This is a genomic window from Variovorax sp. VRV01 (assembly GCF_014852545.1).
GTDB lineage: Bacteria > Pseudomonadota > Gammaproteobacteria > Burkholderiales > Burkholderiaceae_C > Variovorax > Variovorax beijingensis_A.
In genome coordinates this window covers 1-55,456 of sequence record NZ_JACVBS010000016.1, presented here as the reverse complement: position 1 = coordinate 55,456, position 55,456 = coordinate 1, and the positions used below count along the sequence as shown (strand labels likewise).

Sequence of the window (55,456 nt, the reverse complement as noted above, 5' to 3'; positions counted from 1 at the left end):
CACCGAGCCGTAGCGGCGCACCGTGCGCGACTGGCGCCTGAGCCAGCCATGCAGCGCGGCATCGCCGGCCGCGGTGCCGATGCCGGGGCTGCCGGCCACCAGCAGGGTGTCGATCGGCCCGCGCTGCGTGGCGACCGTGGCGTCGACGGCCAGGCGCACGCCGCTGCTGCTCTTGAGCAATCCCCCCTCGGTGCCGATCACCTGCACCTGGTAGGCACGCGGCCGGCCGAGCTGGCGCGCCGCTTCGGCGAACACATCGGCCGGCCCGGCCACGTCGAGCAGCTGGACACGGGGAAGGGCAAGGATGGCGACGCGCATGGCAGTGAAAGCTCTGTAATTGGCAGAAAACGCCGTGCCGCGGCATCCGCAGCGCGGGCAGTTTGGCAGAAACTATCCATACCAGCAAATTCAGCCAACGAGCCCATCATGCAGAACGAGTCATTGAATCCGCCCTTTCCGGTTTTCTCCCCCACCAGCGAAGCTTCGCTGCGCCACCTGCCCGTCAACCTGTTCGGCTCGGTCATGGGCCTTTCGGGGCTGGCGCTGGCCTGGCGGCTCGCACATGGCAGCCTGGGTGCGCCCGCCTTCATCGGCGAGGCGATCGGCGCCTTTGCGCTCGGCGTCTTCGTGCTGCTGGCGCTGGGCTACGCCGCGAAGCTGGCCAGGCATCCACAAACCGTGCACGCGGAATTCCACCACCCGGTGACCGGCAACTTCTTCGGCACCATCGTCATCTCGATGCTGCTGCTGTCGGCCGTCATCGCGCCCTACAGCGCGCCTGCCGCGCATGCGCTGTGGACGCTGGGCGCCATTGCGACCTTCGCGCTCAGCCTGGTGGTCGTCTCGCGCCTGCTCAAGGGCCGGCTGGACGCCGCGCATGCAGTGCCGGCCTGGCTGATTCCGGGCGTCGCCACGCTGGACATCGCAGTCACCGCGGGTCATGACCCGTCCATGGCCTGGGCCGCGGAGCTCAACTTGCTGGCGATGGCCGTGGGCGCGGTGCTCGCGCTGGTGCTGCTGGTGCTCATCGTCGGCCGGCTGGTGCACCAGGCCCCGCTCGCGCCGGCAATGACGCCCTCGCTGATGATCCTTGTGGGGCCGTTCGCGGTCGGCTTCCTCGCCTACACGAACGTCACGGGCAGCATCGACCGCTTTGCCGCGCTGCTTTTCTACTTCGCGCTCTTCCTGTTCGCGGTGCTGGCGCCGAAGGTGTTCCGGCCGAGCATCAATTTTTCCGCGGGATGGTGGGCGATCGGCTTTCCGATGGCCGCGCTGGCCAACGCGGCGCTGAAGTACGCACAGCTGCGGGGGACCGCGCCACTGTGGGCCATTGCGCTCCTGCTGCTGGGGCTGCTGAGCGTGGCGCTGGCGGTGCTCACCGTGCGCACCCTGCGCATCGCATTCAACGGCAAGCTGTTCATGTGAGCCAGGGCTTTCCCGGCGCGCTGCCGCCACGAAAGCAGCGGCTTCCCGCTAGTCCAGCGGCTCGAATCCCGGCGCCTGTTCCATTTCGGAAGGCTTGTAGATCTTGTGCTGCGCCGCGGTGCCGATGGCATCGGCCACCACCAGCAGCCGCCAGAGCGGCTCGCGCGCCGAGCTTGCACGCTCTTCGCTCGTGAGCCGGAAACTGGGCACGCCCGTGGACGTGCCCTTCACCACCACCCTGAGAAGCGTGGCGCCCTTCGCGTTCGACACCTCGAGGTCGTAGCCGAGCTTCCGGCTGGTGACGTCCTCGGCGTTGTAACCGTAGCCCTTGAAGTGGCGCATCACGTAGTCCATGGCGGCGGCCTGGACCTCTTCCCGCGAGGCCGACCGCTCGGCAGCCGCTGCGCCCGCGTCGCCGGCCGCAGCGACCGGCACGCTGCCCCGCGCCTTGGCTGCCTGTATGTCGGCTTCGCCGGGCACCCAGCCGCGCGCACCGCGCACCAGGACCGCGAGTTGCTGGTCGGAATCCCAGGAGGCGACATGCCATTCGGCGTCGTCGCGCACCCGCGTGGAGACCTTCGCGCTCTTGTTGCTCTCGAGCTCGGCAATGGCAACCCGGTTGGTCTGCAGCACGGCGCGAAAGCCCTGGCCTGCATCGACGGTGCGCTTGAGCAGCGCACGGCGGTCCTTGGCGCGCTGGATCTGCTGGGGGCTGCGCACGCCGCCGCCGACGCGGTGCTGCGTGTCCAGCGACTCGAGGCAGAACCAGCGCCCATCGGCGCCGATGTTCACGAATTCGGCCCAGATGGTGGCAATGACGTTGTCGCCCGTCGCGAGCCAGGCGTGATCGAACGGCTTTTCCCGCGCATCGAAGACACCCATCTTCGCGACGATCTCGACCGGCGTGAGCCGCGGTCCTGACAACCGCATCTCATCGATGACGGCGAGCACTTGGGGGTCGACTTCCTTGTCCATTCAGCGGGGTCTCTGGCGAGTTCGGGGGGTGGGAAGTATGCCGCATCGGATGCGGGCCGGCACGCGCGGCGGTCAAGGCCACGCCGCTAGCTTCTTGCCGGCTTCTTTTTCACGCCCTTGCGTGCAGGCCGCTGCCGCAGGCCCGAACTCGTGCCCCGCAACGGCCGGGCCGGGGCCACGTCGTGCTGGCTCGCCCGCAACCTGAAATCGCAGGTCTTGACGGCCAGCTCGACGATGCGCGCCAGTGCGGGGCTGGAACTGTCGCTCCGATAGACCGCGCTGTAGACCAGCGGCGGCGGCATCGGATCGCTCTTCACGACGCGCAGCACACCATTCTTGATGTCCGGGCGGACATAGTCGAGTGCAAGCTGGCTGATGCCGAAGCCGCTGATCGTCAACTCGCGCAGGACCGTCGTGCTGTTGGTGAGCAGGACCTTGCCGAAGCGGAAACCGTGCTCCGCGCGCCAGGCCTCGTAGAACTTGTTCTTCGAAGCGCCGGCGGGCTGCTCGATCACCGGATAGTCGGCAAACTCGTGCGGCGCCAGGGCCCGTTGCGGAATGCCGAGCCTCGGGCTCGCGATCCAGGCCTGGTCGACCTGCCCGACCTTGATCGATTCGAACGCCTGGCCCCAGTAGGTGCCCGGCATGATGGACAGGTCGAGCTTGTTGGCTTCGAGGCGCTCGAAGAGCGTCAGCCCCGCGTCCACCACCGGCTCGAGCGTCACCTGGGGGTGCAGCTTCTGGAGCAGCTGGATCAGGCGCGTGAGCCACGTCATCGCAATCAGTTCCGTCACGCCCACGCGGAATGTGCCGCGCAGCGTCTTGTCCACGCTGATGTCGTGCTGGATGCGCTGCCACAGGCGATGGGCCTCCTCGGCCAGCGGCAGCAGCTCGCGGCCGGCCTGGGCCAGCTCCAGCCCGTGGGAAGTGCGGTGCAGCAGGGTCCCGCCCAGCGACTCCTCGAGTTCGGCCAGGCGCTTGGAGATGGCCGACTGCGTGGTGTGCAGCTTCACCGCCGCCGCGCTGAAGCTCTGGAGCTTGGTGCTGAAGAGAAAGGCCTCCAGCTGCTTGAAGGTGAAGTTCATTCCAATGGAATGTAAGCCCAATGCTCCTCAGGAAAAAAAGGAATACGTCGATGCTCCGATTTCTCGTTTGTCCCGCGGCGCATGGCCTTTGATACTGCGCCCATGCTCCATATCGCTCCCCGGCTCCATCGCATCAAACCTTCCCCCAGCTCCATGGCCGGCCAACGCGCGCGCGAACTGCGCGCCATGGGCCGGGACATCCTGAGCCTGACCGCCGGCGAGCCCGACTTCGAGACGCCCGGGCACATCAAGGAGGCGGCAACCCGCGCCATGGCGGCCGGCCAGACCCGCTACACCGACGTCGGCGGCACGCCGGCGCTGAAGGAAGCCATTGCCGCCAAGTTCCGGAACGAAAACGACCTGGACTACGCGCCGGGCGAAATCATCGTCGGCACCGGCGCCAAGCAGGTGATCTTCAACGCGCTCATGTGCACGGTGGCGGCGGGCGACGAGGTCATCGTGCCCGCCCCCTATTGGGTGTCGTACCCGGACATCGCCCTGCTGGCCGGCGGCGTGCCGGTGTTCGTCGACTGCCCGGCCGCCCACGGGTTCAAGCTCCAGCCCGCGGATCTCGAGCGCGCCATCACCGGCAAGACACGCTGGCTGATGCTCAACTCGCCGAACAATCCGAGCGGCGCCACCTACACGCGTGCCGAGCTCCAGGCGCTGGCCGAAGTGCTGAGGCGCCACCCCCACGTCTGGATACTGACCGACGACATCTACGAACATCTCATCTATGGCGATGTCGAATTCGCCACCATGGCCCAGGCGGCGCCCGACCTGAAGGACCGCACCCTCACGGTGAACGGCGTCTCCAAGGCCTATGCGATGACGGGCTGGCGCATCGGCTACGGCGCGGGTCCTGCGGAGCTGATCAAGGCGATGGTCAAGCTCCAGTCGCAAAGCACGTCCGGCCCCAACTCGATCGCCCAGGCCGCGGCCATCGCGGCGCTCGCAGGCCCGCAGGACATCGTGGCCGCAAACCGGCGCGAATATCAGCAGCGTCGCGACACGGTGGCCGCGGCGCTCAACGCGATCGACGGCATCCATTGCCAGGTGCCCGACGGCGCCTTCTACATCTTTGCTTCGTGCAGCGCGCTGTTCGGCCTCTGCACGCCCAAGGGGGTGAAGATCGGCAGCAGCGACGACTGGATCATGCATTTGCTCGATGCACAGGATCTGGCCGCGTTGCAAGGCAGTGCCTACGGCGTGCCAACGCACTTCCGGCTCTCTTTTGCCGCCAGCACCGAACAGCTGCTGGAGGGCTGCCGCCGCATTGCGCGGGCGCGCAACGAACTTGTCGTCTGAATGAACCAGGAACAGCCATGAACGTCCGATCGCTTTCTCCCAAACTCCTGCCGTGGCTCGTCGCCGGCACCGCCTGGCTGTGCGCCGCCCATGCGTTCGCGGCCGATCCCTTTCCGTCGAAGCCGGTGAAGATCCTGGTCGGCTTTTCACCCGGCGGCTCCAACGACGTCGTGGCGCGCCTGATCGCACCGAAGCTGGCCGAAGGACTCGGCGCGCAAGTGCTGGTCGACAACAGGCCCGGCGCCGGCGGCAACATCGCGGTCTCGGCCATGCTCACCGCGCCCGCGGATGGGCACACGCTGCTGATGTGCACCACCGGAACCCTGTCGATCCAGCCGCACGTTTTGAAAAGCATGCCCTTCGACCCCGAGAAGGACATCGTGCCGGTCACGCAGGTCACCAACGCGCCCTACATGCTGATGGTCAATGCGACGCTGCCGGTGACCAGCGTCAAGGAACTCGTTGCCTACGCTAGGCAGAAGCCGGGCGAGCTCAACTTCGCCTCTTCCGGAACCGCGACGGGTGGCCACCTGGCGGGCGAAATGCTGAAGACACGCGCAGGCATCGACATCGTCCACGTGGCCTACAAGGGAACCGGCCAGGCCATGACGGATCTGCTGGCGGGCCAGGTCTCCATGATCTTCGACCAGCCCGTGAGTTCGATGCAGTACGCGCGCTCGGGCAAGCTGCGCGCGCTGGCGGTGGCCAGTCCGCGCCGGCTGGCGGCGTTCCCCGACATTCCGACCGTGACGGAGGCCGGCATTCCCGACTTCGAACCCGTGACCTGGGCGGGCATCTGCGCGGCCAGGAATACGCCGCCGGCCGTCGTCGAGCGGATCCAGCGCGAAGTCGCCAAGGTGCTCGCGATGCCCGACATCGCCAAGCGGCTCGCCGCCGATGGCCTGGAGCCCGTGGGCAGCACGCCCGAGCAGTTCCGCGCGTTCCTGGCCGCCGACAAGCGCAAGTGGGGCCGCGTGGTGAAAGACGCCGACGTCAAGGCCGAGTGAGAACAACGACATGAAGAGCCAATCCCCCGACATCGTGCGCGACTTCCCGCGCATTTCCCCCGACCTGGTCGCACAGGCATCGGCGTTCCAGCCCGCCATCCTGGCCGACGTCGCGGGCCGCCGCGGCGCCCTGCACGGCCGCATCGCGGCCCTGCGCCACCGCATGAAGCTGGCCGGCAGCGCGCTCACGGTGGAAGTGCGGCCGGGCGACAACCTGATGATCCACGCGGCCATTGCGCTGGCCAGGCCGGGCGACGTGCTGGTGATCGACGGCAAGGGCGACCAGACCGCCGCCCTGATGGGCACCATCATGATGAACGCCTGCCGGCAGGTCGGCATCGCAGGCGTGGTGGTCGACGGCGCGGTGCGCGACAGCCTCGAGATCGACGGGATGGGCTTTCCCGTCTTCTCGGTCGGCACCAATCCCAACGGCCCGACCAAGCTGGCCTCGGGGCGGATCGGGCACCCGGTGTCCGTCGGCGGCGTGACCGTGCGGTCCGGCGACCTCGTGGTTGGCGATGCCGACGGCGTGGTCGTCATCGAGCGCGAAAGAGTTGAAGTGCTCCTCCAGGCCGCAGGCAAGAAGGTCGAGGACGAAGCCGCGCGGATCGAGGCGATCAAGAAAGGCAACACGGCCGCCAAGTGGCTGGACGCCGCGCTGCACAGCGCGGGTGTGCTCAAGGAAAACGAGACGCTCTAGCAAAGCGCAGAGGGAACAATCGGCAGCCGAACGCCACGACCCGCACCGCCTTTGACCCGACAGTGAACGGTCTTCAACCTCCCTGCCGAGTGCCGCATCGATCGGCATCGCCACCAAGCCCAGCACGGGGCCCCCTGCGCTCCACTCGCGGTCACTGCGACACGACCGCGATTCCCCTGAACTGCCCCGCCTTCGTCTTCTTCTCCGGCCGGGGATAACGCTGCGGCGCGAAGCGGTGCATCAGCTCCGCCTCGCGCTCGGCTGCAAGGGCGAGATTGGCCAGCTTCACATGGCCGAAGCCCCGGATCGTCAGCGGCAGCGCCGCAATCTGTGCGGCGAGCTGCTGGTTGCCGGATGAAAGGCCGGCCGCCAGTTCGCCGAGCCGCTGCTCGAACTGGCCGATCAGCGCGCGCTCCAGCCGGCGCTCCTGCGTGAAGCCGAACAGGTCGAAGGCCGTGCCGCGCAGCCGCTTGCCGTGTGCCAGCCACTTCATCGCCGGCAGCATCCACGCGCCGAGGCGGATCTTGGCGGGCGCCTGGCCATGCACGGGGCGCGAGAGCAGCGGCGGCGCCATGTGGAACTCGAGCTTCAGGTCGCCTTCGAACTGGTCCTTCAGTTTCTGCAGGAACGCGCCGTCGGTGTAGAGACGCGCGACCTCGTACTCGTCCTTGTAGCTCATGAGCTTGAGCAGGCTGCGCGCCGCGTTGCGCGTGAAGGGCAGGCTCGCGTCGCCACCCGGCAGCGCGGACTCGGCCGCCTGCAGTGCGCGGACACGCTTTTCGAAGCGCTGCGCCCATGCGGCGTTCTGGTAGCCGGTGAGATGGCGGCGCGCATCGGCGAGCAGCGCTTCCAGCGGGCGCTCGTCAGCTGGCGGCATCTGCGTGTCCATCGGCGCGGCGCGCAGCTGGTCGAGCGCCGCGGCGTTTCCAGCAGCCAGCCGGCCCAGCGAGAACGCCGACTGGTTGGCCGCCACGGCCACGCCGTTGAGCTCGATCGCATGCATGAGCGCCTCGAGGCTCAGGGGCACCAAGCCGCGCTGCCACGCATAGCCGGTCGCAACGATGTTGGCGGCCAGCGTGTCGCCGAGAAACTCCTCGGCCAGGCTCTGCGCGTCGAAGGTCTCGACCTGTTCGTCGCCCGCGACGAAGCGCATCTTCGCGAGCAGCAGGTCGACGTGCAGCTCGGCATCGGGGTTGCGCAGCGACTCGGCCACCGGAATCTCGTGGATGTTCGCGAGCACGCGCGTGCGCCCGTGCCGCACGGTCTGCAGCGCGTCGGCCGAGGCCCCCACCACCACATCGCATGCGAGGATGGCGTCGGCCTGCTGCGTGTCGATGCGCACCTGGTTCAGCCGCTCGGGCGTGTCGGCCAGGCGCACGAAGCTCAGCACCGCGCCGCCCTTTTGCGCGAAGCCCATGAAGTCGAGCACGCTGGCCGACTTGCCTTCGAGGTGCGCGGCCATCGCGATCACCGCGCCCACCGTCACCACGCCGGTGCCACCCACGCCGGTCACCAGCAGGTCGTACGGACCGGTCCATGCGTGCGGCGCAGGGTGCGGCAGCGCCGCCACGCGGTGCAGGAAGGCATCGCGCCCGGCCGCCAGCGCCCCGCTCTTGCGGCGCAGCTTGCCGCCGGTCACGCCCACGAAGCTGGGGCAGAAGCCCTTGGCGCAGGAGTAGTCCTTGTTGCAGCTGGTCTGGTCGATCTTGCGCTTGCGGCCCATCGGCGTCTCGTGCGGCAGCACGGCCACGCAGTTGCTCTGCACGGTGCAGTCGCCGCAGCCTTCGCACACCGCTTCGTTGATGAAGAGGCGCCTGGGCGGATCGGCCAGCTCGCCCTTCTTGCGGCGGCGGCGCTTCTCGGCGGCGCAGGTCTGTTCGTAGATGAGCACGGTCACGCCGCGCATCTCGCGCAGGCGGCGCTGCACCTCGTCGAGCGCAGCGCGGTCATGGAACTCGGTGCCGTGCGGAAAGCGATTCCTGATGGCGTCGTACTTGCCGATGGCATCGCTCACGACCACCACCTTGGCCACGCCTTCGGATTCGACCTGCCGCGCAATCGCATCCACGCTGATGACGCCGTCGACCGGCTGGCCGCCGGTCATCGCGACCGCGTCGTTGAACAGGATCTTGTAGGTGAGCGTGGCCTTGGCCGCGACGGCCTGGCGGATGGCGAGGTAGCCCGAGTGGTAGTAGGTGCCGTCGCCCAGGTTCTGGAACACGTGCGGCGTCTTTGTGAACATGGCGTGCGAGATCCAGTCGACGCCCTCGCCGCCCATCTGGATGAGGCCCGCGGTGCTGCGGTCCATCCAGTTGGCCATGAAGTGGCAGCCGATGCCCGCGCGCGCCGTCGATCCCTCGGGCACCTTGGTGCTGGTGTTGTGCGGGCAACCGGCACAGAAGTACGGCAGGCGCTTGACGGTGTCGCTCGCGTTGCCCAGCAGCTCGGGCGGCATGAAGTCGCGCACGTGCTGCAGGTGGTCGCCCAGGTCGTGGTTGTCGGGAAAGTGCGCGGCCAGCCAGTGCGCGACCAGTTCGATGAGGCGCGAGGGGCGCAGCTCGCCAAGCGCGGACACCAGCGGCAGGCCATCGCGGCCGTGCTTGCCCACGAGCACCGGGCGCGCATCGGCCGGTGCGTTGTAGAAGATGTCGCGCAGCTGCGTCTCGACCACCGCCCCCTTCTCTTCCACCACGAGGATCTCGCCGAGCCCCTGCGCGAAAGCCTTCAGGCGCGTCTGCTCGAGCGGAAAGCTCAGCCCCACCTTGTACAGCCGCACACCGGCGCGCGCGAGCTGTTCGGGCGAAAGCTCGAGCCGGCGCAGCACTTCCATCAGGTCATGGTGCGCCTTGCCGCAGGTGACGATGCCGACCTTCGCATGCGGGCTGACGATGACGTGGCGGTCGATGCTGTTGCACCGCGCGAATGCGGCCACGGCGGCAAGCTTGTCTTCCAGCCGCGACTCGATGCGCAGCGACGGCAGGTCGGGCCAGCGGTAGTGCAGGCCGTCGGGCGGTGCGGCGTGGCCGGTGGCGGCACGCACGGCATCGGCGTCTGCCCAGGCCGCGACGCGCGCGTTGACGGCGTCGAGATCGACGGTGCCCGCGCTCTCGACGATTTCGGACAGCGCCGCCATGCCGACCCACGCGCCCGAATAGCGCGACAGCTCGTAGCCGTACAGCCCGAACTCCAGGTATTCGGCCACGCTGGCGGGCTGCATCACGGGCATGCGCCAGGCCATGAAGGCGTGGTCGCTCTGGTGCGGCATCGACGACGACACGCAGCCGTGGTCGTCGCCCGCCACCACCAGCACGCCACCATGCGGCGACGAGCCGTACGCATTGCCGTGCTTGAGCGCGTCGCCCGCGCGGTCCACGCCCGGCCCCTTGCCGTACCACATGGCATACACGCCGTCGACGGTGCGCTCGGGGTCGGACTCCACGCGCTGCGTGCCCAGCACCTGCGTGGCCGCAAGCTCCTCGTTCACGGCGGGCACGAAGCGGATGCCGGTTTCCTTGAAGCGGTCGCCGGCCTTCCAGATGGCCTGGTCGACCATGCCCAGCGGCGAGCCGCGGTAGCCGCTGACGAAGCCCTGGGTGTGCAGGCCACGCGCCGCGTCGCGCCGCCGCTGCATCACCAGGATGCGGATCAGCGCCTGGGTGCCGGTGATGAAGACGGCGCCGGCATCGGCCCAGAGGTTGTCGGAAAGCCGGTAGTCGGGCCGCTGCAGCGCGGTGGTCTTGTGGGGGGCGTTCATGCCCGGAATTGTTCTGCCGCACCCCGAGTAAGTGTTTCTTCAATACACTGGCGCAGACCCTTGTTTGAAGAAGAATCTTCTCGGAAACCGCGATGAACGTTGATTCTGTTTCTCTTGACGAGCATTGCCTCAAGATCCTTTCTGCACTGCAGCACGACGGGCGGCAGACCGTGCAGCAGATTTCCGAGGCCGTCGGGCTCTCGCCCACACCGTGCTGGAAGCGCATCCGGGAGATGGAGGCCGCCGGCGTGATCCGCGGCTACACGGCCTTGATCGACCCCGAGCTGGTAGGACTGCATGTGTCGGCCGTGGCGGAAGTGAACCTCGATCGGCACAGCGAGGCGATGGTGCAGCGCTTCGAGGAAGTGGTGGCCGCGTGCCCGCAGATCATCCGCTGCGTGTCGGCCACCGGGCCGGCGGACTACATCCTCAACGTGACGGTGCCGGACATGAAGCACTACGAGCGCTTCCTGCACGAAGTGCTCTTCAGCCTGCCGGGCGTGACGCACGTGCGCTCGAGCATCGTGCTGCGCGAGATCAAGTCGGAGGTGGCGCTGCCGCTGGGCCACCTGCTCGGCGCGAAGACGGGCGCGGCGGCTTCGCGGCGCTAGACGGCGCGTGCGCCCGGCAGCCCGCCGGGACCACCGTGCACCACCGGCGGTCGACGCAAGCACCCTGGAGCGCGCCGCGCGTTCGTCACCGGGACGCGGTCCGTGCGGAACGGCGCCGTGCGGCCGGCGAGCGCACAGCCCCCTGCGCATTGGGCCCTCGCGGGCTCTGGCAGCGGACCATCGGAACCCGCGCTTGCACGGGATCGCGGGTCCTCAGGCCGAGTCGCGCCTTCCGGCGGCGCCGCTCCATCGGAGGCCCTCGCCGCTCACCTTCCCTTCCAAGCGCCCGGCGCACGGACCGGAACACCGCGCAAATGCGAGCGACCGGACATCCGGGCAGTGAGCGCGCTGCATGCACAGGCGTTGCCGGCCTGCGCAACTAGCACATTGCGCAGTGGCGACATCCGCCTGATTCCTCAACGATGCACAGCCCCGCTTTCCGCCGAGGAGCCTTCCATGCGCACCCTGTTGATCGACAACTACGACTCGTTCACCTACAACCTCTACCAGTACCTGGCGGCCTGCAACGGCGAGCCCCCGATCGTGCTGCGCAACAACGAAATGCACTGGGACGAGGTCGAGCGCATGCACTTCGACAACATCGTGATCTCGCCGGGCCCCGGACGTCCGCAGCGGCGCGCCGACCTCGGCATCTCGGCGGACGCGCTGCAGCGTTCGCGCAAGCCCGTGCTCGGCGTCTGCCTGGGCCACCAAGCCATCGCCCACCACTGCGGCGCCCGTGTCGACCTGGCGGTGCGACCGATGCACGGACGCCTGGACCGTGTCTCGCACGCGCAGCGAGATCTCTTCGCCGGCATCCCGGACCGCTTCGAGGCGGTGCGCTACCACTCGCTCGCAGTCACGCAGCTGCCCTCAACCCTGGAGCCGCTCGCCTGGACGTCCGACGGCACGTTGATGGGCCTGCGCCACGTCTCTCTGCCCTGGTGGGGGGTGCAGTTCCATCCGGAGTCGATCTGCACCGAATTCGGCGCACGGCTGCTGCGCAACTTCAGGGACCTGACGCTGGAGTGGCTCGCACAGGCGCCCCGGCGCGAGGCACAGAACCGCTTCGGATCCCCGCTGCGCTTCGAAGGCCCGCAGGCGTTGTTGCTGCATGCGGAGTGCATCGACACCACAGCCGATGCCGAGGCCGTGTTCATGGGAACGTTCGCGCAGCGCGACTGCGTTTTCTGGCTGGACAGCAGCCTCGCCGAGCCCGGGCGGGCGCGCTTCTCCTTCATGGGCGACGCGAGCGGCCCGCGCGCCCAGGTGCTGAACTACCGCACCGCACCGCGCGAACTGATAGTGCGCCGGGGCGACGTCGTCCAGGTGCGCGACGAGAGCATCTTCGACTACCTGCGCGACCACCTGCCGGGCCAGCCACCTGCAGGTCCCCCGCTTCCCTTCGACTTCGCCTGTGGCTTCGTGGGCTACTTCGGCTATGAGCTCAAGCGGGAGCTGGACGGCACGCACGCCCACGACGCGGACACCCCAGACGCGATGTGGATCCTCGCCGACCGCTTCCTCGCCTTCGACCACGCCGAGCAACAGGTCTGGATCGTCTGCCTGGATGAGGCCGTGCCGTCCAATGAGAACCGCCGCTGGATGCAGACCATGCGCGCGCGGCTGGCAGGCGCACAGGCGACCGCGCCTGACGACAGCGCGGCCGCGGCCCGCGATCTGCAGCCACTGGCCTGGCGGATCGACCTGGCGATCTACCGGGAGCTGATCCTGCGCTGCCAGCACGAGATCCTGCAGGGCGAGACCTACGAGGTCTGCCTCACGAACCAACTGGTCGGCGAAGGGCGCATCCATCCGCTGGAGATCTACCGGATCCTGCGCAGGCACAACCCTGCCCCCTATGCGGCCTACCTGCGCTTCGGCGGCTATGCCGTGCTGAGCGCCTCGCCCGAACTCTTCCTGCGCATCTCCAGCGCCGGCGATGTGGAATCGAAGCCCATCAAGGGCACCGCGGCGCGCGGCGCGACGCCGGCCGAAGACCACACGATCGCGGACGCCATGGTCGCCGACGAGAAGACCCGCGCGGAGAACCTGATGATCGTCGACCTGCTGCGCAACGACCTCAACCGGGTCTGCGAGATCGACAGCGTTCACGTGCCGAGCCTGTTCGCGGTCGAGACCTATGCCACCGTGCACCAGCTGGTCAGCACGATCCGGGGGCGGCTGCGCGCGGACCTCGGAGCGGTCGATTGCATCCGCGCCGCGTTCCCCGGCGGCTCCATGACGGGCGCGCCGAAGGTGCGCACAATGAAGATCCTGGACGAACTCGAGGCGGCGGCCCGCGGCATCTACTCGGGCAGCATCGGCTATCTGTCGCTCAACGGCGCGGCGCAGCTCAACATCGTGATCCGCACCCTGGTGTCGGCCAACGGTCGCGTCTCCATCGGCGCCGGTGGCGCCATCGTCGCCATGTCCGATCCGGACGCCGAGGTCGAGGAGATCGTTCTGAAGGCGCAGGCGCTGTGGGACGTCCTCAGGCGTTGCGGCGCACCGCTCGGTCCGCAGCCGGGGACAGCGTCCGATGCCGGTGCCGTGGGCGATCCCGGCGTTCCGCCGCTCCCGCAGGCCACCCCCACGCCGTCCCCGCCCGCGTCCGGCAATGGCTAGCGCACAGGCCAACCGCCGCGGAATCCTGCTCATGCTGGTGGCCATGGGCTGCTACGTGCTCAACGATGTTTTCGTGAAACTGGCAGCGCAGAGCCTCCCGCCCGGGCAGGTCCTGGCCATGCGCGGCGCATTCGCCACCCTCTTTGTCCTGGCCCTCGCCCGCGGGAAACGCGCCGGCTGGCGCACGGCACTGCGGCCGATCGTCGGCGTGCGATGCGGGCTCGAGATCACGACCGCCCTCAGTTCCGTCGTCTCCCTGTCGCTCGCGCCGCTCGCCACGGTCAGCACGCTCATGATGACCGCGCCGCTGATGATTGCCGCCACTGCGATGGCGCTGCGATGGGAGCCTTGGCACGGCGGCCGGCTGCTCGCCACCGCGGCGGGATTCGCCGGCGTCCTGCTGGTGATCCAGCCGTCCGCGCGGTCCGAGGTCCCTGCAGCCGGCCTCGCCTGCGCGTTGTTGTGTGCCGCCTCGCTCGCCGCGCGCGACCTGGTGACGCGGCGCATTCCCGCCACGGTCCCGTCGTCGATCATCGCCGTGGCGACCACGCTCGTCGTATGCCTGGCAGGCCTGCTGCTGGGTCTCGTGGAATGCTGGGCGCCGCTCACGCGCCACGAGCTCGGCATGCTCGCTGCGGCGGCGGGTTGCGCGGCACTGGGCAACTACGCGCTCATCGTGGCCTGCCGCGGCGTCGATCTCTCGGTCGTCACGCCCTTTCGCTACAGCCTGATCGTCTGGGCCCTGCTGTTGGGATACGCGATCTGGGGCGACATGCCGCGCCCCGAGGCCGCCGCCGGCGTGGTCCTGATTGTCGCGGCCGGTGCCTTCACCATCCGGGCGGCGCGCCGTCCGTGAGCGAACCGCCGGGTCCCCCGCCTGCGGCGGGACGGCCCCGACAATCGATCTGCCCCACGACAGCAGTCTGCGAGGGGGAGCGCCCCAAAAACGAAGACCTCGAGCCGCCAGCCCTATCAACTCTGACAGTGTCCCCGGTGTGCGTCATCAGGCTGTAATGCGGCCTCATTCAGCGAGGTGACCTCATGGAGATCATTGCGGGAACGATCGACTCTTTCTCGGCGGACGTGCTGTTCGACATGGCACGCTACCGGCACGAGGTTTTCGTCGAGAAGCTGGGCTGGAAACTCCATACGCGCGGCCGGCTGGAACTCGACGAATTCGACCGGAAGGACACCATCTATCTGATCGCACGCAATCCGGACGGCGAGATCGTCGGCACGAGCCGCCTGTTGCCCACGCACCGGCCCTATCTTCTGGCCAGCGTCTTCCCGCAGCTGCTCGGCGACACGCCGGCGCCGTGCTCGCCCGACATCTGGGAACTGTCGCGATTCGCCGCCGGCGACGGCACGCGGCTCGGGATGGGCGGGGATGCGCATGGATGGTCGCTCGCGCTGGACATGCTGAGCGCCGCGATGCGGACCGTCGCCAAGGAGGGCGGACGACGGCTCATCAGCGCCTCGCCTCTGGGCATCGAGCGCATCCTGCGTCGCACGGGCCTGTCCGCGCACCGTGCAGCACCGCCGGTGCGGGTCGACGGCCAGCTTCTGTTCGCCTGCCTCATCGACGTGGACAAGAACTGGTGTCCGCACCGGAACCACCACGCCGACGGGACCGGCTGGGTCGCCCGCCCGCCTGCGGGCGAAGGGGCCGCTGCCATCCATTCAGTTCAGGAGCCCGAGTCGTGAAGCGAACGCCGCGGCCGAGCTCTTGGTGGCAGCACCCAATCTCGCCATTGCATTCCTCAGATGGAAATCGACCGTGGGCTTCGAGATGCAGAGGATGGCCGCGATTTCGTCGCTCGTCTTGCCATCGCCCGTCCAGCGCAACACCTCCACCTGCCGCTTCGTCAGCGGTTCAATCCCCGCGAGCGGGCCGCTCAGGAGGCGGCAGAACGCGCGGTGGGCGTTATTCACCAGCCACTGGAGCGAGTGGTCCTTGGCGCGCATCTCCGCGGCCGTCAGCGGTTCGCCCGAGCGGGCAAGCGACAGCATGCCGACCCGCGCGTCGGGCTCGAAGACCGATTGCGCCCAGCCGACGCGCAGGCCGAAAGAGCGCGCCTCGTCCCACATCTGCGGCGCGTCCCGGAAGACTTCGTTGCTCCAGACCACGGGCACCCCGCTGTGCACGCCGTGGGCGACGGTGGGATCCACCTGGAGATATCCCGCACTGATGTACCGGCGGCGCCATCGCTCATCGTAGGTGCTGAAAATCAAAGTCTTAGGCCGGGTGAAGGGCACGAGGGTGCGCAGCCCGTAGGCGCAGTGCTCGAAGCCGAGGTGCCTGGCTGCCACGCTGACCTGCGCGAGCACCTGGGATGGTTCGCTGGCCTCGTTCAACCGACCGAGAACATCTTGGGTCCACTCGTTCATAGGTGCACTTCCTGCGTCGTCGGCACCCCCACCTTTTTCGCGGGCGCGGTCCACGCTCCCGCGGCGCAGCCCGGCAGGCGGCCCAGCCGCCTGAACCGACCCGCGCTGCGCCGGCCTGCGGCGTGCGCGTGGCGGACGTTCAGCGCGCGATGGAGGCAAGGGTGCGACAGTTTAGGAGCGCCTTGCGATGCCCGGAGGCAAAATTCACCACCATTTCTGCCAATTTCGCGAGCCTGCCTTCGCGCACTGGCGCGGTGCGGCCCAGGGTCGGGAGATTGCGGATCGATCCCCTACGTTGGCTTCTCACGATGCACAAGGTCTGGCTGCTGCTGCTTCCCGGCTTCCTTCTTCTCGACGTCATCCGCATGCTCGCGGTCTTCAAGGCCGCCAATGCCGCCTTTCGCCGGACGCGCAACAAGCTCGCCGGCTACGACGTGCGGCTGGCCTCTGCCGCGGGCGGCCAAACCCTGAGTTCAAGCGGCGTGGCACTGTCGACGGGTGCATTGCCGCACCGGCTCGTCGGGCGGGCGAGCACGCTCTTCATCAGCGGCGAACCCGTTCCGGGCGCGGCCGAGGCGGCAGGCGCGCAGCGCCTGCGCGAATGGCTCTCCAGGAACCGACGGCGTCTGAAGCGCTGCGCCGTGCTGGGCGCGCAGGCCTTGCTGCCGCCTGCGCCGGAGGCCCGCGTCGTGCGGCGGCAGGGGCGTGCCGCGCCGCCGGCGCTGCGCTGTGGCGGGCAGGGACCCGACCTGTTCGCGGCCGGCATGAGAATGCGCAGCTGGCGCGTCATCGAACCGGGCCAGGGCGCCGATCTGGCGCTGTCCTGGATCGAAGAGGACCGGGGCGCCGCGTTTGTCGAGACACTTGCCTCCCGCCTGCCCGGACCGCGCAGCCGTCGCCGCGGCATGCTGCGCCGTCGCCGCTTGCCGCTCGAGCCGCCCGCGCCCGACGCGCGGATCGGCGTGCTGCACCAGTGGATCGCGGCACATCTGCAAGAGAAGCTCAGCGTCGCCCGATTGGCACGGGAGGTCCACATGTCCACGCGCTCCTTCGCGCGTTACTACGAACGCGCGACGGGTCTCTCGCCCGGGCGTGGCGTGCAGCAGATCCGCCTCGACACCGCCCGTCGCCTGCTCGAGACGAGCACGCGCCCCCTCAAGGCCGTCGCCGCGCAGTGCGGCTACGGATCACAGGAGGTGATGCGAAGAGCCTTCGTTCGCGACCTGCAGATGACGCCGCGCGAATACCGGCGCCGCCACACGGCGATGAAAGCGGCCGGCGCGGCCTAGCAGGACCCTGTCCCGCCACCGGGTGTCGAGCCGCGCCGGCCAACGCCGGCATTGCTATTCCTCCGTGGCCCAGCACACCAGCTGCAAGTCCGCCAGCGGCAGCATGGCGCGCGTGCCATCGCCGAAGCGGACTTCGCCGACGTTGCCGTCCTTCGCCTTGATGCGCAAGGACCCGCGCCGTCCTCCATGCTCGACCACCAGCACCGTGCGGCCGCCGCTGATGATCCTCGGGATCCCGTTTCCGGGCGGGGGCGCCGCCGAGCCGCCGACGGGCTCGGGCGATTGCGGGCGGCTCCTGGTCTGGACACGTCCGATCGGGGCGCCCCGCGCGATCAGTTCTTGGAGTTCCTGCGGGCGATCTCGCGCGACGGCCACCAACTGGTAGAGCACCCGCACATCCGCGCCGAGCCGCCCTTCCTCCACCGCTTCCCGCAACTGCCGCGGTGCGTCGCTGAGCCGCGCGGCCTCGGTGATGAAGGAGCGCGGTTTGCCCAACCGGCGCGCGATCTCGGCGCGCGAATGGCCTTCCCGTTCCCGCTCGGCGATGAAGGCCGCCAGATCGAACGGCGACATGTCCTCGCGGTGCAGGTTCTCCGCCGCTTGCGCGAAGGGATCGACCCGCGGGTCCACGAACGCCGGAACGCAGGACAGGCCGGCCCGGCGCGCCGCGCGCACCCTGCGCTCGCCGCGGTTGACGATGTACCGATCCGCGTGCTCTGGATGGCAGCGCAGGGACACCGGCTCCAGCACGCCATGCTGGCGGATCGATTCGGCGAGTTCCTCGATGCGTTCGCCCCGCATGCGACGGCGCGGCTGGCCGGGGTCGAAGTCGATGCGTTCAAGCGCCACCTGTGTCGGTGCGCCTGGGCCCGAAGGGGCGGCTTCGACCGTGAGCAGATCGGCCGCCCTGAACTGCGACAGCGCACTCAGGTCCAGGCCGTCGGGCGCCCTCATGCCTGCGTATCCGCCGGCATCGACGCGTTCGAGCCGTCGATGCGTTGCTGCAGCAACTCGAACACCCGCATCACCTCGAGGCTGGCCTCGCGTGCCGCGCTCTTGGGCAGCCGCCACACGGGCACCCCCGCGGCCAGCGCCTCGGGAATGGCCGAACGGGTCGAGATCCGGGCCGGTATCACGAACTCCCGGAAGTTCAAGACCAGGTCCTGCATCGCGGCCTTCTGCCGCAGCGAATGCGGATTGAACCGGTTCAGCACGATGGCCGCCATCCGCAGTTGCGGGTTGTAGCGCCGCCTGACCCCGAAGACGGTCCGGAGCATGTCGGCGACGCCGTCGATGCTGTACTCCTCCAGCTCGATCGGACAGGCCACCGCATGGCCGGCAATCAGCGCCGCGCTCATGCGCAAGCCCAGCGCCGGGGGCGTGTCGATCACCACCGCGTCGAAATCCTGCGCCAAGCGCCTCACATTCCCACGGAACAAAGGAATCACGAGGTCCGCCCTCGCGAGTTCGACGTCGGACAGCTTTCTGCTGCCCGCCGCCAGCGCAATGGTGCGCTCGCGCGGCGGGGCGATCGGGCCCGGATCCGGGCCGAACAGTTCCACCGCTTCGGCGATCGCCGAGGACCGGTTCAGCGATTTCGAGCTGTTCGCCTGCGCGTCCAGATCGATCACGCACACCGACCGATGTCGCACATCGGCCAGCCAGCATGCGTACAGCACCGCCAGCGTGGACTTGCCGACGCCGCCCTTCTGGTTGCCGAAGATAACCACGTTGCCCATGACTTGCTCCTCAGGCCTCGGCGCGGGACGCGCGTCCATCGCACCCGAACGGCGCGCCTCGCGGGCTGCCGCGGCAACTTGCAAAGGGCCCCTGCAGATGGGCGGAGCCGCCTCACTGGCCAACGATCGAACCGCCCTGCCGCGTCGCTCTCGAAATATCGCCGCCTCGCGCTTTGCGACACCACTGTCAAAAATAATAGTCGACACACGCACGGGCAGAGGCGGACATTGCGCCCCATGCAAGCAAACGACACTCAACGTGGGCATGCGACCGATGAAGGCCGACGCGCAGCCTGGCTTTCCATGCTCATGTTCGCCGGCTTGATGGCGCATGCGCGTCCCCTGTGGGCCCAGGCGGAGCCCATTGCATCGCAGGGCGTCGGACCACACCAGCAGGCGGCGCGCGACAACGACCGCATCGAGATCCTTAGCGAGGAGCTCAGGAAGTCGGAAGCTCAATTGGAAGGTCTCATGCGCCGCAAGGCCGAGCGGCTCGCCGCATCCGACCTGAAGGCAGCGACCGAGGCCGAGGAACAGCGCGTCCGCACGCTCGGCGACATCGCGGCCATCCGGCGGGAGATCGCTTCGGCCTCTCATGCCGCCGCCCAGGCTACGGCGGTCAGGCCCACGGCCGTTCAGGCCGCCAAGCACCCTTCCGCCGCTGGCAAGCGCGTGGCGCCAGCACCGTGGTGGGACGTCTACGGCAGCGGTCGGCGCACTGAGCCGCCTGCTTCACTTTCTCCTGCATCCCCGCATGGGCAAGTGCCTGCGGGATCAGCCCCCGGCCCAACGGAGTAACGCCATGACCGCATGCTCGATCCACATCCGGCCCGCAACGGCAGCCGGCATCCGTGTCAAATGGATCGGATGGCTGCTCATCGCGTGGCTCATCGCCGCCGCCCCTGCCGAAGTCGCCTGGGCGGGCAGCCCGTTCGCGACCGGTGCGAACGCGACCCAGCAACAACTCGTCGCGATCCTGACGCCGCTGGCCGCAGTCGCGGTGATGGTCTCCGGCGCCATGGCCTGGTTCGGGCGCCTGAGCTGGTGGTGGATGGTCGCGGTCGTGATCGGCACCGTGCTGGTCTTCGGCGGCCCGCAGATCGTGTCCTGGATCCGGGGCCTGTTCGGGGTCTGAGGGGCGCGGTCCATGAGTCGCAACCAGGGCATTGCCGCGGACCCCCTGTTCGTCGGCATGACGCGGCCTTCGATGGTCTGGGGCGTCACCTACTCGGCCATGATGTTCAACATCGTCGTCACGACCGAGTCGTTCATCGTGACCAAGAGCCTCGCGTGGCTGCTGGCCTTCGTGCCGATCCACGGCGTGCTCTACCTCGTGTGCCTGTACGAGCCGCGCTTCTTCGACCTGCTGCAGCTCTGGGGCCGCACGCGCCTGCCGGCCATGCTCGGCGGCAACCTGCGGTTCTGGCGTGCGAACTCGTACAGCCCCCTGGCGCTGAACATGCCTGACTGGCGGGGGTGCCGCCGCATGCGCACGCCGCCCGTGACCTTGGTCTGACGCCGTACCGCGCCATGAAACTGCTGTCGCGCTCCGAGCACACGCTGCGCCGCGAAGCCGGCGCGGCGACCATGATTCCGCTTTCGGCGCACGTGGACGAGCATGTGGCCCTGACACGTGCCGGCGACTATGTGCAGACACTCCGCCTGGCCGGCACGAGCTTCGAAAGCGCGGACGACGAGGACATCAACAACTGGCATGAGCGCCTCAATGTCCTGCTGCGCAACATCGCGTCGCCCAACCTGGCGCTCTGGGCCCACGTGATCCGCCGTCGCGAGGCGGCCTATCCGACCGGGCGGACGACGCCCGGCTTCGCCGACGAGATCGAGCAGCGCTATCGCCGCAAGATGGCTGGCGAGCGGCTGATGGTCAACGAACTGTACTTGTCGGTCGTCTTCCGGCCGCAGCCCACCCGCATCGGCAATGCCGCATTGCGGCTGTTCAAGCGCGCGGACCCAGAGGGTGCGCGGGCGGAACTGCACGATGCGCTGGACGCCTGCAGCAAGCTGCGCCAGGAACTGCTCGCCGCCCTTGAACGCTACGACCCCGAAGCACTGGGCATCTATCGGCTGCAAGGGAACGACGGGCTTTTTTCCTCCCTCGTGGAATTCCACGGCCTGCTCGTCAACGGGGAGTGGCAGCGCATGCCGCTGCCGCGCTCGCCACTCAACGAGGTCCTGGCCACCACCCGCCCCCTCTTCGGCAATGAAGCCATGGAGTACCGCACGGGCACCCAGACCCGGATCGGGGCCTTCCTCGGCATCAAGGAGTACCCCACGCCCACGGCGCCGGGCATGTTCAGCGCCCTGCTGACCGCGCCCTTCCCCTTCGTGCTCACGCAGAGCTTCACCTTCCTGGCCAAGGGCACAGCCACCGACATGATGAGCCGCCAGCACCACCGGATGGCCGCCGCCGGTGACCTGGCAGTCTCGCAGGCGGAGGAGCTCCAGGACGCGCTGGACGACCTGATGAGCAATCGTTTCGTGGTGGGCGACCACCACTTCAGCCTGCATGTGCTCGCCGACACCTACGACGGCGTCAGCGAGTCCGAGGGCCGGCCCCGTCTGAAGCAGCTCAACGACAACGTTGCCCGCGCCCGCTACCTGCTGGGCGACGCAGGAATGGTCGTGGCCCGCGAGGATCTCGCGCTGGAGGCGGCCTTCTGGGCGCAGCTGCCGGGAAACTTCGGCTACCGCAGCCGCAAGGCGCCCGTCACCAGCCGCAACTTCGCCGCCATGTCGCCCTTCCACAATTTCCCGACCGGCCGGGCGACGGGCAACTACTGGGGCGATGCGCTGACCATGTTCACCACGCGCGCGGGCTCGCCCTACTACTTCTCGCTGCACGCGAACGATCCGCGCAGCCCGGACGGCGGCAGCCGCCGCGACGTCGGACACATCACGGGTGTGGGACCGGTCGGGACCGGCAAGACCACGCTGCTGGGTTTCTGCATGGTGGCGATCTGCAATCGCCTCGACGCCACCCAGGTCATCTTCGACAAGGATGAAGGGCTGCATATCCTGGTGCGGGCCCTGGGCGGCCAGTACCTCCCGCTCAAGAACGGGGCACCAACAGGCTGCAATCCGCTGCAGCTCGACGATTCGATCGCCGACAACGTCGAGTTCATGCGGCACTGGCTCAGGCGCCTCGTGATGCGCGCGCCGGGCGAGACGCTGACCGTCCGTCAGGAGGACGATCTCGACCAGGCACTGCGCGGCATCCTGAAGCTCGAGCCTTCTTTCCGGCGCCTGTCCCGGCTCGCCGCCTTCCTCGATATCACCGACCCAGAGGGGATGCATGCACGCCTTCGGAAGTGGTGTGCCTCGGAACACGGGGACTATGCCTGGGTATTCGACAATGATCACGACGAGGTGGCCCCGCTGCTTGCCGGGCACACCCTGGTCGGCTTCGACGTGACCGACTTCCTGGACAACGAGGTCGTGCGCGCCCCACTGACCCTGTACCTCTTTCACCTCGTCAACCGGATGGTGGACGGCCGCCCGCTGGTGTGCTGGATGGACGAATTCGCCAAGCTGCTGAGCGACCCGGCCTTCGCGAAGTTCGCCAAGAACGGCCTGGAGACCTGGCGCAAGAAGAACGCGAACATCGCCACATTCACCCAGAGCACCAGCCATGTGCTCGATTCCAGCATCGCGCGCGCGATCGTCGAGCAGACGCCGACCAAGATCCTGTTCCCGAATCCGGAGGCGGACTACGACGAATACACCCGGGGCTTCAACCTGACGGACCGAGAGTTCGCGCTCATCAAGCAGGAGCTCGAGCCTGGCTCTCGCCAGTTCCTCATCAAGCAGAACCACGTCAGCGTGGTCGCACAGCTCGATCTCCATGGCTTCGACGACGCCTTGCACGTCATCTCCGGGCGCACCGGCAACGTCCGCCTCATGCGCGAACTGATCGCGATCTGCGGACCGGACCCCGCCCAATGGCTGCCGGCTTTCCGCAGGGCGCTTGCGAACGACCCTTCCCATTCATCCTCACACCAGGAGATCTCCCATGCGTAGATTCCTTGTTTCTCTCTTCCTCGCGGCCACAGCTTCGCTCGCACCGCTGCACGCGAAAGCCGGCATCCCGGTGATCGACATCACGGCCGTCGCCAACCTGATACAGCAGGTCATGTACTGGCAGCAGCAAATCTCCGGGATGCAGAAGCAGTACGACCAACTGAAGGAGTCGAAAGACCAGCTGACCCGGACCCACAACGCCATGACGGGAAGCCGAGGCATGGAGCAGTTGCTGCCGACCTCGGACCTCGCACGCAACTACCTGCCTCCCAGCTATGGCGAACTGATGGGCACGCTCAACGGCTCGTCGGCCAGCTATGGAGGGCTGGCCAACCAGGTCCAGTCGATCATGAAAGCCAACAGTGTTCTCTCGGGAACGCAGTTGGAGGGGCTCAGTCCGGAGTTGCGCCAGGTCGTCGAGCAAGGGCGGCAATCGGCAGCACTGCTCAACGGAATGACCCAGAACGCGTACCAGAACACCAGCCAGCGCTTCTGGGCCCTGCAACTGCTGATCGATCGCATCGCTTCCGCACAGGACCCCAAGGCGATCCAGGACCTGCAGGCAAGAATACAGGCCGAGCAGAACATGCTTACCAACGAGCAGACGAAGCTGCTGAGTCTCTATCAGATTGCAAGAGCCGAGGAAGCTAGACAGCAGCAACGCGCTAGGGAGCAAGTCATCTCTGGCCACGGCGGATTCAACGCAAGATTTGTTCCCAATCCGTGAACCGCTATGTCTAGATCATTGATCGTTATCGCCGTGATTGCGGTACTTGTCACAGGCGGCACCTATCGGTTGCTGAAACAAGACTCGACGCCAACAGTCCCGCCCGAACTTGTGCCGACCCAAATTGGCAAGCCAGGAACACCAAGCGTTGAGCACGGGGACTTCCAGAATCGGTTTCGGCCAACAGTGCCACTTGCTAGTGACGCCAAGAAATGAAGCTTCGATGGGGCGAGCAATGTTCTTCCAGCAATTCTGGACGTGGCTGACCTCTCAATTGACGGAGTACCTGGCGGCAAAAACGGCGGCCGTGGCCGGCGTCATCGAGCCGGCGGTGGTAACGCTTGCGGCAATTTACGTGATGATTTGGGGATTCCTCAGCCTGACCGGCAGAGTTCAAGAACCGATATGGGAGGGCGTCAAGCGAATCCTTTTCATCGCCATAGTACTTGGCGTCGGCCTGAGACTCTGGCTTTACAACGAAGTCATTGTCGACACGTTTTTCGATGCACCAACCCAACTGGCTGCCAAGATCACCGCGGCATCGAACCCGGTGTCCGTAATCGACACGATCTGGGAAAAAGGCGGGACTGTTGCTTCGAACCTCTGGAACAAAGGCGGCGTATTGAACGGTGACTTTGGCTTCTATTTGGCGGGAGCCATCGTCTACTTCATCATTGGAGGCGTCGCCGTCTACTCGTTCTTCCTGCTTGTTTTGTCCAAGCTCGCGCTGGCGCTGATACTTGCCTTGGGTCCGGTTTTTATTTGCCTGCTTTTCTTCGAGGCTACACGGCGATTCTTCGAGGCTTGGATCGCCCAGATGGCCAACTATGCACTGGTTGCTGTTCTAACCTCGCTGGTGGCGAGCCTCATGCTTCAGGTTGTTTCTTCCTATGCCACCCAGACAGCAGCGAGGGGCGCGGCCATTGTGACCGTAGACGCATTGAACATGGTGCTGTGTGCTTCGCTTGTGCTGCTGGTAATGCGCCAAATCATGTCCATTGCAGCCGGTCTTGCGAGCGGGATTGCACTGAGTTCATTTGGGCTCGTCAGCGGATTGGCGCGGTGGGCCATGGGCGGGGCCAAGCGAACCAGCTATGAGTTCGGACGCGGCGTGCTGGACGGCCTGCGGCGAGAGCCAGGCAGTCGCTGGGATTCGTTCCGCCGTCTGGCGGGCAACCGCATAGGCACCGGCATGGCCTCGATTACAGGTACCGGCGTCGCGCGTCGCGGCGGCACCGTGCTTTCCAGAGACAAGGTCATGCCGAGCCTCTCGCGCAATCGATAACGGTGGAGAGTGAAATGAAGCCTTCGACCTCACTTTCTCTGCTCGCCCTTCTGCTCGCGGCATGTGGCACTCGCGCGCCCGCTCCGCCGGATTGCGAAGGGCCACTCACACCGATCAACATCTCGAACGGTGTTTCCCAACCAGGAGCGGTGGATGCAGCGGAACGCCGCCCTTGACAAGTATCTTCTTGAGGCCCAAAACTGGGAACTCGATCGCGCCCGGCGTGCGGAGCGATCGACCAGGATCGCCTGGGCCGTGGCCACATCAGCGGCATTGATCGCGGTTCTCGCCGTCGCCGCCGTCAGTGGGCTCACGCCGCTGAAGGAGCCAGTTCCCGTTCTCATCCGGGTCGACAGCAGCAGCGGCATCGTCGACATCGTTCCCACCTACGAAGGCACGACCGACATCGAGCAGGTCGTGACACGCAACCTGCTGCAGAACTACGTGATTGCGCGCGAGCGTTATTTCTACGGCACCGCGGAAGCGGACTACGAATTGGTCGCCTCGCAAAACTCGCCTCGTCTCAACCAGGAGTGGGCGACCTTGTGGGCGGCCGACAACCCGGCCTCACCTCTGAATGTCTACAAGGACGGCACGTCCATCCGCGCGCAGGTGCAATCGGTCACCTTCCTCAAGCTGGAGAGCGGGAAGGACAAGCTGGCACAGGTCCGCTTCACCCGTTCGACGCGCGCAGGCGGCACCGGGGAAGAGCAGACCAGCCACTGGGTCTCCACGATCGAGTTCGCCTATGTCGCGCCATCTGCGGACAACAAGATGCGTTCGCTCAACCCGCTGGGCTTTCGCGTCGTCGAATACCGTCGCGAGCCCGAGGTCGCCCCGGGCGGCGTTGCACTCGGCAGGCAGGATGCACGATGAAGCCCCGGCGCGTGCACCGCAGCTTTCCGCTGGCGATCGGACTGGCGGCAAGTCTGGCGCTTGCCGCGCCGTACGGCCGAGCCGCGACCGTGCCGGCTGCCGGCAAGGTCGATGCCCGGGTACGGGTGGTCGCCTACAACCCGGCAGACGTCATCAGCTTGCAGGGGTACGTGGGCTACCAGATCCATCTGCAGTTTGCCGAAGGCGAGGAGTTCGTGAATCTCGGCTCCGGCGACAACGGCGCCTTCGATATCGGCGCCGAGCGCAACCATTTCTTCATCAAGCCCAAGGAAGCGCGCGCCGCGACCAACGTCACTGTCCTCACGAACCGGCGGGCCTATCATTTCGACTACACCGTCTCCTCCATCACGCCGGTAGGCGCTGCCACCAGGCGCATGGTGTATTCGATACGTTTCACCTACCCAGAAGACGAGGCTCGAAAGGCAGCCGAGAATCAGGAACGGAGCCAGGCCGAGGCGCGCATGAGCGAAGGGGCGACCGATCGGCCACGCAACTTCGACTACTGGTTCTGCGGGAACGATTCGCTCAAGCCCGTGAGCGCCCATGACGACGGGGCGCAAACGCGTCTGCGTTTCCACGCGCGCTCCGACTTCCCGGCGATGTTCGTCCAGAACGACGACGGGTCCGAATCGCTGTTGAACTTCAACGTCGACGCGGACGAGGTAGTGATTCACCGCGTGGCGCACCGCATTGTGCTGCGGCGCGGCGCGCTGGTCGGTTGCGTGATCAACCGGTCCTTCGTCGGCGGCGGCGCGCGCGCCCCCACCAACACCAGCGCAACAGGTGTGCGGCGCATCACTGCAGGAGATGGGCCATGACCTGGATGAGCGAGCCCCGCCGAGCGTCCCGGACCGATCCCCAGGAGCATGGCGACGCGCCCGAGATCGACCCGGACACCGGAGAGATCCTGGCAGCGCAGCGAGCCGCGGCCCCGGGAGACGGGACGTTCCTGGCAGCCGAAGAGCGCCCGACGATCCAGGGCGAGCGCGCCATTCCATCGGTCAATCGCGAGCGCTCCATCCAGTCGCGCATCAGCGGGTTCCTGGCGCTGACAGCGATCATGCTGCTGGGCGCCGGATTCCTGTTCTGGTACTACAACACCCAGTATGCCAAGACCCAGGAAGCCGAAGAGGCTGCGAGAAAGGCGGCTGCTGCGCGCGCCGGCGGCGAGATGAAGGTTCCGCCGCTCGGCCGCATCGATCCGCCCAGAGCGATGCCGGAAGCAGCAGCGACCGCCGCCCCTCCCTCCCCGCCGCCACCGTCGGCGAACGGTACCAACACGGGACCGCCGCAGAAGACACCCGAGCAGATCGCACTGGAACGACAGCTGGGCGCCCCGGTGCTTCGGCGTGCCCAAGCCGCACAGGCGCACAGCGCCACGACGCCGCACGCGTTCGCGGATCCGGCGATGCTGCCTGCCGGCGGCGTGCCAAGCATGGCCCAGCTGATCGGTGCGCTGCAGCCGCCCCACGCCGGTTCGGCGGCACCCGGCGGCGGTCAGCTGGCCGCCAGCCTTCGGCCCACGCCGACCCCGGCGGTCGTCGCCCAGACCCTGCCGACACGGCGCATGCTTTTGCCCAAAGGCGCGTTCATCGACTGCACGCTGGAAACCGCCATCGATTCCACCTATGAGGGCATGGCCACCTGCATCGGCGCGAGCGACGTCTACGGGGCAGACGGCAAGGTCGTGCTGCTGGAGCGTGGCACCAAGTACGTCGGCGAACAGCGTGGAGCGCCGCGACAGGGACAGGGCCGCGTCTTCATCGTCTGGAACGAGGCGCGCACGCCGACCGGCGTCGTGGTCCAGCTGGCTTCTCCGGGCACCGACGAATTGGGACGCAGCGGCCTCCCCGGCTTCGTCGACACCCATTTCTGGGATCGCTTCGGTGCCGCAGTCCTGATCTCGGTGATCGACGGCACGATGCAGGCGATCGCCGCCCGGCAGCAAAACACCAACTCTGTCGGCAGCGGCGGTGGCGTGGTGATCGGCCCGCAGGGCAGCCGCGACGTCATCACGGAGGTCCTGCGCAGCACCGTGTCGATCCCGCCGACCGTGATCAAGAACCAGGGCGAGCGGATCCAGATCCTGGTCGCCCGCGATGTGGATTTCAGGAGCGTCTATGCGCTTCGAACCGAACCGGCCATCCCTTGATGGCGAGCCCGGCGCCGCCACAGGCGACCGGCAGCCGGCGCGGGCGCACGCGCGTGACGCAGCCTCCGCTGAGGCGCCATCGTCGCTCGCTCTCTTTCTCGGTCCGCTCGGCCACTTATTGGGTGATCCCGCGGTGACCGAGATCTGCATCAACGAGCCCGGTGCAGCCTTCGTGGAACGGCAGTCCGGCTGGACACGCGAGGCGTTGCCGTTCGCGAGCTTCGACTGGTGCATGTCCATCGCCAAGCTCGTGGCCAACTTCACGCGACAGCGCATCTCGGCCAACGAGCCGCTCCTGTCCGCCACGCTCCCTGGCGGCGAAAGAATCCAGATCGTGCTGCCGCCCGCGACCCTGGATCAGACCGTCTCGATCACAATCCGGCGCCCCTCGAACACGCTCTGGACCCTCGAAGAGCTGGGGAATTTGCACATCTTCGAGAACACGTGCAGTGCTCCCGCGACTCCGGCGCACCCATCTGAACTGGCGTCCCTTTCACCCGAAGACCGGGAGCTGACAGATCTCCTCGCACGCCGGCAATTCGTGCCCTTCCTGCGACGCGCAGTCCGGTTTCGCAAGAACATCCTCCTGTCCGGCGCCACCGGCTCCGGCAAGACCACGGTTGGCAAGGCGCTGATCCTCGAGGTGCCGTCCGAGGACCGCCTGATCACCATCGAGGACGTGAAGGAACTGTCGCTGCGCAACCAGCCCAACCACGTGAGGCTCTTCTACTCGCAAGGCGCCCAGGGGCAGGCCGAGGTCACGCCCGGCCAACTGCTCGCCAGCGCCAAGCGACAACGCCCCGACCGGGTGTTCGTGTCCGAGCTCCGCACCGGCGAGGAGGTTTATGACTATCTGGTGTCCGTGAACACCGGCCACCCAGGCTCGATCACCAGCGTGCACGCCGACAGCGCGGAGATGGCCTTCGTGGCGCTGGCGCAGTTGATGAAGCGCAGTCAGGCGGGCCACGGCATGACCACGCGCGACGGCGTGGAATTGGCGCAGATGAGCGTGGACATCGTGGTGCAGTGCGCGCGGGAGCGCCGGGACGGCTTGCTGCGGCGCATCGTGCAGGAGATCTGGTATGACCCTGGCACCAAGATACGAAGGCTTGCCTAGCCCCTTCAGAATCGCGGTCGCGCTGCTGGTGGCGGCGCTGGTCGGCGTGTACGTCGCCGGCCAAGCGTTCCTGATCGCGATGAATCTGCCGCCACAGCGCGCCACGCTGCTGACCCTACACGAGTACTGGCAGGCCTATGGCAAGCGGCCGGACGTGCGCCGTGTCCTCATTGCGTCGCTGGCCGGCTCCCAGGGGCTGATGCTCGGTTTGGTCGGAATTGCCATGCTGCCTCGCCGCCGGCCGCTGCATGGCGATGCCCGATTCGCGAGCCGTCGCGAGATCGCGCGATCGGGCCTCCTAGACGAGCACGGCATCATCCTCGGGCGGCTCGGCAATCGCTACCTGGTGCTTCCCGGCCAGCAGGGCGTCGCACTCGAGGCGCCGCCGCGCAGCGGCAAGGGCATCGGCGTGGTCATCCCCAATCTGCTGAACTGGCCCGGCTCGGCCATCGTCAGCGACATCAAGGGCGAGAACTTCACGCGCACCGCCGGCTTCCGTGCGGCCCATGGGCAGCAGGTGCACCTGTTCGATCCCCTGTCCGAGAGCGAGCGCTCGGCACGCTGGAACCCGCTCGGCTACGTCTCCGAGACGCCCTACCGGTGTATCGACGATCTGCAGCGCATCGGCACGATGCTCTTTCCCGATCCACAGGCCGGCGATCCATTCTGGACCTCATCGGCCAGATCTCTGTTCCTGGGCATCTCCCTCTATCTCTTCGAGACCAAGGGTGCCATGCGCACCTTGGGCGAGGTCCTGCGCCAGGGCATGGCCAGCGATGCCGAGGGCTTTCAGAAGCACTGGAAGCGCGTGATCGATGCCTGCGAGCGCGCCGGGTACCCCTTGTCGCAGGAAGCGGTGCAGAGCCTCTACGATGTGATCGACCTGGCGCCGACCACGGCCTCCAGCATCCGCAAGACCTTCACCAGCCGCCTGGACCTGTGGCTCAATCCGATGATCGATTCGGCCACCTCGGCCAACGACTTCGACCTGAGGGAACTGCGCAAGCACCCGATCTCGATCTATGTGCAGATCAACCCCGACAACATCGCCCGGCTGCAGCCGCTGCTGAACCTGTTCTTCCAGCAGGCGATCGGTCTGCAAACACGAGAACTCCCCGAGAACAATCCGCAACTTCGCCACCAGGTGCTCCTGATGCTCGACGAGTTTCCGGCGCTAGGGCGCATCCCCGTCATCGCCGACTCCACAGCCTTCCTGCCCGGCTATAACGTGCGCACCGTGGTCATCGTCCAGTCCAATTCCCAGCTGATTGAGAAGTACGGCATCGAGGGCGCCAAGTCGATCCGAAAGATGCTTGCCGCACGCATCGTGTTCCCGCCCAAGGAGTACGAGGACGCCGAGGCCATCTCGCGCGAGCTGGGGACCTACACCGTCCGGCAGAAGAACGTCAGCCGCCCGATGTGGGGCGGGGCGAACAAGGAGCCGACCGTGAGCATCAGCGAGCAGCCGCGCCGTCTGTTGCTGCCCCAGGAGGTCAAGGAACTGGGACCGGACCGGATGATCCTGTTCTACGAAGGCCTGCGGCCGGTGCTTGCGCATCGGATCCTCTATTTTCGCGACAGGCTTTTTTCCTCGCGCGAACTGCCGCCACCACCGGTGCCGAAGCTGAACGTCGACAAGTCCGGCGGCGTCGCCGCAACCACGCCGGCGGCAACGCCCGATGACAAGAAAGACACGCCCGGCACGGGCCCCGGATCGATCTCCAACGCCACGCCTCAGGATGGTGGCGCCGCGCTGACAGCCAGGCAGGCCGGTACCGTGGCCGGCGATGTATTGAACGACGACTTGACGCTGGACGACTTCTCGTTCGACTTCGACGACGTGGAGATTCCCACCGAGAAGCTCAGCGACGAGGACATGAAGCGCCACGCCGATGCGTTCATGGCGCGAATCCTCGACTGATGCGACATCGAACCGGTTCGGACAGCCCCGGGCCGCCCTGCCTGACAACACACGTGATAGGAGCCGCAATGTCAACAGACCGTTCTTCCGGAAACCAAGCTCCGAACGGGACCGAGAGCACCGCCCCTTGGAATGGCGCGGGCTCCATCCAGGGAGATGCGCCTGCTGCGGGCCACGGTCATTCCCGGGTGCCCGATGCCATCGAGCGCCGCTACCTGCGCATCGACAATCGCTACTTCTTCCCGGACCGCACCCTCGCGTTCATCGACGACGGCCGCCGCCTCCGCGTGCGGACCGAGAACCGCGAGGTGCTGCACAGCGTCGTGGCGATCGCCGAAGCGCGCGGCTGGCGGATCATCGAACTCAAAGGCACCGAGACCTTCCGCCAGGGCATGTGGCACGAAGCCGCGCTGCGCGGCATCGAGGCCCGAGGCTACGAACCGACCTCGGCTGAGATCCTCCAGGTCCAGCGTGCGTTGAAGAAAAGAGCGTCGCCCTCGCACGAGAACGGACGGGGTCCGATACCTGCATCGCTGGACCGCGAAACAGCAACCGTGCACCAAGGCGCCGTACCCGCCGAAGCCCCCAGCAATTCCGGTCTTCATCCACCCGAAGAGCCGCAAGACCGCAGGTTCGAGCGCGGAGGACCAAGATCGCCTGTCAGGGGGATGCTCGTGGCAGCCGCCGCCGCACCCTATCAATTCGATCCGGCGCAGCGCATGTCCTTCTACGTGACGGTTCGCGCGGAGACCGGGGCTCGCACCATCTGGGGTACGGATCTCGAGCGGGCCCTCGCAGAGTCCGCTTCGCAACCGCGCGTCGGAGACCAGGTGGTGCTCACGCGGGGCGGCACCCGTCCGGTCAACCTCCGGGTGGCGGCCCGCAATGCGGAAGGTGAGCTGGTCGGCGAAAAGAAAATTGTCGCGCAGCGTGCGCGGTGGAGCATCGAGACATCCGATCACCTTCGCGCGATGGAACAACACGCCATGCGCATACGCACCGGGGAATTGCTGTCCGATGCGGCCCGGGGGCTGGACCCCGAACTGTCCACGGCGGCGGCGGATCTCAAGCTGGCCGAGCAGTACGCACAGCGCGTGACCCGCGATCCGTTCTCCCAGCAGCGCCTCGTAGCGCTGATTCGCGAGCGGATTGCCGAGGCGCTTCTGCAAGGCCGCACCATCCACCTTCCGGATCGACTCCCGCGCCCCGCACGCATGCATGCGCGCCAACGCACGGCCCGAAGCCGTGATGAGTTGAGCCACGAGCGCGTCTAGAAATCGTTGGAGGCCAGGGTTGAAGCTTGCAGCTCTTCGTCCAGCCTTGCGTGCGCGTTGTTCGCGCCCCTCTCCGGTCCTGCGCTGGTGCGGAACACCATCCGAGGCGCCTGCTCGACACTCCGGGCGCAGGGCCTATGCTTTCGGCACCCAGACGCGGCGAGGCTGTTCGGTCCTACTCCACCACCAGCTTTCCGGTCAAGGAACGGGTGCCGGTCCGCTCGAACGCGCCTCATGCCCTTGAACACGACAAGTTCATCGTGGCGGACGACATGGACGTGCAGGCCCGCCGCCCTCAACTGCGCGTCCTCGGCCTGCACAGCGCAACGCCGAGAGCTTGTTGGTTGTACGCAATGCGCCGATGCTCGCCGCTTCGCCGGCGTGGCGTAGCGCCAGCAGTGGATCGAAGGTATTGAACCGCCCCCGGCGTTCTGATGCAAAGGGAATCAACCGGTCTCGCCGCCATGTCCCGAAGGCTCCAGATACGGAACCGAGTGAAAACTCAGCCGCCGGTGAGCGCCTGGTCGATCTCGGACGGCTCGCTCGAAGCGCTCAAATGGGTCGGTCTGTTGCTCATGGCGGGCGATCACGTCAACAAGTACCTGATGCATGGGTCGAGCCCGACTCTCTACGCATGGGGTCGCATGGCGATGCCGCTCTTCGGATTCGTGCTCATGGTCAACCTGACACGCCCCGGAGCGCTCGAGACCGGCTTGCACCTGCGCGTCATGAAGCGACTGGCGATCTTTGCCCTGCTGGCGACACCCGCTTTCGTACATCTGGTCGGCTGGTGGCCGTTGAACATCCTTGCCACCCTTTTATTGGCAACGCTGATCGTCTGGCTGCTGGAGCGGGACGGCTGGGGCGCGCGCTGCACGGCCTTGATCGCCTTCCTCGTTGGTGGCGCCGTGGTGGAGTTCTGGTGGCCGGCGCTGCTCTGCTGCCTGGGCGCCTGGGCGTTCCTGCGCAGATCCACCTATCTGCGGATGCTGTTGTGGGCCTTGGCGACCGCTTCACTCGCTGCCATCAACGGCAACTTCGCTGCAGTGGCTGCCCTGCTCTTGATCTGGGGAGCTCGACAGGTCGAGATTTCGTTGCCGCGCAGTCGGTGGGTTTTCTACGCCTTCTATCCAATCCACCTCTCGCTGATCGTCCTGGTGTTGATCGTCACTGAAAATTGACGCGGCGGAATGCTCCGATGCCGATCCAATGCCGCGGCATGGGGTCGGTCTGCGTTCGAGTGCGCGTCGCGTTCACCGGGTGCGCTTTCCGGGCGGCAGAGCATTGTCGCGCTCTGGAGTTCGGCGTCTGACCTGCTCTCTCCAGCGGTCAGCCATTCGCTGCGCATCAGTCTGCACAGCCGGCATGCGCGCGACGAAGCGCTTCGCCTGTGCGGCCAGATTGGCCTCGCCCTGTCTTCGAAGCGTATCCGCCGTTGCGCGCCAATCTGCGACCACCTCCCGCCGGGTGTTTCGCATCTTCTCCTGTCCGCCATCCACGGCGCCTCGTCCCGACCTCAGCGCCTGGAGCAGGCTCTCCAGCTTGGCGCGCATGAAGGTCGAGGTCTTCGGCGGTCGATGCCCGGTCCGGTCGCTGGGCGACAGTTGGCCGAACGCCCGAAGCGCGCGCAGCCGGTGATGAATTGCATCCCTGTACGGCTTGCGGGTCTGCCCTCGCACCTGGCGCGGTGTGGCATTGGCCGCCACGCCCTGCTCCCGCATCAGCGCGGCAAACTGCTCGCGCCACTGGCGCAGCGTGTCCTTGCGGATGTAGAGGCGCTTGCCAGGCTCGAACTCGTGCTCGCACTTGACCACCAGATGCACATGCGGGTGCGGCTGATCGGTGTGCAGCACCATGGCGTAGCGATGCTGCAGCGCGAAGTTCTCGCGCGCAAAGATGCGGGCGGCAGCCCGTACCTTGTCCGGCGGCGTGCCGGCGGGCATGGACAGGACGATGTTGTGCACCAGCTTCGCACGGGTGTCTTTCTGCCCCAGCGCGGGTCTCGGCTTGTACTGGCTTCTGCAAAGCGCCAGCTGCCAGTCGGCCGTGATCTCCCTGGCGGCACCCCGGCCCTGCGGCGCCAGTCCCTCGTCGGTGTCCAGCTGCAGCTTGCCGTGCCGGCCGATGTAGCGCAGATGGGCCTCGACGCCGCCGACGTCCCGTCCGCCGCCGGAGACCTTCACCATCACCTCGGGCGTGCGCCCCACCGTGCGCTGGATCTGGGCGATCTGGCCGGCACCGAGGCGCAGCGTGCCGCCCGGCCCGCGCCGACCGTAGCTCACGATGTCCAGGGTCAGGTCGCGCGGCGCATCGGCCGCGCCGCGGCCGCTTCGGCCGATGCGCGCCCTCTGTTCAGGCACGGGCACTCCCGGCGCCGGTCTCCCAGCTGACCAGGTTGCGGCGCACGATGGCGGCCGCGGCTTCGCGTGCCTCCTCGACTTCCTGCCGGACCCGCGCGATCGCTTCGCCGAGGTCCGGTGCCACCGGATGGGCCAGAGTGTTCGGCATGCCGAACATTCGAAGCTGCCGTCCCAGCGCGGCCAGTTGGGCATTGGTCACTTTGATCTGGTCCAGTTCGTTCGGCGGCAGCACGGCCGCGTCACGGACATGGTTGTGGATCAGCAGGGCGAGGTAGCTGGCTGTCTTCATTCCACGGGATTGGGCCCGCTCTGCCGCCAGCACGCGATCGCCATTGCGAAGCCGCAGCGTGATGCGGTCCGCCAGGCCAACGCTGTTTTCCGTCTCGCGTAGGGATCGCTGACCACCCGAGCCCAGCGAGATGTCGCCGTGGGTCTTGAGCACCTCGTCGACCATCTTCGCGAGCAGAGTCGACGCACTGAGGTGATGACGCGCCGCCAGCGCGACGAAATGCGCCCTCGTCTCGGGCGGCACCCGGGTGGCTATCACGCGGCTGGTTCGAGAGGTCTTGGTCATTGCAACGCCGTGGCGGTAAACAATGTCTGACGGCAGTCTATCCTGCCCTCATAGCCGCACAAGGGCTTTGCCCTCGGAATTCCAGCGTCGAGCTCACCTCGCCGTTTTCGCGGCTCCGATGTGTTGCCGTCGATCAACCGCTCGAAGACCACCATCCATGTTCGGCATGCCGAACATTGCGGAGGTGGACGGAACGATCCCGCCCTCGAAGCCGTACAAAGACTCTGCCCCCCGAAGCTTCTACGTCGTCCCGCCACCGCTGCATCCAGGCTACCGGGACCGAAAATTCATTCCGCTCGCAGAGCACGTCCACAAGGCCGCTGCATGAATTTCCTCACGGCTCCATCAAGCGGATGACCTCCGCTGTTGCGAGCGTTCGAGACTTTCTCGGTGTTCGGCATGCCGAACACCGAGAAAAAGCGATGGGCGGAGAAGTGAATTCGGCACGCAGCGAATTCGGGGGGCCCATCGAATGGGCACCCGCGTCGCCCCGCTGCGCGGCAGGGCCGCCAAGAACAGCCTACTCTCGCAGCGTGAACACCACTGACAAGTAAGAGACCGGCTGGGTCTGAATGGCCTCGATCCCATGCAGTGCGGTCGCATCGAACAGCAGCGAGTCCCCTGCCCTCACCTCCGCAGTCCTGCCGCCGTAACGGTAGCTGACCTCCCCGGACAGGAAGTACAGGAACTTGAGGCCCGGGTGCTGGAAGGTCACGTAGAGATCGGCACCGGGCAACAACGTGACCAGGTAGTCTGCCACGGCGCCGATCCGATCGACCACGACGCCCTGCCCCACGCGCACGTGGCAGAAGGCCGTGCGCCGAGCCTGATCACTGAAGAAACGTGAGGCCGGCACTCCAAGGCCATTCGCGAGGCGCTCCAGCGTTTCCACCGAAGGCGAGACCAGACCGCGCTCGATGCGTGACAGCATCGAGGCAGAAATCCCCGAGGTCTTGGCCAGTTCGCCGCCAGACACCTCGGCCGCCATGCGCAGCGCCCTCACTTGCGCGCCGATACGTGCGGCGGACATGCTACGCCATGACGTGACCATCCGTCGCACATGAAGTCTTGCGTCGTCGATTTGGAGAACGCATCCGCATGCTGCGGATCGCTATCGGCATGAGCCAAGAGGCCCGCGCCGATCGATGCGGTTTCGCGCGCACCTACATGAGCAGGGTGGAGACGGGTGGAGCAAACCCGTGGCTTGATGTACTACAGACCTTCGCAACTGCACTAGGAATGCCGTTGAGCGAATTGTTTGCTGGCATATAGCCAGTCACGCGGGCGTATTCGCTGCGCATCGCTAAGGATTTTCCATTCTGGGCATTCCGGGGCATTGTGACTGGTGATTCCGGAGTCTGCGGCACGCGGACGATCTTCGCTGCGATCGATTCGATCGCCGCCCACAACGATGGCTACTCTCCCCGGTGCTCCTGCACCATTCCCACCGCGCGCTCACGCACCTCGGGTGAGAACTTGTTTGACTTCTTCATGGCTCAATCCTCTCAGAGTGTTGAGCCTTCACAAATCCGGGGCGATTCACGGCCGATGGCGGCTAACCGCGCTTACGCGAAATCTCGCCCCAGTACTCGTGGTCCCCATAGTCCAGGTTGTCCGCAAGGTACTGGAGTTGAGCAATCGCAGGTGCGAAATCGGTACGCCACTGTTCTCTTTGGACGGATAAAAGATCAGGCGCCTCTTCCACAATCCGCCGCAGCCGGCTCGGAAACTCGTGAAGCTCCCAGGAGCCAAGCCCTTTCAGCGCGCCAAGTTGAAACTCTCGGAGAGCTTGGCTGCGACGCACAAGGTCTGCACAGTCATCTCCTTGGAACTTGGCTGCGTCTTCTCCCATCTGTCGAATACGACTTTCGAACGTGCTCTGCATGTCCCGAAGTTTCGTAGAGAACATGTCAATGGCTGCGTATCGGGCCCAGAATTCGAGTGCCGTGCGAACGGTCTCTGGTTTACTTGACGCGTCCGCAAATAGCTTCTTCACGTCTCGCGAAACCTTATAGGAGTTGTCCATGCTGGTAGCGCTGCCGTGCCGGCCGCCAGCACTGACCATCCGCAGGAGATTTGTTCCGGTGAATTCCGCGAGATCCCGCAATTGCGCGAGAGCATGTTCCGCTTTGTCAACTTGGAACTTCAGTTCTTTGGTCTTGGCCTCCATGCCAAGGCCTTTCAGCGACTCGAAGCGGTGGATTGTCGCAGCGAACAGGAGCACCAAGCCTCCTCCGAGCCCCGTAGCGGCCAGTCCGGCATTTCCTTCCCAGACGTACCAGATGCCAAGTGCCGCCGCTGCCAAGCCTGCCAGAGTAAATGTGCCGTCCACGACGATGGTCTGAATGGTGCGAGCCGCTTTTTCGTCCATCTCTCTCTCCTTTTCCCAGAGCGTATCTCATGGCTTTGATAGCCGAAGCCGGCTCACCAATCGGTTGTCTGCCATGATCTCAGCAATGTGCTTTGCTGTCGGCTCAACCCAGTAGGTTCGGCCTATCTTCAATGGCGCCGGCACAATCTGCCCGCTACGCGCCCAAGCCCTGAGCGTGTTTCGGTCGGCGCAGGATCGAACTGCTGGGCAGCCCACGCAGGTAATGTAATTTTGCGAGACATTCCAAGGGCGCCTTGATCGAGATCATCGGGCCGATCCTGCCGCATGAGCTTTCGAAGGCAAGGCGCGTCCACGTGCGACTCAGCTTGAAATCCTGGCAGCGGTGCGAAGCCTTGGGGCACGTGGTTGCCGAACGCTTGGCCGCTCGACAATCCAGCCGTTTGCCGGCTACTGTAGGGCGCACATCACTCGCAGTCAGTCGTCACGACACAGCCGTGGGCAACCTTCTCACAGGTCCGGTGAGCGATGGAGGGTGATTGCCTCCGAGTGCAGAGCCAAAGTGACGGGGGGTGCCACCGAATTGCTAGTTGCCATGGCAACTAGCAATCAGGCGCACAGCCAAAGAGGTGTGAGTTTTCTGGGTTGTTACCAGAATCGCTAGCAGCTATTAGCCACTTGGGCGAGAACCGCAGGAATTCCGACCGGCCCGAGGCGACCGCGGCTGCAGATGCCGGCGGATCAACGGTCAAGCGCAAATTCTGCGAGCGGCGCATCCCGCAGTGGCCAAGCCCCAGCAGCGCACTCCTGCTACGAAGGAACACTTCCCCAGATAGTGGATTGAAGAGGGAAAAAGCCGGCGACCCCTATCGCTCGGCTCGATGGCGCTACGCCAACTGCGTGAGCTTCCAGGTAACCGCCTTGTTGTTATGCGGTGGCATCACATTTCCTTTGGCAATAGGGGCCGTGGTCGATGGCGAGTCCATCGATTGCCAAATTCCGCTCTCCGGGCAATGTTCGCCGGTCTTGGCCGTGGTTCCAACTCCTGCCATAAGCATCTCCTCTTGGTGGCGCAGCCAGATTGACTGCAGGCGCAGTTTGAGGCGCTTGACCAATCCAATGTACATGCGATGCCATGAAGTCCGGGAATGTCCCCATACAAAAATCGTTTGTTAGCGTGGAGTGAGAACTATCGAGGTCGCATGTTTATGGTAGTTGACAGGGAGGCGTGCTTCGGCACAGAGGATTCATGCGACGCGCAGCAGCGTCCGGTTAATTCCCGCCCTCATAACCGCACAAGGACTTTGCCCTCGGAGTTTCGACGTCGTCCTGCGACCGTCGCCTCCAGGCTGCCGGCAGCGAGACATCCATCCCGCTCGCACAGCGGGCCCACGGCCGCTGCATGAATTTCCTCACGGCTCCATCAAGCGGAAGACATCCGCTGTCGATACCCGTTCGAGGCTTTCTCGGTGTTCGGCATGCCGAACACCGAGAAATAGAGCCGGACAGAGAGGTGAATTCGGCACGCAGCGAATTCGGGGGGCCATCGAATGGGCTGCGCGGCAGGGCCGCCAAGAACAGCCTACTCTCGCAGTGTGAACACCACTGACAGGTAAGAGACCGGCTGGGTCTGAATGGCCTCGATCCCATGCAGTGCGGTCGCGTCGAACAGCAGCGAGTCCCCTGCCCTCACCTCCACAGTCCTGCCGCCGTAACGGTAGCTGACCTCCCCAGACAGGAAGTACAGGAACTTGAGGCCCGGATGCTGGAAGGTCACATAGGGATCGGCGCCGGGCAGCAACGTGACCAGATAGGGCTCCACGAACAGGTTGCCCGACAGCAGATGGCCCAACAGCTCGTAGCGGTAGTCCGCCACGGCGCCGATGCGATCGACCAAGACACCGTGTCCTGCACGCACATGGCAGAAGTCAGTGCGCCGCGCCTGATCACTGAAGAAGCGCGAGGTCGGCACATGCAGCCCCTGAGCGAGTCGCTCTAAGGTCTCCACCGATGGCGAGACCAATCCGCGCTCGATGCGAGAAAGCATCGAGGCAGAAATCCCCGAGGTCTTGGCCAGTTCGCCGCCAGACACCTCGGCCGCCATGCGCAATGCCCTCACCTGCGCCCCAATGCGCGTCGCCGACGGGCTGCGCGCCGCATGCGTCGATCGGCGCGCGCCTTTGCGGGCAATGCGGACGTGGGGATTCGTACTGGTCGCGCGGTTGGCAACGGTGACGCTTGATAGATAGCCATGACCGGTTTTTCTATGCAGTGTATATGCCGTCGATTCTAGGGCTGCAAAGAAAGATCGTCAGCATGTATGCCCATTGCCGCCAAGAGATCGAACCTGCAGGCTCCAACGCACAGAGAGCCCATTTCGATCGCACTCGGCAAGCGTCTCAAAGAACTTCGGATAAAAGCAGATAGATCTCAGACCGAACTCGCCTTCGACTGCGAACTTGATCGGACCTACATATCGCTCATCGAGCGAGGACTAGCGAATCCATCGCTGTGGACTCTTGGCACGCTGGCATTCGCCTTAAGAACGACAGTCCCGGATCTATTGCAAGGCAATACGTATGTCGTTGAGCCGTCCATGGGTGAACAAAGCAGAAAGCGTCGAGTGAATCAGGCCTCCCACGAGCCAAAACTCGCCATCGGCAGCAGGCGTTCGCAGCTGCGTTGACGGTTCTCTCGATGGGCAAGTTGGCGATCGATTGGGCGACGCGTATCAAAACCATCCTTTGAGGTATGCCTGGCTTTAATCGCACGTGCATTGCGGTGGGCGTTGGTCCGCACCTCATAGACCAGCCGATAGCTCGCGTGCGGGATCAGCTCGCGGGTGCCCGGAATCTGTCCTGTCCGTCCTAGCAGGGATGCTCGGCCAACCGGCCGACGGCTGCCGAGAAAGTCTCATCCATGCGGATGGCGGCAAGCGGGTTGTCCTGAGCAATGAAGTCGACGATGTAGGCGCGGTCTTGCTCGGCGGACAGGTCACAGGACCCTCATGCGTCGCCGCCGCCGGCTTTGGCCCGCAGTGCAGCGCGACGGGCAGCAAAGCGAGCCTCGACGCCGGCATCACCGGCGTATTGACCGGATGCGATCTGCGCACGCGCCGTGTCGACCTTGGCACGCAGGAAGGTGTCGCATTCACGGGCGTGCCGTTGACGCTCGATGAACTCACGCATCAATTCGCGCACCACCTGCGACGCCGGGCGGTGGCTGGCCTCGGCCTCGGCCATGAAGGCGTCGCGCAACTCTGGTTCCGGCTTCATGGTGACCATGGCTTCTTTGGACATGACCGGCTCCAGGAACATTGATACCAACGAAGTATCTACAACATCAATACCCTTTTGCCACACTGCCGCCGCTGATACGAGCTCGCCGGTGGCGGTGCGGTGGCGAGGCGCAAATCGATGGGCTCACCGCAAAGCGGCCGCTCCATACCCCCGAGCGCGCCGCCAGACACGCTCGCGGGCACCGACTCGAATTGCCCGCGATGCAATGTGCGCTTCCCCCGGCACGCTGGCCCCTCTGCGCCCGAAGGGTGATCCTTCGAATGGGCAATTGCTTCCGATGCAAGCATTGCGCACACTCCGAAGCTCCTCGACGATTCGCGCATCACAACGATTCGTCTCGGAGACAATGTCCATGCGCTTCCACGCTTCGCTTCCCGGCTTGCTTCGCCGGCCCCTCTGTCTGGCGCTCTTCTCATGCCTCTGGATGGCTGCGGCCAACGCCCAGGGCAGCTACCGCATCGCGACCGAAGGCTCGTACCCGCCCTGGAGCTTCAAGGACTCGCAGGGAATGCTCCAGGGCTGGGACGTCGACATCGCACGAGCACTGTGCGAGAAGATGAAGGCCAAGTGCGAGATCGTCGCGCAGGACTGGGATGGCATCATCCCGGGCCTTGTCGCCCGCAAGTACGACATGATCGTCGCGAGCATGGCGATCACGCCGCAGCGCCGCGAGCGCGTGGCCTTCTCGGCCAAGTACAAGGACACCATCTCGCGCTTTGTCGCCCGCAGGGGAACGCCGCCGAACGTCGACCCCGCGGCGCTCAAGGGCAAGACCATCGGTGTCCAGCGCGGCTCGGTCCAGGCAGCCTACCTCGCGCAGAACTACAGGGACGCCGACCTCAAGTTCTACGACACGCCGCAGGCCGCCGAACTCGACCTCGTTGCCGGCCGCGTCGAGTACATCCTCGGCAACATGGTCACCTACCACGTCGGTTTCCTGAAGACGCCCGAGGCCAAGGACTTCGCGTTCGTCGGCCCGGAACTCAAGGGCGGCATCCTCGGCGAAGGCAACGGCATCGCTGTGCGCAAGGACGATGGGCAGACCCTGGCGAGGATCAACGCCGCCCTTGAAGCGATCCGGGCCGACGGCACCTACGACCGCATCACGGCGAAGTACTTCCCGTTCAAGCTGATGTAGGCGCAGCGACCCCTGATGAACATCCTCCATGGTTTTGGCGGCCAGTTGCTCCTGGGCGCGCTCGCGACGCTGCAGCTCGCGGCCGCCGCGCTGGTGCTCGGCACGCTGCTCGGCGCAGCCGTCTGCGGCCTGCAGCTCTCCAGCCACCGCGTTCTGCGGGCCGCCGGCGACGGCTATGCCGCAGTGGTCCGGGGCATTCCCGACCTGCTGATCGTCTTCGCCGTTTTCTTTGGCGGCTCGCTCACGCTGGCCGCGCTCACCGGCCGCTATGTCGAGATCGACACCTTTCTCGCCGGTGTGGCCGCGCTGGCGCTCTCGTTCGGCGCCTACGCTGCCGAGATCGCGCGGGGCGCACTGATGTCGGTCCCGAAAACCCAGCGCGAGGCCGCGAGGACGCTCGGACTGTCGCGCGCCCAGGCGCTGTGGACCGTCGTGCTGCCGCAGGCGGCCCGCTTCGCGCTCGCCCCGTTCGGCAACCAGTCGATCGTTCTGCTCAAGCAGACGTCGATCGTCTCCATCGTCGGGTGCGACGAACTCATGCGCAAGGCCGCAGAGGCGTCCGGCGCGACGCGTGAGCCGTTCACGATGTATCTCGCCGCCGCCTGCATCTATCTTGCGCTGACCGGCTTCGCCACGCTGTGCCTCGAGTGGGCGGAGCGCCGTGCCGCGCGCCCGTTGGCCGCCTGACCCCATGTTCGACATCACCCTTCTGTGGTCCGTGCTGCCCGCACTGCTCGAGGGCGCCTGGCTCACACTCAAGCTCACGGCCTCGGTCATCCTCCTGGGCACGACCTTGTCGATCCCCGTCGCCCTCGGCAGGAACGCGCGGACCGCCGGTCTGCGCGCGGCGGCCCATGCCTACGTGCTCTTCTTTCGCGGGACCCCCGCGCTGGTCCAGCTGTTCCTGCTCTACTACGGGGCGGGCCAGTTCGACGTGATCCGGCATTCCGTGCTGTGGCCCGTGCTGCGCGATCCCTACTGGTGCGTGGTGATCGCCCTGGGACTGAACTCGGCCGCCTACTCGGGCAAGACACTGGGCGCCGCACTGGCCGCGATCCCGCGGGGGACGCGCGAGGCCGCCCGCGTCCTCGGGCTCGGCCGCGTCCAGGCCTTTGGCCTGATCGACCTGCCGCTCGCGGTGCGCACGGCGCTGCCGGCCTTCGGCAACGAGATCATCCTGACCTGCAAGGCGACTTCGCTCGCCAGCACCGTCACCCTGCTCGAGCTCACGGGCAGCGCCCGCCTGCTCACCGCCGAGACCTACGCGCCTTACGAGATCTTTCTCGGCGCAGGCCTCGTCTATCTCGCCATCAACTACGTCCTGCTGCGCGGCGTCCGCGCGCTCGAGGTCTCGTTGAATCGTCCACACTGAACCAAGCAACCGCATGAGATTCCTCACCCTGGGCCCGGCAGGCAGCAACCACGAATTCGTGACCCGCCGCTACCTCGACTTTCACGGCCTTCGCGACACCGCGATCCTGGACCTGGTCTCCGATTTCGAGCGCGGCGCCGATGCCGTGCTTCGGGGCGAGGCCGATTTCATGATCCAGTGCGCGGTGCATCCCGCCGCGGTGTCGACGGTCGCGAAATGCTTCGTCGGCCTCCACCTGATCGACACCTTCATCTCGCCGAGCCAGGACCTGGCCATCCTCCAGCGCCACGACGCCGCGCAACCCACGTCCCTCGCGGTCATGCGCCCGACCCTGCCGTACATCGACCGCCGCCAGTGGCCGCAGATCGAATTCGTGGAGACCGTCGCCGAGGTCACCCAGGGCGTGCGAGACGGGAAGTACGCGGTCGGCCTCGGCTATGCCTCTGCCGCGGAAAAACACCCCGAACTCCTGCATGTGAGGCAGTTCATCGGCACGGTCGACGATGCCTGGATGGTCTATGGGCGCACCCGCGTGAGCATGGGACGACTGAGCGCCTGGCGCGAGAGCCCGGCCGCTGATCTCTTTCGGCAGGTGGCTTGAGCATGGACATGGCCACCTCCTCTGTCGCCACGATGGTCTCGGTCGCAGGACTGACCAAGCATTTCGGGCCCCACCAGGTGCTCGGCGACGTCGATCTGAGCGTCGCAGCCGGTGAGCGCGTGGTCGTGTGCGGCCCCTCGGGTTCGGGCAAGTCGACGCTCGCGCGGTGCATCAGCGGACTCGAGAGCTACGGAAGCGGCACCGTGTCGGTCAACGGCGTCGCGGTCTCGCCGCGCATGCGCCACGCCGACCTGGTACGGGCCAACATCGGCATGGTGTTCCAGCAGTTCAACCTGTTTCCGCACCTCACCGTTCTCGAGAACTGCACCTTGGCACAGCGATGGGTCCGGCGCCGCTCCCGGCAGGAGGCCCGGCAGACCGCACTCGCGTACCTCGACAAGGTCCGGCTCGCCGAGAAGGCGTCAGCCTATCCGGCTCAGCTCTCAGGCGGACAGCAGCAGCGCGTCGCCATCGCGCGGGCACTCTGCCTGAATCCTTCCGTCATGCTGTTCGATGAGGCCACGTCTGCACTCGATCCGGAGATGGTCAAGGAAGTGCTCGAAACCATGATCCTTCTGGCGCGGGACGGCATGACGATGATCTGCATCACCCACGAGATGGGCTTCGCGCGGGCGGTCGCCGACAAGGTCGCGTTCATGGACGGCGGGCGCATCGTGCTGGCCGCGCCGCCCGGCGAGTTCTTCGGCAACTGCGCGGACCCGCGGATCCAGCGATTCCTCAGCAAGGTCTTCTGACCCGAGGGCCTTGCTCGAAGTTCGTGCGCTCACTCGGCGCAGACGCGGGCCAGGCCGCGGTCCAGCCCGATGGCGAACAGCGGCGACAGCCCATGCGAGTCGACGTGCCGCGCGGTCGCATGCGTCAACCGCTCGCGGCAATCCGGCCGCTCGCGCAGCGACCGGGTCGCGACGAGTTCGTCGATGAACCGGGGGCGGAGCCGATCGAGCGCCGGACGGAGCTCGTTCCTCAGGTCTGCGCGAGGTTCCGCCGGCGCTCCTCCCTCCCGCCGCCAGCGGGCCATGAGCGCGAACTGGACGAGTTTGCTCGCTTCGATCTGGTCGGTGAAGAACGCGGTCACCAGGTCTCCTGGCAAACCGCGCGCGCCCGCCTCTTGCGCAGCCGCCGCAACGACTTCCTGCTCGCGCGGATCGCCCGGCGGATCCGCGACCGGCTGGCGGCTGTCCCATTTGGTCAGCGCCACTTGCCGGGACAGATCGAGCCGCGCCGCGCTCAGGGCCACGAGGGTCGAGAAGCCCTCGGACCGATCGGGCCCGGTGGCATCCGAAGCACAGGCGAGTGTGGTCAGCGTGACGGCCATCGCGCCGGCCGCTCGGAAACAACGAATCAGAACGCGCATGTGCATCGGGAACCTCCGGAAGTCCAGCGATGCGATCCGGGCTGCCCGCCACCGGACCGACCGGAGGCAAAGGCTAGTGCGGGGACGATCGCACGTCGCCTGTCAACATGCACAGTTGCGCACCGCCGGGCGCGCGCAACCGTGCCGCCGCTCCGGCAAGCCTGCGCACCCATGAAGCGACATGCGCCGGACCCACCGGCAACCCGCCTGCAGTCTTGGCTTCTTGCGGCTGACCGCGCGCGTTGCGCGCTCGAAATCAAGGGAGGACTTGATCGGCCTTCACGACATGGCGAAGCACGTCGACTGGATCACCGTGGACCGGAGGATTGGCCTGCAGCTTGATTTCACAGCCACCGTGTGCAAGGCACTCGCGCGCGCCAACGTGGCAGATTCAGCGGACGAACCGATCACGAAGATCGACAGTGACGGGTGGCAAGCCTTGCTTCAAGGGGACACGGCTGCCCATCGAGCCCGTTCTGTCCTCTCTCGAAAAGGGAATCCCGGAAGATCACGGGCTGGATGAGTATTCGCTCACGCGCGAGCAGCTGACCGTCGCGCAAGTTCAGGCGGCGATTTCATGGGGGCGGCGCACGCACGGGCCCGATGTGTGGCGCGTGTGGCGCGGCCGGCGCGACGTTCCGGCATCGATGCAGGCGTTGAATCAAGACTGGTCGATACGGCGCGTGGTCAGCACCCCCTCTGTTTCACCCCGACCCTGGTGCGCCGCCGGCCCTCATCCCTTTCCGTTCCGCCTGCCGCGCGACCGTTCGAGGTCGGCGTGCGGAACGCAAGCGTTGCGGATCCGCCATGTCGATCCGCTGAACGCCGGATCGGGCCACGCGGAATTCGCGCCGGCACGGGCTCCTGGTGCGGCCCGGCCTGGCTGCGAGGCCGGCGTGCGACATCGCCACGCGCCGCCTTCACCCCACCTCGATGCGTCGGCCCCTCACCGCTGCGCGATAGATCCGGACCCGCCAAGCGCAGGCATTTCCCGCGCCAAGATGTACGCGAACGCCTCCTCCGCAAGGCGCGCCGCCGTGAAAATCGCCGTGCGGTCGGCCCGCAGCACCTTCAGCCAGGCGTCGATGTAGGCCGCATGCCCCTCGACCGTGGCATCGACCAGCCCGCAGTGTCCCAGGAGGAACGCGCTGCCGAGCTCCGCCACCAGTTCCTCGAACGCATAGGCCGCATCGCCGAAACGCCGCCCGAAGCTGCGGTTCAGCCGCTCGGGATGCCCGGTCCAGTGCACCATCTCGTGCAGCGCCGTCGCGCACAGCGCCTCGGCGCTCGTGAACTGCCGCGGCCACGGCAGACGGATCTCATCGAGCGTCGGCAGGTATGTCGCCCGGTCGAACCCGTGCCGGATCGTCGCATTGCAGCCCCCGAGCAGCCGCATCGCCTGCTCCACGGGACCCCGCGAGGCCGCCGGCGAGGCGATGCCCAGGTCCACGACCTCGAGCGGCAGCCCGTCGATCTGCGCCAGGTTGAAGAGCCAGAACGGCCGGCACAGCAGAACCCCGGCGCGTGCACCGGAACGGGCCGTCAGGGCCTCCTCGTCCACGCCGCCTTCCGCGAGGACATCGTCGGTATCGTCAAGGCGCGCCCGTGCCCTGCGCTCGAAGTGCGCGCACAGCACGCCCCGCTCACCCTGGCGGACCCGGGCGCCGAGGCTCTGCGCCTGCCTGTAGGTCAGCCACACATGGGACGCGTAGCCCGCCTCGATCGCCGCCTCCCAAAGCAGCAGCACATTCGCGCCGCGGTAGGGTGCCCCGGACTTGCCGTTGCGAGGCACCCCGCGCGCCGCCGCCCGCGTCCAGCGTTCGCGGAACACGCTGCCGCCCTTCTCCAGCATCGCGATGATCCGGTCCGTCACCATCTGCCGCACGTCCATGCGGTCCCGCCCCCGCACAGCAGCGCCCGCAGATTCGGCAACCCCCTCACCTGCTTTGGGTGAGTCCTCGGGGGGTCCGGGGGGAACGCCCGTGGCTGTTTGCGTCCCCGCGTGATGCGGGGTGGCGCTGGAAGTTGGATTCGCGTGCATGGCTTGGCCTTTCTGCGGCATGTGCCGCGGTGGTTGAACATCTGCTTTCGGAGCCGCCTCGACGCATGAACAGCGCGCGAAAAGGGCCGATGTCCAGGGACCGCCCGCAAGCCGCAGCCAAGTGCAGCGAGGACCGGGTGAGGACGGTGGCAAAGCCCGCAGCCCTGGACAGCGGCCCGTGCGCGCTATGCGTCGGTCAAGAGGTGGCTTCGAACGCAGAGGCCACGCGGACAAGCCGCAGGCGCCCGCCCGCGCCGCCCAAGGCGGTATGCCATCGAGGCCGCTGCGAAGCGCACGCCTCCAGCCCTGTCGGGAACCGCCGAACGCCGAGGCGAGCGGCCTGCCCAGTGACTGCCGTGCATGCACGGCCACTTGGCGCCCGCGCCGGTCCCCTGGTCGGCCGTTCCTTCTCCGACCATCGCGCGCCTCGGCGCCCAGGCGTCACCGCCGTCCGCGCACCGCACGCGGGCCAGGCACAGGCAAGATGCGCCGAGCGGCGCAACGGTCGCGCCCCTCGAAGACTGGCGCAATTCGGCCGTCGAGCCCACTGGTCGAAATCAGAGTCGACAGCAGCCTCGGACTTCGTACTTGGTCTCCAGATGCTGCGTTGGCCAACACGATGCTGGATGCGGCCATCGAGACGGTCGCCGACGGCGAGGCCCGGCCCATCGTTCACTCAGATCGCGGTGCCCACTATCGCTGGTCGGGCTGGCTGTGGCGTATCGGAGAAGCGAAGCTCATCCGTTCGATGTCCCGCAAGGGGTGCTCGCCTGACAGCGCCGCATGTGAAGGATTCTTCGGACGGCTGAGAACGAAAATGTTTTACCCCCGGGACTGGAAGGCGACGACCATTGAGCAGTTCATCGAGGTAGTTGATGCCTACATCCGTTGGTACAGCGAGAAGCGGATCAGAATCTCCCTTGGCTCTCGCAGCCCCATCGAATACCGACAAGATCTCGGACTCGCGACATAAAACCAGTCCCGGTTTTTGTCCGCGCCCCCTCAACAGTTTTCCGATGCGTCGGGTCGCACGTACTTGAGTTCGCTCGAGCGCGGCCTGAAGAGTCCGACCCCCAGCAAGGTGAGCGAACTGTGCGAGGTGATGGACGTGCATCCACTCGCTTTGCTGACGCTCGCTCACACCGCCAACGACAGGGGTGCCCGATGGAGCCTGGTCGCGCGCACGACGTGGCTTTGGTGCTCAAGGCATCAGTGGACGCTTATGCGTATCCCGTAGCGCTGGGAAGACGCTGGTTCGAAGCGGCGGCGGATAACCGAAACCGTGCGCGGTGCGCTGAGCACGTGCCTGGAACCCACGAACGCAAGGCAATCTCCGTCGCGCGAGCGCGCATCCGCATCGCGGCGCCGGCTGCCGGCCTTGGTTTTCGGCGGTTGCCTACTTCGGTTCAACGGCCGGATGCTTCGACCTGGTGCCCTTTGCCTTCGGATCCGGGCTTGTACGACTATGCTCGGACCCGCCCGCGGGCGCAGGCTTTGGATTGCCTGCCGAAGCTGCAGATCCCTCAGAGCCGCTCGCCGACGGGCTCTGCTGGCGCGCAGCCTCTGGGGTGTCGCCGTTGGGGCTGTCAAGCGACATCAGGAGCTGCCCCCCTGCCGGACAGCAACCGGTCGCGCGAGAAGAACCCGAATTCGACATGCCGAGGCTGAAGCAGTCGTTGACTGCAGCGCAGCATGTTCGTCATACATCAATCACCCTTCTTCTTCGCGAACCCAAGCACCTTCATCGGCCCGGTGAGCGTCTGCTTGGCCTTCCAGTAGCCCTCCCAGGGGTCCTCGGTCTGGAATGACAGATGTTCGCGCGCAGTGGCGATGGTCCATTGCGCACCGCTTTTCAGCGTGGCAAGGTCGTCCCAGCTGACAGGCACGGACACGCCGAGGCCCGGCCGGGCACGCGCGGAGAACGCGGCCGCGGTGGTCGCACCGTGCCCGTTGCGCAGGTAGTCGACGAACAGTTTGCCGACCCGGTTGGCCGGCCCGCTCTTCGCGACGAACCGTGAAGGGATCGCTCGCGCGAGGTGCTGCACGACCGCCTGCGAGAACGCCTTGACCGTGTCGTAGTCGAGCCTTGGCGCCAACGGGACGACGACATGGAGTCCCTTGCCGCCGCTCGTCTTCAACCAGGACGCCAGGCCCAGCTCCGAGAGCAGCGTGCGCACGAGCGTGGCGGCCTCCTGCACATGCGCCCAGGTCGTGCCTTCGCCCGGGTCGAGGTCGAAGATCATCCGGTCCGGCTTGTCGATGTTCTTCGCGAGCGAGTTCCATGTGTGGAACTCGATGACGTTCATCTGCGCCGCATTCGCCAAGGCCTGGGCCGTGCCCACCTCGAGCAGCCCCGCGTGCCCGGGCCACAGCTTCTCGTCGAGCGCCCTGACGCCGGGGATGCTCAGCTTGTCGTCGTGCTTCTGGAAGAACAACTCGCCTTGGATGCCGCTGGGTCCTCGGACCAGCGAGCAGGGGCGGCCTTGGAGATGCGGCAGCATCCACTCGGCCACCGACTCGTAGTAGCGCACCAGGTCGAGCTTCGTGAGGCCCGTGCTCGGGTCGATGACACGTTCGGCGTTGCTGACCTTGACGCTGCCCGCCGCCGCCTTGCCGGCCGGCTTCGACGGCCCCGGGCCCATCTGCTTCGCGGTCTCGCGCACGATGACGCTGGCCGGCTTGTCGGTGCGCAGGGAGACGTACGACGCATGCCGGATCTGCCCCTCGGGCGTCCACTCGGCGAATTCGACCTCGGCGACCGTGACCGGCTTCACCCAGCGTTCGCTGCCCGCCACCCGCTTCGACCACCGCCCGGGCTTGCTGGCGCCCGCGGCGAACGGCGGCTTGGGGACTTCGAGCTTGGCGAGCTTGCGCTTGATGTCCTGCGCTTCAGCCGAATCCCAGCCCGTGCCCACGCTGCCGACCGAAACCAGGTCGCCGTTCGGCGCGTGCACGCCGAGCAGCAGGCTGCCGATCTGTGGCGATCCGTCGGTCCGGTCGGTGTAGCCGCACACCACGAACTCCTGGCGCTGCTTGCACTTGAGCTTGAGCCAGGTCTCCGATCGCCTGGACACGTAGGGGGCGTCCAGGCGCTTGGCGATCACGCCCTCGAGGTTCATCTGGCAGGCCGAGCTGAGGATGGAGGCCGGGTCGGATTCGAAATCGGCGCTGTACCGGATGTGTTCCGTCGCCCGTTCGTCCAGCAGCGCCTTCAGCAGCTGGCGCCGCGCGCCGAGCGCCACCTCGCGCAGGTCGTACCCTTCGAAGTACGGGACGTCGAACAGGAACAACACGATCGCGTCGCTGCCGGCGCCGCGGTCGAAGGCTTTTTGCAAGGCGTTGAAACTCGGCAGGCCCTGCTCGTTCAGCACCACGATCTCGCCGTCGAGCCAGGCGGACTTGAGGCCTAGCCGCTCCAGTTCCTGGACCAGCCGCGGCATCCTGGCGGACCAGTCATGGCCGCCGCGGGTGATGATCGAGGCCTTGCCGCGCTGGATCCGGGCCATGACGCGGTAGCCGTCGAACTTGATCTCGTAGACCCACTCGCCGTCGGCCGGCACCCCGGACGCCAGCGTCGCGAGCTGGGGCGACATGGTGGCAGGCATGGGCGCCTTCTTCGCGCCGGGAACGGCAGATTGCCCGCTGGCCGCCTTCTTCGAGCTTGGCGTCGGCGCGCCGGTCTTCACCTTGGCGCGCGGTGAGGAGGTTGGCGCCACGGCGCGCAACGGTTTCGCGATGACGCTGTCGGGCAGCGCCGACACGACGTCGTAGTCGGCCTTCGCGCGGGCGAACTCGTCGCGCTTCTTGAACAGCAGCCAGGGCTCCTGCTTCTCGCCGCCCTTGGCGATCTTCACGAGTTCCCAGAGCCCTTCCATCTTCTGGCCATGCATGCGGAAGACCAGCTTTCCCTTGGCGAGGCCCTCGTGCGGATTGCCGACGGGCTCCCACGTTCCGTTGTCCCAGACGATGACCGTGCCCGCACCGTACTGCTTCGGCGGAATCGTCCCCTCGAACGAGCCGTAGGACAGCGGATGGTCTTCCACGTGGATCGCCATCCGCTTGTCGGCGGGGTCGTAACTCGGCCCCTTCGGTACGGCCCACGAGACCAGGACGCCGTCGAGTTCCAGCCGGAAGTCGTAGTGGAGGCGCGACGCATCGTGCTTCTGGATCACGAAGGACAAGGCCTTGCCGGGCTTGGCGCGCTGCCCGCGCGGCTCGGACGTGACCGCGAAGTCCCGCTTGGCCCAGTACCGGGCAAGCGGGTCGGCGGTGGTGTCGCGAGCGGCCATCCTGGGACTGTGGGAACCGGCAACCGACCTGCAAGACGGTCGCCCGCGCGTTTGGCTGTGGGATTCGCCCTCCAACAGGACCCGCTTCAGTCCGTCCCTGCGCGCCCTTGCACCCCGTCACTTTGAGGTCCCGCCGTCGACACCGTCGGCGGATAGCGCATGAGCAGGAGACCCACATGGCAGATGACAAGAGCAAACCGGGCGGCCAGGACCGCACGCGCATCAACGTGAACGAGGACTACGAGCTGCGCGACTGGTCCAAAAAGCTCGGCGTCACGCCCGAGCAGTTGAAGGCCGCCGTCAAAGCCGTCGGCACCAGTGCCGAGGCGGTCGAAAAGCACCTCAAGGGCAAATAGAGCGGCGGCTAGGCGTCCTCGTCGCCCGGAGGCGCCGGCGCCTCGCGCGTCAGGCGCCGGTAGGCGCTGAAGTGCCGCAGCGCGGCCTGGGGATCTTCAAGCTGCTCGTGCAGCCGCCCCAGGTTGTAGTGGGCATCCGCCAACCCGGGGTCGAGTTCGAGCGCGCGGGCATAAGCCTGGGCCGCGGCCGCGAGTTGGCCCGCATCCTCCAGCGCGATGGCGTAGTTGAATTGCACGGGCGCGGAGGCTGCGAGGGTCGGAAGCGCCTGCTCGTACAGCTGGACCGCCTCGGCGCAGCGGTGGCTGTCGCACAGCAGCGCTCCCAAATTCAGGATGGCGTCCACGAAGTCGGGCGCGGCCTCGAGGGCAGACCTGTACGCCGCTTCGGCGCCTGCCGGGTCGGTCGCCTCCAGCGATGCACCGAGGTTCACGAGGGCCTCGGGGGTCTGGCCGGAGGCGGTGGCGGGGTCGTCGGGGGTCCTCGGATCGATGAACGCGAGCTCCCCACCGTTCGACGTCACCTCGAAATCCATCAGCATCTGCCCGGAGGTCGCTTCCCAGGTGCTGTCCCTTGTCCGCACGGCGACCTCCTCGCCCACGGCGGAGATGCGCAGGCCCGTGAGAGGCAGCTCCCGTGGCAGGGAGGCCCTGAGGCTCTGCAGGGAGCGCAGGATCTTGCGTGGGGGGATGTGTGCCCGTTGGAGGTCGTAGGCCGTGCGCAGAAGCATGACGTCCTGGAACTCGAAGCGATGCTCGTTGCGGCGCCCGCGGGTCGGCGACACGAAGCCTGCACGCACCAGGCGATCGATGATCGCCCTCGAAATGCCCAGCATCTGCTGGACTCGTCGAACGGTGTAGCCTGCGGTCGCCTCGGATTTCACTTCTTCGCTCGTGCGCGGGACGGGGCCGGAGCGGGTGCCGGGGCGCTCACCGGCGCGCGGCGTGCCGACTTGCGCTCCTTCGCTTCCAGCATCGGCGTGACGTTGGTCCGGGTCGACTTGGCGGTCGGCTTGCCCGTCCGGGCGGCGCCCGAAGCGGCCTTGCTGCCGAGGCTGGCCTTCAGTGCGTCCATCAGGTCGATGACCTGGCCGCTGGCGGCGTCCTCGGTGTGGGCGGACGCCACGATCTGCTTGCCGGCGATCTTCTCGTCGATGGCCGCGAGGACCCGTTGCTTCTCCTCGTCCTCGAACTGGGCGGGATCGAACGTGTCCTGCGAGATCTGCTCGATGAGCTGGAGCGCGAGCTGCAACTCGGCCGGCGCGACCGTGACTTTTTCGATGTCGAGGTCCTGCAGGGAGCGGACCTCGTCCGCGTACAGGAGCTGCTGCAGGATGAGGCCGTCCTCGACCGGGCGGACCTGGACGACATGCTGCTTGGCCTTCCAGGCCCATTTCGCGAGCGCGCAGCGGCCGCTCTTGCGCATCGCTTCGGCGAGCAGCGCATAGGGCTTGCCGCCACGCTTGTCCGGGGCCAGCAGATAGGCCTTGTCGTAGAACACCGGGTCGATGGTCTTGATCGGGACGAAGGCCACGATCTCGATGACGTGGCTGCTCCCCTCCTCGAGCGCCTTCAGCTCCTCGGGGGTGAAGAGGACGAAATGGTCCTTCTCGAACTCGTAGCCCTTGACCATCTCCGCGCGCTCGACCACTTTGCGGGTCTTCTCGGAGATGTACTGCTGCTTCACGCGCTCGCCGTTCTTGGTGAGCATGTTGAAGCGGATCTCGCTGGAGCTCTCCGTGGCGGAGTAGAGGCGCACCGGGATCGACACCAGGCCGAAGCTCAGCGTGAGCGACGCGATAGAACGAGCGGCCATGCGAACTCCTTAGCGCCTTGGAAGGCGAAACGCCACCTGCCCACGACAGGCGAGAGAAGATGCTAGGTCTCGGTGTTGCGGCGCGTCAATAGAGCCGTCTGCTCCATGATGCGTAGGAAAACTTCTGGCCTCTCGGTTGCCGTGGGTGTAACCCTCTCATGCAGAAATCTCGGGTGGGAAACACTCGGGCTTCTGCTTGGCAGCGTCTGCCGACATCCCTTGGCCTCGCGCGAATGGGTACTATCGGCCAGGGAGCTGACCTTGAACGACGTGGTCAATCGTAAGGGCCGTATTCGACCAGCAGGTCTCTCATGGCATCCTCGACGCCGTAGCCGATGTTCTGACTGATGCGACACACAGCTCTCAGTCGTTCCATGAACAAAGGCCGTTGCGCGTCCGGCAGCCTCGCAATGGCCTGCAACGCCTGCTCGAACATTCGCACCAACGCGCTGAAAAAGCTCTCGTCTTGCAGGCCGACTTCGACGCTGAAGCCTAATGCGCGCTCGCAGTAGAAAACCATCAATTCTGCGAGGCCCTCCGGTCGGCCAATGGCCCTCTTGTAATTCGCGATGGACTTCTTGGCCTCGGCGACGGACGCGTTCAGGTTCCGGAACATGTCTGGCCAGAGCCAACGGTTGATGGGGGTTTTGTATGGCTCCAGGACATCTTCGTTCGGCTCGAAGCGGGCGTGAAGGAATACTTGGTTGTCTTCGCTGGCCGTGTACAGGTCATGCAACAGGCCGACCAGTCCATCGTGGTCGAAGTGGGTCAGCCTGGCCTTTACGTCGCTCCAGGACGTGGCCTTCCGAGTCTTGCTTGCTTTCATCTGTGCGCTGCCGGATTTGAAGCCCGTACGACCCCTTTCGGGGAGATCATGTTGGCTGGGCGAAAGCCAAACTCCCAAAGTACCATCGTAAAGTCGAACTGCCGCCTCGCGGCGGCCGCGGCGAATCAGAGGCAGTGTCGTGCAGGCGGTCCGCTGTCGAACGTTGAGGGGCGATGCTATGAAATACGACATGGTCAAGGTCGAAGAGGCGCTTCTGGCGCTGCTCGGCGTCTTCGAGTTCGAAAACGGACGCGTATGGAAGCGATATGACTTCGCAACCATGGACGGTCTACACAAAAAAGGGCTCATCACAGAGGCCCACGGCAGGCAGGAGTCGGTCTACCTGACGGACGAGGGGATGCGCCGAGCCAAGGCACTCGCGGCCAAACACTTTTGGACCAACGGGGCGGCGCCGGCGCGCCAATAGCTGCGGCAGAATTCGGCCCAACAGCTGTCGCTCACCATGAGTGGTCCATTTGACATGAAGACGCCTACCTACGTCGTCCCCACAGAAAAGCCTGGTCTCCCGTGCCCCTGCTGCCGCCATATCACTCTCGCAGAGCGCGGCGGGTACGAGATTTGTCCAGTGTGTTTCTGGGAGGACGACGGACAGGACGACGATGACGCATCCGTCGTTCGAGGAGGTCCGAACGGGAGCCTCAGTCTGGCTCAGGCCAGGGAGAACTTCAGGTCGCTGGGCGCCTGCGATGAACGAAGTGTTCAACGTGTTCGAAAACCATACCTGTTTGAGTTGCCGTGACCT

Annotated in this window: 54 protein-coding genes and 3 pseudogenes (1 of these 57 cut by a window edge); 35 read left to right on the top strand and 22 right to left on the bottom strand. The window is 66.4% G+C overall.

All coding sequences use genetic code 11. The features are described from left to right. A protein-coding gene (locus IB278_RS24705; protein ID WP_145746383.1) for a GlxA family transcriptional regulator crosses the window boundary here: on the bottom strand, positions 1-318 show its beginning. 636 nt of this gene lie to the left of the window's left edge; 318 of the gene's 954 nt are visible here — the first part of the coding sequence; it begins with the start codon at positions 316-318; its stop codon lies off the left edge, out of view. A gap of 108 nt (positions 319-426) precedes the next feature. Between IB278_RS24705 and IB278_RS24700 the strand changes: the two genes are divergently transcribed. Continuing rightward, positions 427-1,425: an SLAC1 anion channel family protein gene (locus IB278_RS24700; RefSeq protein WP_192326150.1), complete on the top strand. Its 999-nt coding sequence runs from the start codon at positions 427-429 to the stop codon at positions 1,423-1,425. Between the two features lie 48 nt (positions 1,426-1,473). On the opposite strand, the gene IB278_RS24695 is transcribed toward IB278_RS24700, so the two are convergent. Further along, positions 1,474-2,400 carry a protein NO VEIN domain-containing protein gene (locus IB278_RS24695; protein WP_192326148.1) on the bottom strand — a complete coding sequence of 309 codons (927 nt, stop codon included), beginning with the start codon at positions 2,398-2,400 and terminating at the stop codon, positions 1,474-1,476. A gap of 86 nt (positions 2,401-2,486) precedes the next feature. Beyond that, positions 2,487-3,485 (bottom strand): LysR family transcriptional regulator, encoded by a 999-nt coding sequence (locus tag IB278_RS24690; protein WP_192326146.1) that lies wholly within the window; start codon positions 3,483-3,485, stop codon positions 2,487-2,489. A gap of 102 nt (positions 3,486-3,587) precedes the next feature. Here IB278_RS24690 and IB278_RS24685 point away from each other — a divergent pair, with 102 nt between their 5' ends. The 3 genes from IB278_RS24685 to IB278_RS24675 are packed head-to-tail and all read left to right on the top strand — an operon-like array spanning position 3,588 to position 6,500. Beyond that, positions 3,588-4,793: a pyridoxal phosphate-dependent aminotransferase gene (locus IB278_RS24685; RefSeq protein ID WP_192326144.1), complete on the top strand. Its 1,206-nt coding sequence runs from the start codon at positions 3,588-3,590 to the stop codon at positions 4,791-4,793. A gap of 17 nt (positions 4,794-4,810) precedes the next feature. After that, on the top strand, positions 4,811-5,800 hold the full coding sequence (locus IB278_RS24680; RefSeq protein ID WP_192326143.1) for a Bug family tripartite tricarboxylate transporter substrate binding protein: 990 nt from the start codon (positions 4,811-4,813) through the stop codon (positions 5,798-5,800). A 10-nt stretch (positions 5,801-5,810) separates the two neighbouring features. Continuing rightward, positions 5,811-6,500, top strand: coding sequence for an RraA family protein (locus tag IB278_RS24675; protein ID WP_192326141.1), 690 nt, complete (start codon positions 5,811-5,813; stop codon positions 6,498-6,500). A gap of 151 nt (positions 6,501-6,651) precedes the next feature. Here the strand turns inward: IB278_RS24675 and IB278_RS24670 are convergent, their stop codons facing one another. Then, positions 6,652-10,254, bottom strand: coding sequence for an indolepyruvate ferredoxin oxidoreductase family protein (locus IB278_RS24670; RefSeq protein ID WP_192326139.1), 3,603 nt, complete (start codon positions 10,252-10,254; stop codon positions 6,652-6,654). 92 nt (positions 10,255-10,346) lie between these two features. On the opposite strand from IB278_RS24670, the gene IB278_RS24665 reads away from it, so the two are divergent. The 4 genes from IB278_RS24665 to IB278_RS24650 all read left to right on the top strand — a co-directional run bounded on the left by IB278_RS24665 (position 10,347) and on the right by IB278_RS24650 (position 15,197). After that, complete coding sequence (locus IB278_RS24665) at positions 10,347-10,865, top strand: Lrp/AsnC family transcriptional regulator (protein ID WP_145746391.1); 519 nt, start codon at positions 10,347-10,349, stop codon at positions 10,863-10,865. A 456-nt stretch (positions 10,866-11,321) separates the two neighbouring features. Continuing rightward, positions 11,322-13,493: an aminodeoxychorismate synthase component I gene (gene pabB / locus IB278_RS24660; protein WP_192326137.1), complete on the top strand. Its 2,172-nt coding sequence runs from the start codon at positions 11,322-11,324 to the stop codon at positions 13,491-13,493. After that, positions 13,486-14,349, top strand: coding sequence for a DMT family transporter (locus IB278_RS24655; RefSeq protein ID WP_225613146.1), 864 nt, complete (start codon positions 13,486-13,488; stop codon positions 14,347-14,349). Before pabB ends, IB278_RS24655 begins: the two co-directional genes overlap by 8 nt. Positions 14,350-14,534: 185 nt before the next feature. Beyond that, positions 14,535-15,197 carry an acyl-homoserine-lactone synthase gene (locus tag IB278_RS24650; RefSeq protein WP_192326133.1) on the top strand — a complete coding sequence of 221 codons (663 nt, stop codon included), beginning with the start codon at positions 14,535-14,537 and terminating at the stop codon, positions 15,195-15,197. Here the strand turns inward: IB278_RS24650 and IB278_RS24645 are convergent. Continuing rightward, complete coding sequence (locus tag IB278_RS24645) at positions 15,174-15,881, bottom strand: autoinducer binding domain-containing protein (RefSeq protein ID WP_145746395.1); 708 nt, start codon at positions 15,879-15,881, stop codon at positions 15,174-15,176. The two genes, IB278_RS24650 and IB278_RS24645, sit on opposite strands and share 24 nt — an antisense overlap. Positions 15,882-16,189: 308 nt before the next feature. Between IB278_RS24645 and IB278_RS24640 the strand changes: the two genes are divergently transcribed. Beyond that, on the top strand, positions 16,190-17,170 hold the full coding sequence (locus tag IB278_RS24640) for a helix-turn-helix domain-containing protein (RefSeq protein ID WP_192326131.1): 981 nt from the start codon (positions 16,190-16,192) through the stop codon (positions 17,168-17,170). Between the two features lie 54 nt (positions 17,171-17,224). Here the strand turns inward: IB278_RS24640 and IB278_RS24635 are convergent, their stop codons facing one another. Together IB278_RS24635 and IB278_RS24630 are read right to left on the bottom strand one after the other, a co-directional pair. Next, on the bottom strand, positions 17,225-18,124 hold the full coding sequence (locus tag IB278_RS24635; RefSeq protein ID WP_192326129.1) for a ParB/RepB/Spo0J family partition protein: 900 nt from the start codon (positions 18,122-18,124) through the stop codon (positions 17,225-17,227). Then, the gene (locus IB278_RS24630) at positions 18,121-18,909 is read right to left on the bottom strand and encodes a ParA family protein (RefSeq protein ID WP_192326127.1); all 789 of its coding nucleotides are present in this window, start codon (positions 18,907-18,909) and stop codon (positions 18,121-18,123) included. The genes IB278_RS24635 and IB278_RS24630 overlap by 4 nt, the downstream gene beginning before the upstream one ends. Before the next feature lie 237 nt (positions 18,910-19,146). On the opposite strand from IB278_RS24630, the gene IB278_RS24625 reads away from it, so the two are divergent. From IB278_RS24625 to IB278_RS24565, 13 genes are all read left to right on the top strand, one after another. Then, positions 19,147-19,707: a hypothetical protein gene (locus tag IB278_RS24625; RefSeq protein WP_225613145.1), complete on the top strand. Its 561-nt coding sequence runs from the start codon at positions 19,147-19,149 to the stop codon at positions 19,705-19,707. 4 nt (positions 19,708-19,711) lie between these two features. Beyond that, the gene (locus IB278_RS24620) at positions 19,712-20,044 is read left to right on the top strand and encodes a TrbC/VirB2 family protein (RefSeq protein WP_192326125.1); all 333 of its coding nucleotides are present in this window, start codon (positions 19,712-19,714) and stop codon (positions 20,042-20,044) included. Positions 20,045-20,056: 12 nt separating this feature from the next. After that, the gene (locus IB278_RS24615) at positions 20,057-20,425 is read left to right on the top strand and encodes a type IV secretion system protein VirB3 (RefSeq protein ID WP_145746400.1); all 369 of its coding nucleotides are present in this window, start codon (positions 20,057-20,059) and stop codon (positions 20,423-20,425) included. 14 nt (positions 20,426-20,439) lie between these two features. Then, the gene (locus tag IB278_RS24610; protein ID WP_192326123.1) at positions 20,440-22,947 is read left to right on the top strand and encodes a VirB4 family type IV secretion/conjugal transfer ATPase; all 2,508 of its coding nucleotides are present in this window, start codon (positions 20,440-20,442) and stop codon (positions 22,945-22,947) included. Continuing rightward, complete coding sequence (locus tag IB278_RS24605) at positions 22,940-23,674, top strand: type IV secretion system protein (protein ID WP_192326121.1); 735 nt, start codon at positions 22,940-22,942, stop codon at positions 23,672-23,674. Before IB278_RS24610 ends, IB278_RS24605 begins: the two co-directional genes overlap by 8 nt. A gap of 235 nt (positions 23,675-23,909) precedes the next feature. Then, complete coding sequence (locus IB278_RS24600; RefSeq protein WP_225613144.1) at positions 23,910-24,959, top strand: type IV secretion system protein; 1,050 nt, start codon at positions 23,910-23,912, stop codon at positions 24,957-24,959. A gap of 153 nt (positions 24,960-25,112) precedes the next feature. After that, complete coding sequence (locus tag IB278_RS24595) at positions 25,113-25,835, top strand: virB8 family protein (protein WP_192326119.1); 723 nt, start codon at positions 25,113-25,115, stop codon at positions 25,833-25,835. Further along, entirely contained in the window at positions 25,832-26,674 is an 843-nt protein-coding gene (locus tag IB278_RS24590) for a TrbG/VirB9 family P-type conjugative transfer protein (RefSeq protein ID WP_192326117.1), read from the top strand. Before IB278_RS24595 ends, IB278_RS24590 begins: the two co-directional genes overlap by 4 nt. Then, the gene (virB10, locus tag IB278_RS24585; RefSeq protein ID WP_192326115.1) at positions 26,671-28,008 is read left to right on the top strand and encodes a type IV secretion system protein VirB10; all 1,338 of its coding nucleotides are present in this window, start codon (positions 26,671-26,673) and stop codon (positions 28,006-28,008) included. Before IB278_RS24590 ends, virB10 begins: the two co-directional genes overlap by 4 nt. Beyond that, entirely contained in the window at positions 27,977-29,125 is a 1,149-nt protein-coding gene (virB11, locus tag IB278_RS24580) for a P-type DNA transfer ATPase VirB11 (protein WP_225613143.1), read from the top strand. The genes virB10 and virB11 overlap by 32 nt, the downstream gene beginning before the upstream one ends. Next, positions 29,118-31,046, top strand: coding sequence for a type IV secretory system conjugative DNA transfer family protein (locus IB278_RS24575; protein ID WP_225613142.1), 1,929 nt, complete (start codon positions 29,118-29,120; stop codon positions 31,044-31,046). Before virB11 ends, IB278_RS24575 begins: the two co-directional genes overlap by 8 nt. 68 nt (positions 31,047-31,114) lie before the next feature. Next, entirely contained in the window at positions 31,115-32,320 is a 1,206-nt protein-coding gene (locus IB278_RS24570; protein WP_192326111.1) for an LPD7 domain-containing protein, read from the top strand. Between the two features lie 494 nt (positions 32,321-32,814). Continuing rightward, positions 32,815-33,501 (top strand): TraX family protein, encoded by a 687-nt coding sequence (locus IB278_RS24565; protein WP_318646708.1) that lies wholly within the window; start codon positions 32,815-32,817, stop codon positions 33,499-33,501. A gap of 72 nt (positions 33,502-33,573) precedes the next feature. On the opposite strand, the gene IB278_RS24560 is transcribed toward IB278_RS24565, so the two are convergent. From IB278_RS24560 to IB278_RS24550, 3 genes are all read right to left on the bottom strand, one after another. Beyond that, positions 33,574-34,680, bottom strand: coding sequence for a relaxase/mobilization nuclease domain-containing protein (locus tag IB278_RS24560; RefSeq protein ID WP_192326303.1), 1,107 nt, complete (start codon positions 34,678-34,680; stop codon positions 33,574-33,576). Continuing rightward, positions 34,673-35,254, bottom strand: coding sequence for a hypothetical protein (locus IB278_RS33945; protein WP_225613141.1), 582 nt, complete (start codon positions 35,252-35,254; stop codon positions 34,673-34,675). Before IB278_RS33945 ends, IB278_RS24560 begins: the two co-directional genes overlap by 8 nt. A gap of 520 nt (positions 35,255-35,774) precedes the next feature. Continuing rightward, the gene (locus tag IB278_RS24550) at positions 35,775-36,284 is read right to left on the bottom strand and encodes a helix-turn-helix domain-containing protein (protein WP_192326107.1); all 510 of its coding nucleotides are present in this window, start codon (positions 36,282-36,284) and stop codon (positions 35,775-35,777) included. Positions 36,285-36,322: 38 nt separating this feature from the next. Here IB278_RS24550 and IB278_RS24545 point away from each other — a divergent pair, with 38 nt between their 5' ends. Next, the gene (locus tag IB278_RS24545) at positions 36,323-36,526 is read left to right on the top strand and encodes a helix-turn-helix domain-containing protein (RefSeq protein ID WP_192326105.1); all 204 of its coding nucleotides are present in this window, start codon (positions 36,323-36,325) and stop codon (positions 36,524-36,526) included. Between the two features lie 83 nt (positions 36,527-36,609). On the opposite strand, the pseudogene IB278_RS34315 reads toward IB278_RS24545, so the two are convergent. The 4 genes and pseudogenes from IB278_RS34315 to IB278_RS24530 all read right to left on the bottom strand — a co-directional run. Then, positions 36,610-36,747: pseudogene (locus tag IB278_RS34315) on the bottom strand (IS3 family transposase); the annotation flags it as partial. A 62-nt stretch (positions 36,748-36,809) separates the two neighbouring features. After that, on the bottom strand, positions 36,810-37,625 hold the full coding sequence (locus IB278_RS24540) for a hypothetical protein (RefSeq protein ID WP_192326103.1): 816 nt from the start codon (positions 37,623-37,625) through the stop codon (positions 36,810-36,812). Positions 37,626-37,652: 27 nt separating this feature from the next. Next, entirely contained in the window at positions 37,653-37,841 is a 189-nt protein-coding gene (locus tag IB278_RS34240) for an excisionase (RefSeq protein ID WP_318646707.1), read from the bottom strand. A gap of 1,324 nt (positions 37,842-39,165) precedes the next feature. Beyond that, positions 39,166-39,702, bottom strand: coding sequence for a helix-turn-helix domain-containing protein (locus tag IB278_RS24530; protein ID WP_192326101.1), 537 nt, complete (start codon positions 39,700-39,702; stop codon positions 39,166-39,168). A gap of 201 nt (positions 39,703-39,903) precedes the next feature. On the opposite strand from IB278_RS24530, the gene IB278_RS24525 reads away from it, so the two are divergent. Continuing rightward, positions 39,904-40,269 carry a helix-turn-helix domain-containing protein gene (locus IB278_RS24525; protein WP_192326099.1) on the top strand — a complete coding sequence of 122 codons (366 nt, stop codon included), beginning with the start codon at positions 39,904-39,906 and terminating at the stop codon, positions 40,267-40,269. 181 nt (positions 40,270-40,450) lie between these two features. Here IB278_RS24525 and IB278_RS33940 read toward each other — a convergent pair whose 3' ends face one another. Together IB278_RS33940 and IB278_RS24515 are read right to left on the bottom strand one after the other, a co-directional pair. Next, entirely contained in the window at positions 40,451-40,537 is an 87-nt protein-coding gene (locus IB278_RS33940) for a hypothetical protein (protein WP_261380401.1), read from the bottom strand. Between the two features lie 51 nt (positions 40,538-40,588). Next, entirely contained in the window at positions 40,589-40,882 is a 294-nt protein-coding gene (locus tag IB278_RS24515) for an antitoxin of toxin-antitoxin stability system (protein WP_192326097.1), read from the bottom strand. Between the two features lie 424 nt (positions 40,883-41,306). On the opposite strand from IB278_RS24515, the gene IB278_RS24510 reads away from it, so the two are divergent. Genes IB278_RS24510 through IB278_RS24490 form a run of 5 tightly spaced genes read left to right on the top strand, consistent with a single transcriptional unit; the run spans position 41,307 to position 44,748 of the window. Continuing rightward, entirely contained in the window at positions 41,307-42,020 is a 714-nt protein-coding gene (locus tag IB278_RS24510) for an ABC transporter substrate-binding protein (protein ID WP_192326095.1), read from the top strand. Between the two features lie 15 nt (positions 42,021-42,035). After that, positions 42,036-42,707, top strand: coding sequence for an ABC transporter permease subunit (locus IB278_RS24505; RefSeq protein ID WP_192326093.1), 672 nt, complete (start codon positions 42,036-42,038; stop codon positions 42,705-42,707). 4 nt (positions 42,708-42,711) lie between these two features. Further along, positions 42,712-43,392 (top strand): ABC transporter permease, encoded by a 681-nt coding sequence (locus tag IB278_RS24500; RefSeq protein ID WP_192326091.1) that lies wholly within the window; start codon positions 42,712-42,714, stop codon positions 43,390-43,392. A gap of 13 nt (positions 43,393-43,405) precedes the next feature. Then, entirely contained in the window at positions 43,406-43,993 is a 588-nt protein-coding gene (locus IB278_RS24495; protein WP_192326089.1) for a hypothetical protein, read from the top strand. A gap of 8 nt (positions 43,994-44,001) precedes the next feature. After that, a complete protein-coding gene (locus IB278_RS24490; RefSeq protein ID WP_318646706.1) occupies positions 44,002-44,748 on the top strand; it encodes an amino acid ABC transporter ATP-binding protein in 747 nt (248 codons plus the stop codon). 29 nt (positions 44,749-44,777) lie between these two features. Here the strand turns inward: IB278_RS24490 and IB278_RS24485 are convergent, their stop codons facing one another. Next, positions 44,778-45,374 (bottom strand): chorismate mutase, encoded by a 597-nt coding sequence (locus IB278_RS24485; protein ID WP_192326087.1) that lies wholly within the window; start codon positions 45,372-45,374, stop codon positions 44,778-44,780. Positions 45,375-45,790: 416 nt separating this feature from the next. On the opposite strand from IB278_RS24485, the pseudogene IB278_RS34235 reads away from it, so the two are divergent. Then, positions 45,791-45,862: pseudogene (locus IB278_RS34235) on the top strand (DUF433 domain-containing protein); the annotation flags it as partial. A 452-nt stretch (positions 45,863-46,314) separates the two neighbouring features. On the opposite strand, the gene IB278_RS24480 reads toward IB278_RS34235, so the two are convergent. Next, a complete protein-coding gene (locus tag IB278_RS24480) occupies positions 46,315-47,259 on the bottom strand; it encodes an ArdC family protein (protein WP_192326085.1) in 945 nt (314 codons plus the stop codon). Positions 47,260-48,004: 745 nt separating this feature from the next. On the opposite strand from IB278_RS24480, the pseudogene IB278_RS24475 reads away from it, so the two are divergent. Further along, positions 48,005-48,382 (top strand): annotated as a pseudogene (locus IB278_RS24475) (transposase); the annotation flags it as partial. Positions 48,383-48,397: 15 nt separating this feature from the next. Beyond that, positions 48,398-48,646, top strand: a complete 249-nt coding sequence (locus tag IB278_RS24470; protein ID WP_192326083.1) for a helix-turn-helix domain-containing protein — start codon at positions 48,398-48,400, stop codon at positions 48,644-48,646. 469 nt (positions 48,647-49,115) lie between these two features. Here the strand turns inward: IB278_RS24470 and ligD are convergent, their stop codons facing one another. Next, on the bottom strand, positions 49,116-51,698 hold the full coding sequence (ligD, locus tag IB278_RS24465) for a DNA ligase D (RefSeq protein WP_192326081.1): 2,583 nt from the start codon (positions 51,696-51,698) through the stop codon (positions 49,116-49,118). A 176-nt stretch (positions 51,699-51,874) separates the two neighbouring features. Here ligD and IB278_RS24460 point away from each other — a divergent pair, with 176 nt between their 5' ends. Continuing rightward, positions 51,875-52,054 (top strand): DUF3606 domain-containing protein, encoded by a 180-nt coding sequence (locus IB278_RS24460; RefSeq protein ID WP_145746479.1) that lies wholly within the window; start codon positions 51,875-51,877, stop codon positions 52,052-52,054. 8 nt (positions 52,055-52,062) lie between these two features. Here the strand turns inward: IB278_RS24460 and IB278_RS24455 are convergent, their stop codons facing one another. From IB278_RS24455 to IB278_RS24445, 3 genes are all read right to left on the bottom strand, one after another. Further along, positions 52,063-52,935: a tetratricopeptide repeat protein gene (locus tag IB278_RS24455; protein WP_318646705.1), complete on the bottom strand. Its 873-nt coding sequence runs from the start codon at positions 52,933-52,935 to the stop codon at positions 52,063-52,065. Further along, on the bottom strand, positions 52,932-53,867 hold the full coding sequence (locus IB278_RS24450; RefSeq protein WP_192326079.1) for a Ku protein: 936 nt from the start codon (positions 53,865-53,867) through the stop codon (positions 52,932-52,934). Before IB278_RS24450 ends, IB278_RS24455 begins: the two co-directional genes overlap by 4 nt. A 274-nt stretch (positions 53,868-54,141) precedes the next feature. Next, positions 54,142-54,693: a hypothetical protein gene (locus IB278_RS24445; RefSeq protein WP_192326077.1), complete on the bottom strand. Its 552-nt coding sequence runs from the start codon at positions 54,691-54,693 to the stop codon at positions 54,142-54,144. Between the two features lie 190 nt (positions 54,694-54,883). Here IB278_RS24445 and IB278_RS24440 point away from each other — a divergent pair, with 190 nt between their 5' ends. Beyond that, positions 54,884-55,120 carry a DUF6429 family protein gene (locus IB278_RS24440; protein ID WP_225613139.1) on the top strand — a complete coding sequence of 79 codons (237 nt, stop codon included), beginning with the start codon at positions 54,884-54,886 and terminating at the stop codon, positions 55,118-55,120. 36 nt (positions 55,121-55,156) lie between these two features. After that, the gene (locus IB278_RS24435) at positions 55,157-55,453 is read left to right on the top strand and encodes a CPCC family cysteine-rich protein (RefSeq protein ID WP_318646704.1); all 297 of its coding nucleotides are present in this window, start codon (positions 55,157-55,159) and stop codon (positions 55,451-55,453) included. Positions 55,454-55,456: the final 3 nt, after the last annotated feature.

Bases quoted from the DNA above. Each gene is read 5' to 3' on its own strand.
- IB278_RS24435 (WP_318646704.1), top strand. From the start codon at position 55,157: ATGAGTGGTCCATTTGACATGAAGACGCCTACCTACGTCGTCCCCACA.
- IB278_RS24510 (WP_192326095.1), top strand. From the start codon at position 41,307: ATGGCTGCGGCCAACGCCCAGGGCAGCTACCGCATCGCGACCGAAGGC.
- IB278_RS24515 (WP_192326097.1), bottom strand. From the start codon at position 40,882: ATGTCCAAAGAAGCCATGGTCACCATGAAGCCGGAACCAGAGTTGCGC.
- IB278_RS24665 (WP_145746391.1), top strand. From the start codon at position 10,347: ATGAACGTTGATTCTGTTTCTCTTGACGAGCATTGCCTCAAGATCCTT.
- IB278_RS24500 (WP_192326091.1), top strand. From the start codon at position 42,712: ATGTTCGACATCACCCTTCTGTGGTCCGTGCTGCCCGCACTGCTCGAG.
- IB278_RS24505 (WP_192326093.1), top strand. From the start codon at position 42,036: ATGAACATCCTCCATGGTTTTGGCGGCCAGTTGCTCCTGGGCGCGCTC.
- IB278_RS24590 (WP_192326117.1), top strand. From the start codon at position 25,832: ATGAAGCCCCGGCGCGTGCACCGCAGCTTTCCGCTGGCGATCGGACTG.
- IB278_RS24595 (WP_192326119.1), top strand. From the start codon at position 25,113: ATGCAGCGGAACGCCGCCCTTGACAAGTATCTTCTTGAGGCCCAAAAC.
- IB278_RS24685 (WP_192326144.1), top strand. From the start codon at position 3,588: ATGCTCCATATCGCTCCCCGGCTCCATCGCATCAAACCTTCCCCCAGC.
- IB278_RS24485 (WP_192326087.1), bottom strand. From the start codon at position 45,374: ATGCACATGCGCGTTCTGATTCGTTGTTTCCGAGCGGCCGGCGCGATG.
- IB278_RS24640 (WP_192326131.1), top strand. From the start codon at position 16,190: ATGCACAAGGTCTGGCTGCTGCTGCTTCCCGGCTTCCTTCTTCTCGAC.
- IB278_RS24700 (WP_192326150.1), top strand. From the start codon at position 427: ATGCAGAACGAGTCATTGAATCCGCCCTTTCCGGTTTTCTCCCCCACC.
- IB278_RS24550 (WP_192326107.1), bottom strand. From the start codon at position 36,284: ATGTCCGCCGCACGTATCGGCGCGCAAGTGAGGGCGCTGCGCATGGCG.
- IB278_RS24460 (WP_145746479.1), top strand. From the start codon at position 51,875: ATGGCAGATGACAAGAGCAAACCGGGCGGCCAGGACCGCACGCGCATC.
- IB278_RS24440 (WP_225613139.1), top strand. From the start codon at position 54,884: ATGGTCAAGGTCGAAGAGGCGCTTCTGGCGCTGCTCGGCGTCTTCGAG.
- IB278_RS24480 (WP_192326085.1), bottom strand. From the start codon at position 47,259: ATGGACGTGCGGCAGATGGTGACGGACCGGATCATCGCGATGCTGGAG.
- IB278_RS24445 (WP_192326077.1), bottom strand. From the start codon at position 54,693: ATGAAAGCAAGCAAGACTCGGAAGGCCACGTCCTGGAGCGACGTAAAG.
- virB10 (WP_192326115.1), top strand. From the start codon at position 26,671: ATGACCTGGATGAGCGAGCCCCGCCGAGCGTCCCGGACCGATCCCCAG.
- IB278_RS24490 (WP_318646706.1), top strand. From the start codon at position 44,002: ATGGCCACCTCCTCTGTCGCCACGATGGTCTCGGTCGCAGGACTGACC.
- IB278_RS24655 (WP_225613146.1), top strand. From the start codon at position 13,486: ATGGCTAGCGCACAGGCCAACCGCCGCGGAATCCTGCTCATGCTGGTG.
- IB278_RS24605 (WP_192326121.1), top strand. From the start codon at position 22,940: ATGCGTAGATTCCTTGTTTCTCTCTTCCTCGCGGCCACAGCTTCGCTC.
- IB278_RS24495 (WP_192326089.1), top strand. From the start codon at position 43,406: ATGAGATTCCTCACCCTGGGCCCGGCAGGCAGCAACCACGAATTCGTG.
- IB278_RS24625 (WP_225613145.1), top strand. From the start codon at position 19,147: ATGCAAGCAAACGACACTCAACGTGGGCATGCGACCGATGAAGGCCGA.
- IB278_RS24670 (WP_192326139.1), bottom strand. From the start codon at position 10,254: ATGAACGCCCCCCACAAGACCACCGCGCTGCAGCGGCCCGACTACCGG.
- IB278_RS24600 (WP_225613144.1), top strand. From the start codon at position 23,910: ATGTTCTTCCAGCAATTCTGGACGTGGCTGACCTCTCAATTGACGGAG.
- virB11 (WP_225613143.1), top strand. From the start codon at position 27,977: ATGCGCTTCGAACCGAACCGGCCATCCCTTGATGGCGAGCCCGGCGCC.
- IB278_RS24675 (WP_192326141.1), top strand. From the start codon at position 5,811: ATGAAGAGCCAATCCCCCGACATCGTGCGCGACTTCCCGCGCATTTCC.
- IB278_RS33945 (WP_225613141.1), bottom strand. From the start codon at position 35,254: ATGACCAAGACCTCTCGAACCAGCCGCGTGATAGCCACCCGGGTGCCG.
- IB278_RS24645 (WP_145746395.1), bottom strand. From the start codon at position 15,881: ATGAACGAGTGGACCCAAGATGTTCTCGGTCGGTTGAACGAGGCCAGC.
- IB278_RS24525 (WP_192326099.1), top strand. From the start codon at position 39,904: ATGCCCATTGCCGCCAAGAGATCGAACCTGCAGGCTCCAACGCACAGA.
- ligD (WP_192326081.1), bottom strand. From the start codon at position 51,698: ATGGCCGCTCGCGACACCACCGCCGACCCGCTTGCCCGGTACTGGGCC.
- IB278_RS24540 (WP_192326103.1), bottom strand. From the start codon at position 37,625: ATGGACGAAAAAGCGGCTCGCACCATTCAGACCATCGTCGTGGACGGC.
- pabB (WP_192326137.1), top strand. From the start codon at position 11,322: ATGCGCACCCTGTTGATCGACAACTACGACTCGTTCACCTACAACCTC.
- IB278_RS24630 (WP_192326127.1), bottom strand. From the start codon at position 18,909: ATGGGCAACGTGGTTATCTTCGGCAACCAGAAGGGCGGCGTCGGCAAG.
- IB278_RS24620 (WP_192326125.1), top strand. From the start codon at position 19,712: ATGACCGCATGCTCGATCCACATCCGGCCCGCAACGGCAGCCGGCATC.
- IB278_RS24570 (WP_192326111.1), top strand. From the start codon at position 31,115: ATGTCAACAGACCGTTCTTCCGGAAACCAAGCTCCGAACGGGACCGAG.
- IB278_RS24680 (WP_192326143.1), top strand. From the start codon at position 4,811: ATGAACGTCCGATCGCTTTCTCCCAAACTCCTGCCGTGGCTCGTCGCC.
- IB278_RS24690 (WP_192326146.1), bottom strand. From the start codon at position 3,485: ATGAACTTCACCTTCAAGCAGCTGGAGGCCTTTCTCTTCAGCACCAAG.
- IB278_RS24450 (WP_192326079.1), bottom strand. From the start codon at position 53,867: ATGGCCGCTCGTTCTATCGCGTCGCTCACGCTGAGCTTCGGCCTGGTG.
- IB278_RS24615 (WP_145746400.1), top strand. From the start codon at position 20,057: ATGAGTCGCAACCAGGGCATTGCCGCGGACCCCCTGTTCGTCGGCATG.
- IB278_RS24650 (WP_192326133.1), top strand. From the start codon at position 14,535: ATGGAGATCATTGCGGGAACGATCGACTCTTTCTCGGCGGACGTGCTG.
- IB278_RS24635 (WP_192326129.1), bottom strand. From the start codon at position 18,124: ATGAGGGCGCCCGACGGCCTGGACCTGAGTGCGCTGTCGCAGTTCAGG.
- IB278_RS24695 (WP_192326148.1), bottom strand. From the start codon at position 2,400: ATGGACAAGGAAGTCGACCCCCAAGTGCTCGCCGTCATCGATGAGATG.
- IB278_RS24610 (WP_192326123.1), top strand. From the start codon at position 20,440: ATGAAACTGCTGTCGCGCTCCGAGCACACGCTGCGCCGCGAAGCCGGC.